Annotated in this window: 60 protein-coding genes and 1 other RNA gene (2 of these 61 only partly in view); 27 read left to right on the top strand and 34 right to left on the bottom strand. The window is 67.0% G+C overall.

Annotation, left to right across the window (positions count from 1 at the left end):
- Together AC1DIN_RS16945 and AC1DIN_RS16940 are read left to right on the top strand one after the other, a co-directional pair.
- Positions 1-459, top strand: partial view of an MraY family glycosyltransferase gene (locus AC1DIN_RS16945; protein ID WP_476810629.1) — the 3' end only. The gene continues 558 nt to the left of window position 1, outside the view; the window shows 459 of its 1,017 coding nt (coding positions 559-1,017); the start codon falls outside the window, past its left edge; its stop codon occupies positions 457-459.
- Positions 452-1,381 (top strand): NAD-dependent epimerase/dehydratase family protein, encoded by a 930-nt coding sequence (locus AC1DIN_RS16940; RefSeq protein ID WP_476810619.1) that lies wholly within the window; start codon positions 452-454, stop codon positions 1,379-1,381. The genes AC1DIN_RS16945 and AC1DIN_RS16940 overlap by 8 nt, the downstream gene beginning before the upstream one ends.
- On the opposite strand, the gene AC1DIN_RS16935 is transcribed toward AC1DIN_RS16940, so the two are convergent.
- The 3 genes from AC1DIN_RS16935 to AC1DIN_RS16925 form a co-directional block, all read right to left on the bottom strand.
- Positions 1,305-3,260 (bottom strand): SDR family NAD(P)-dependent oxidoreductase, encoded by a 1,956-nt coding sequence (locus AC1DIN_RS16935; RefSeq protein ID WP_476810628.1) that lies wholly within the window; start codon positions 3,258-3,260, stop codon positions 1,305-1,307. The genes AC1DIN_RS16940 and AC1DIN_RS16935 overlap by 77 nt on opposite strands.
- Before the next feature lie 66 nt (positions 3,261-3,326).
- Positions 3,327-3,923, bottom strand: coding sequence for a TetR/AcrR family transcriptional regulator (locus AC1DIN_RS16930; protein WP_441471099.1), 597 nt, complete (start codon positions 3,921-3,923; stop codon positions 3,327-3,329).
- A 193-nt stretch (positions 3,924-4,116) separates the two neighbouring features.
- Positions 4,117-5,598: a cobyric acid synthase gene (locus AC1DIN_RS16925; RefSeq protein WP_476810618.1), complete on the bottom strand. Its 1,482-nt coding sequence runs from the start codon at positions 5,596-5,598 to the stop codon at positions 4,117-4,119.
- A gap of 357 nt (positions 5,599-5,955) precedes the next feature.
- Here AC1DIN_RS16925 and AC1DIN_RS16920 point away from each other — a divergent pair, with 357 nt between their 5' ends.
- On the top strand, positions 5,956-7,104 hold the full coding sequence (locus tag AC1DIN_RS16920; RefSeq protein WP_441471101.1) for an aminotransferase: 1,149 nt from the start codon (positions 5,956-5,958) through the stop codon (positions 7,102-7,104).
- 17 nt (positions 7,105-7,121) lie between these two features.
- Here AC1DIN_RS16920 and AC1DIN_RS16915 read toward each other — a convergent pair whose 3' ends face one another.
- The 6 genes from AC1DIN_RS16915 to hisF all read right to left on the bottom strand — a co-directional run bounded on the left by AC1DIN_RS16915 (position 7,122) and on the right by hisF (position 11,765).
- Complete coding sequence (locus tag AC1DIN_RS16915; protein WP_476810617.1) at positions 7,122-8,543, bottom strand: hypothetical protein; 1,422 nt, start codon at positions 8,541-8,543, stop codon at positions 7,122-7,124.
- A 98-nt stretch (positions 8,544-8,641) separates the two neighbouring features.
- Entirely contained in the window at positions 8,642-8,992 is a 351-nt protein-coding gene (locus tag AC1DIN_RS16910; protein WP_441471103.1) for a RidA family protein, read from the bottom strand.
- 70 nt (positions 8,993-9,062) lie between these two features.
- Positions 9,063-9,509: a YqaA family protein gene (locus tag AC1DIN_RS16905; RefSeq protein ID WP_476810616.1), complete on the bottom strand. Its 447-nt coding sequence runs from the start codon at positions 9,507-9,509 to the stop codon at positions 9,063-9,065.
- A gap of 141 nt (positions 9,510-9,650) precedes the next feature.
- Positions 9,651-10,625, bottom strand: a complete 975-nt coding sequence (gene coaA, locus AC1DIN_RS16900; RefSeq protein WP_476810627.1) for a type I pantothenate kinase — start codon at positions 10,623-10,625, stop codon at positions 9,651-9,653.
- Positions 10,626-10,680: 55 nt separating this feature from the next.
- Positions 10,681-11,001 (bottom strand): phosphoribosyl-ATP diphosphatase, encoded by a 321-nt coding sequence (locus AC1DIN_RS16895; RefSeq protein ID WP_441471105.1) that lies wholly within the window; start codon positions 10,999-11,001, stop codon positions 10,681-10,683.
- The gene (hisF, locus tag AC1DIN_RS16890) at positions 11,001-11,765 is read right to left on the bottom strand and encodes an imidazole glycerol phosphate synthase subunit HisF (protein ID WP_476810615.1); all 765 of its coding nucleotides are present in this window, start codon (positions 11,763-11,765) and stop codon (positions 11,001-11,003) included. Before hisF ends, AC1DIN_RS16895 begins: the two co-directional genes overlap by 1 nt.
- 94 nt (positions 11,766-11,859) lie before the next feature.
- On the opposite strand from hisF, the gene AC1DIN_RS16885 reads away from it, so the two are divergent.
- Positions 11,860-12,654, top strand: a complete 795-nt coding sequence (locus AC1DIN_RS16885) for a transporter substrate-binding domain-containing protein (protein ID WP_476810614.1) — start codon at positions 11,860-11,862, stop codon at positions 12,652-12,654.
- A 183-nt stretch (positions 12,655-12,837) separates the two neighbouring features.
- Here AC1DIN_RS16885 and hisA read toward each other — a convergent pair whose 3' ends face one another.
- The 15 genes from hisA to AC1DIN_RS16810 form a co-directional block, all read right to left on the bottom strand.
- The gene (hisA, locus tag AC1DIN_RS16880) at positions 12,838-13,572 is read right to left on the bottom strand and encodes a 1-(5-phosphoribosyl)-5-[(5-phosphoribosylamino)methylideneamino]imidazole-4-carboxamide isomerase (protein ID WP_476810626.1); all 735 of its coding nucleotides are present in this window, start codon (positions 13,570-13,572) and stop codon (positions 12,838-12,840) included.
- Positions 13,560-14,216 carry an imidazole glycerol phosphate synthase subunit HisH gene (gene hisH / locus AC1DIN_RS16875; RefSeq protein WP_476810613.1) on the bottom strand — a complete coding sequence of 219 codons (657 nt, stop codon included), beginning with the start codon at positions 14,214-14,216 and terminating at the stop codon, positions 13,560-13,562. The genes hisA and hisH overlap by 13 nt, the downstream gene beginning before the upstream one ends.
- Complete coding sequence (locus AC1DIN_RS16870; RefSeq protein WP_476810612.1) at positions 14,213-14,701, bottom strand: DUF2628 domain-containing protein; 489 nt, start codon at positions 14,699-14,701, stop codon at positions 14,213-14,215. Before AC1DIN_RS16870 ends, hisH begins: the two co-directional genes overlap by 4 nt.
- Before the next feature lie 174 nt (positions 14,702-14,875).
- Positions 14,876-15,463: an imidazoleglycerol-phosphate dehydratase HisB gene (hisB, locus tag AC1DIN_RS16865; RefSeq protein ID WP_441471110.1), complete on the bottom strand. Its 588-nt coding sequence runs from the start codon at positions 15,461-15,463 to the stop codon at positions 14,876-14,878.
- A 199-nt stretch (positions 15,464-15,662) separates the two neighbouring features.
- A complete protein-coding gene (locus AC1DIN_RS16860; RefSeq protein WP_476810611.1) occupies positions 15,663-16,859 on the bottom strand; it encodes an O-succinylhomoserine sulfhydrylase in 1,197 nt (398 codons plus the stop codon).
- A gap of 119 nt (positions 16,860-16,978) precedes the next feature.
- A complete protein-coding gene (locus AC1DIN_RS16855) occupies positions 16,979-17,719 on the bottom strand; it encodes a pyrimidine 5'-nucleotidase (RefSeq protein WP_476767204.1) in 741 nt (246 codons plus the stop codon).
- Positions 17,720-17,900: 181 nt separating this feature from the next.
- Positions 17,901-18,797, bottom strand: coding sequence for an acetylglutamate kinase (argB, locus tag AC1DIN_RS16850; protein WP_441471113.1), 897 nt, complete (start codon positions 18,795-18,797; stop codon positions 17,901-17,903).
- 103 nt (positions 18,798-18,900) lie between these two features.
- On the bottom strand, positions 18,901-19,269 hold the full coding sequence (locus tag AC1DIN_RS16845) for a DUF423 domain-containing protein (RefSeq protein ID WP_476810610.1): 369 nt from the start codon (positions 19,267-19,269) through the stop codon (positions 18,901-18,903).
- Positions 19,270-19,276: 7 nt separating this feature from the next.
- Positions 19,277-19,942 (bottom strand): ribosome biogenesis GTP-binding protein YihA/YsxC, encoded by a 666-nt coding sequence (yihA, locus tag AC1DIN_RS16840; protein WP_441471115.1) that lies wholly within the window; start codon positions 19,940-19,942, stop codon positions 19,277-19,279.
- A gap of 146 nt (positions 19,943-20,088) precedes the next feature.
- Positions 20,089-20,721, bottom strand: a complete 633-nt coding sequence (locus AC1DIN_RS16835; RefSeq protein WP_476810609.1) for a CatB-related O-acetyltransferase — start codon at positions 20,719-20,721, stop codon at positions 20,089-20,091.
- A gap of 56 nt (positions 20,722-20,777) precedes the next feature.
- Positions 20,778-22,637 carry a membrane protein insertase YidC gene (gene yidC, locus AC1DIN_RS16830; protein WP_441471343.1) on the bottom strand — a complete coding sequence of 620 codons (1,860 nt, stop codon included), beginning with the start codon at positions 22,635-22,637 and terminating at the stop codon, positions 20,778-20,780.
- Between the two features lie 50 nt (positions 22,638-22,687).
- A complete protein-coding gene (gene rnpA, locus AC1DIN_RS16825) occupies positions 22,688-23,089 on the bottom strand; it encodes a ribonuclease P protein component (protein ID WP_441471117.1) in 402 nt (133 codons plus the stop codon).
- A gap of 54 nt (positions 23,090-23,143) precedes the next feature.
- A complete protein-coding gene (gene rpmH, locus AC1DIN_RS16820) occupies positions 23,144-23,278 on the bottom strand; it encodes a 50S ribosomal protein L34 (RefSeq protein WP_038364779.1) in 135 nt (44 codons plus the stop codon).
- Between the two features lie 143 nt (positions 23,279-23,421).
- Positions 23,422-23,691 carry a hypothetical protein gene (locus AC1DIN_RS16815; RefSeq protein WP_441471118.1) on the bottom strand — a complete coding sequence of 90 codons (270 nt, stop codon included), beginning with the start codon at positions 23,689-23,691 and terminating at the stop codon, positions 23,422-23,424.
- Positions 23,688-24,434 carry a COG4280 domain-containing protein gene (locus AC1DIN_RS16810; protein ID WP_476810608.1) on the bottom strand — a complete coding sequence of 249 codons (747 nt, stop codon included), beginning with the start codon at positions 24,432-24,434 and terminating at the stop codon, positions 23,688-23,690. Before AC1DIN_RS16810 ends, AC1DIN_RS16815 begins: the two co-directional genes overlap by 4 nt.
- A 126-nt stretch (positions 24,435-24,560) precedes the next feature.
- Between AC1DIN_RS16810 and AC1DIN_RS16805 the strand changes: the two genes are divergently transcribed.
- The 5 genes from AC1DIN_RS16805 to recR all read left to right on the top strand — a co-directional run bounded on the left by AC1DIN_RS16805 (position 24,561) and on the right by recR (position 28,371).
- Positions 24,561-25,127 carry a Chromate resistance protein ChrB gene (locus AC1DIN_RS16805; RefSeq protein WP_441471120.1) on the top strand — a complete coding sequence of 189 codons (567 nt, stop codon included), beginning with the start codon at positions 24,561-24,563 and terminating at the stop codon, positions 25,125-25,127.
- Between the two features lie 64 nt (positions 25,128-25,191).
- An RNA gene (gene ffs, locus AC1DIN_RS16800) (signal recognition particle sRNA small type) lies at positions 25,192-25,288 on the top strand.
- Positions 25,289-25,408: 120 nt separating this feature from the next.
- A complete protein-coding gene (locus AC1DIN_RS16795; protein WP_476810607.1) occupies positions 25,409-27,274 on the top strand; it encodes a DNA polymerase III subunit gamma/tau in 1,866 nt (621 codons plus the stop codon).
- Between the two features lie 22 nt (positions 27,275-27,296).
- Positions 27,297-27,617, top strand: a complete 321-nt coding sequence (locus AC1DIN_RS16790; RefSeq protein WP_476810606.1) for a YbaB/EbfC family nucleoid-associated protein — start codon at positions 27,297-27,299, stop codon at positions 27,615-27,617.
- A gap of 148 nt (positions 27,618-27,765) precedes the next feature.
- Entirely contained in the window at positions 27,766-28,371 is a 606-nt protein-coding gene (gene recR / locus AC1DIN_RS16785; RefSeq protein WP_476810605.1) for a recombination mediator RecR, read from the top strand.
- 91 nt (positions 28,372-28,462) lie between these two features.
- Here the strand turns inward: recR and AC1DIN_RS16780 are convergent, their stop codons facing one another.
- Positions 28,463-29,161: an outer membrane protein gene (locus tag AC1DIN_RS16780; protein ID WP_476810604.1), complete on the bottom strand. Its 699-nt coding sequence runs from the start codon at positions 29,159-29,161 to the stop codon at positions 28,463-28,465.
- Between the two features lie 178 nt (positions 29,162-29,339).
- Between AC1DIN_RS16780 and AC1DIN_RS16775 the strand changes: the two genes are divergently transcribed.
- Positions 29,340-30,389, top strand: a complete 1,050-nt coding sequence (locus AC1DIN_RS16775; protein ID WP_476810603.1) for a YihY/virulence factor BrkB family protein — start codon at positions 29,340-29,342, stop codon at positions 30,387-30,389.
- A gap of 127 nt (positions 30,390-30,516) precedes the next feature.
- A complete protein-coding gene (locus AC1DIN_RS16770; RefSeq protein ID WP_476810602.1) occupies positions 30,517-31,386 on the top strand; it encodes a VOC family protein in 870 nt (289 codons plus the stop codon).
- Positions 31,387-31,392: 6 nt separating this feature from the next.
- Here the strand turns inward: AC1DIN_RS16770 and AC1DIN_RS16765 are convergent, their stop codons facing one another.
- The 6 genes from AC1DIN_RS16765 to AC1DIN_RS16740 all read right to left on the bottom strand — a co-directional run bounded on the left by AC1DIN_RS16765 (position 31,393) and on the right by AC1DIN_RS16740 (position 35,808).
- Positions 31,393-31,845 (bottom strand): GNAT family N-acetyltransferase, encoded by a 453-nt coding sequence (locus tag AC1DIN_RS16765; RefSeq protein WP_476810601.1) that lies wholly within the window; start codon positions 31,843-31,845, stop codon positions 31,393-31,395.
- A complete protein-coding gene (gene cysK, locus AC1DIN_RS16760) occupies positions 31,842-32,813 on the bottom strand; it encodes a cysteine synthase A (protein WP_476810600.1) in 972 nt (323 codons plus the stop codon). The genes AC1DIN_RS16765 and cysK overlap by 4 nt, the downstream gene beginning before the upstream one ends.
- A gap of 83 nt (positions 32,814-32,896) precedes the next feature.
- Positions 32,897-33,349, bottom strand: a complete 453-nt coding sequence (locus AC1DIN_RS16755; RefSeq protein ID WP_441471129.1) for an RrF2 family transcriptional regulator — start codon at positions 33,347-33,349, stop codon at positions 32,897-32,899.
- Positions 33,346-33,819, bottom strand: a complete 474-nt coding sequence (gene dut / locus AC1DIN_RS16750) for a dUTP diphosphatase (protein WP_476810599.1) — start codon at positions 33,817-33,819, stop codon at positions 33,346-33,348. Before dut ends, AC1DIN_RS16755 begins: the two co-directional genes overlap by 4 nt.
- A 5-nt stretch (positions 33,820-33,824) precedes the next feature.
- Positions 33,825-35,102 (bottom strand): phosphopantothenoylcysteine decarboxylase domain-containing protein, encoded by a 1,278-nt coding sequence (locus tag AC1DIN_RS16745; protein ID WP_476810598.1) that lies wholly within the window; start codon positions 35,100-35,102, stop codon positions 33,825-33,827.
- Between the two features lie 238 nt (positions 35,103-35,340).
- Positions 35,341-35,808, bottom strand: coding sequence for an Lrp/AsnC family transcriptional regulator (locus AC1DIN_RS16740; protein ID WP_441471132.1), 468 nt, complete (start codon positions 35,806-35,808; stop codon positions 35,341-35,343).
- 170 nt (positions 35,809-35,978) lie between these two features.
- On the opposite strand from AC1DIN_RS16740, the gene AC1DIN_RS16735 reads away from it, so the two are divergent.
- Genes AC1DIN_RS16735 through AC1DIN_RS16725 form a run of 3 tightly spaced genes read left to right on the top strand, consistent with a single transcriptional unit; the run spans position 35,979 to position 38,513 of the window.
- A complete protein-coding gene (locus AC1DIN_RS16735; RefSeq protein ID WP_476810597.1) occupies positions 35,979-37,004 on the top strand; it encodes an ABC transporter substrate-binding protein in 1,026 nt (341 codons plus the stop codon).
- Positions 37,005-37,008: 4 nt separating this feature from the next.
- Positions 37,009-37,761, top strand: coding sequence for an ABC transporter permease (locus AC1DIN_RS16730; RefSeq protein WP_441471134.1), 753 nt, complete (start codon positions 37,009-37,011; stop codon positions 37,759-37,761).
- Positions 37,737-38,513 (top strand): ABC transporter ATP-binding protein, encoded by a 777-nt coding sequence (locus tag AC1DIN_RS16725; RefSeq protein ID WP_441471135.1) that lies wholly within the window; start codon positions 37,737-37,739, stop codon positions 38,511-38,513. The genes AC1DIN_RS16730 and AC1DIN_RS16725 overlap by 25 nt, the downstream gene beginning before the upstream one ends.
- Before the next feature lie 69 nt (positions 38,514-38,582).
- Here the strand turns inward: AC1DIN_RS16725 and AC1DIN_RS16720 are convergent, their stop codons facing one another.
- Positions 38,583-39,431 carry an SDR family NAD(P)-dependent oxidoreductase gene (locus AC1DIN_RS16720; protein ID WP_476810596.1) on the bottom strand — a complete coding sequence of 283 codons (849 nt, stop codon included), beginning with the start codon at positions 39,429-39,431 and terminating at the stop codon, positions 38,583-38,585.
- Positions 39,432-39,614: 183 nt separating this feature from the next.
- On the opposite strand from AC1DIN_RS16720, the gene AC1DIN_RS16715 reads away from it, so the two are divergent.
- Positions 39,615-41,783 (top strand): protein-disulfide reductase DsbD family protein, encoded by a 2,169-nt coding sequence (locus tag AC1DIN_RS16715; protein ID WP_476810595.1) that lies wholly within the window; start codon positions 39,615-39,617, stop codon positions 41,781-41,783.
- Positions 41,784-41,812: 29 nt separating this feature from the next.
- Complete coding sequence (locus tag AC1DIN_RS16710; RefSeq protein ID WP_476810594.1) at positions 41,813-42,448, top strand: thioredoxin family protein; 636 nt, start codon at positions 41,813-41,815, stop codon at positions 42,446-42,448.
- A gap of 133 nt (positions 42,449-42,581) precedes the next feature.
- On the opposite strand, the gene AC1DIN_RS16705 is transcribed toward AC1DIN_RS16710, so the two are convergent.
- Positions 42,582-43,787, bottom strand: coding sequence for a penicillin-binding protein activator (locus AC1DIN_RS16705; RefSeq protein ID WP_476810593.1), 1,206 nt, complete (start codon positions 43,785-43,787; stop codon positions 42,582-42,584).
- A 184-nt stretch (positions 43,788-43,971) separates the two neighbouring features.
- Between AC1DIN_RS16705 and rsmI the strand changes: the two genes are divergently transcribed.
- The 3 genes from rsmI (at position 43,972) to gshB (ending at position 46,395) form a co-directional block, all read left to right on the top strand.
- Complete coding sequence (gene rsmI / locus AC1DIN_RS16700) at positions 43,972-44,880, top strand: 16S rRNA (cytidine(1402)-2'-O)-methyltransferase (RefSeq protein ID WP_476810592.1); 909 nt, start codon at positions 43,972-43,974, stop codon at positions 44,878-44,880.
- Entirely contained in the window at positions 44,877-45,272 is a 396-nt protein-coding gene (locus AC1DIN_RS16695) for a YraN family protein (RefSeq protein ID WP_476810591.1), read from the top strand. The genes rsmI and AC1DIN_RS16695 overlap by 4 nt, the downstream gene beginning before the upstream one ends.
- A gap of 184 nt (positions 45,273-45,456) precedes the next feature.
- Complete coding sequence (gshB, locus tag AC1DIN_RS16690; protein WP_441471141.1) at positions 45,457-46,395, top strand: glutathione synthase; 939 nt, start codon at positions 45,457-45,459, stop codon at positions 46,393-46,395.
- A gap of 165 nt (positions 46,396-46,560) precedes the next feature.
- Here gshB and AC1DIN_RS16685 read toward each other — a convergent pair whose 3' ends face one another.
- Positions 46,561-47,343, bottom strand: coding sequence for a HesA/MoeB/ThiF family protein (locus AC1DIN_RS16685; protein ID WP_476810590.1), 783 nt, complete (start codon positions 47,341-47,343; stop codon positions 46,561-46,563).
- A 162-nt stretch (positions 47,344-47,505) separates the two neighbouring features.
- On the opposite strand from AC1DIN_RS16685, the gene AC1DIN_RS16680 reads away from it, so the two are divergent.
- The 8 genes in view from AC1DIN_RS16680 to deoC are tightly spaced (at most 38 nt apart) and all read left to right on the top strand, a layout consistent with a single transcriptional unit that may run on beyond the window.
- Positions 47,506-48,507: a BMP family lipoprotein gene (locus AC1DIN_RS16680; protein WP_476810589.1), complete on the top strand. Its 1,002-nt coding sequence runs from the start codon at positions 47,506-47,508 to the stop codon at positions 48,505-48,507.
- Positions 48,508-48,523: 16 nt separating this feature from the next.
- Complete coding sequence (locus AC1DIN_RS16675; protein WP_476810588.1) at positions 48,524-50,074, top strand: ABC transporter ATP-binding protein; 1,551 nt, start codon at positions 48,524-48,526, stop codon at positions 50,072-50,074.
- The gene (locus AC1DIN_RS16670) at positions 50,071-50,499 is read left to right on the top strand and encodes a VOC family protein (protein WP_476810587.1); all 429 of its coding nucleotides are present in this window, start codon (positions 50,071-50,073) and stop codon (positions 50,497-50,499) included. The genes AC1DIN_RS16675 and AC1DIN_RS16670 overlap by 4 nt, the downstream gene beginning before the upstream one ends.
- Complete coding sequence (locus AC1DIN_RS16665) at positions 50,496-51,599, top strand: ABC transporter permease (RefSeq protein WP_476810586.1); 1,104 nt, start codon at positions 50,496-50,498, stop codon at positions 51,597-51,599. Before AC1DIN_RS16670 ends, AC1DIN_RS16665 begins: the two co-directional genes overlap by 4 nt.
- Positions 51,599-52,573 (top strand): ABC transporter permease, encoded by a 975-nt coding sequence (locus AC1DIN_RS16660; RefSeq protein ID WP_476810585.1) that lies wholly within the window; start codon positions 51,599-51,601, stop codon positions 52,571-52,573. Before AC1DIN_RS16665 ends, AC1DIN_RS16660 begins: the two co-directional genes overlap by 1 nt.
- A 1-nt stretch (position 52,574) precedes the next feature.
- Entirely contained in the window at positions 52,575-52,985 is a 411-nt protein-coding gene (locus AC1DIN_RS16655; RefSeq protein WP_476810584.1) for a cytidine deaminase, read from the top strand.
- Between the two features lie 38 nt (positions 52,986-53,023).
- Entirely contained in the window at positions 53,024-53,833 is an 810-nt protein-coding gene (locus AC1DIN_RS16650; RefSeq protein ID WP_441471149.1) for a purine-nucleoside phosphorylase, read from the top strand.
- A gap of 3 nt (positions 53,834-53,836) precedes the next feature.
- On the top strand, positions 53,837-54,088 hold the beginning of the coding sequence (deoC, locus tag AC1DIN_RS16645; protein ID WP_476810583.1) for a deoxyribose-phosphate aldolase. 510 nt of this gene lie beyond the right edge of the window; the window shows 252 of its 762 coding nt (coding positions 1-252); its start codon is at positions 53,837-53,839; the stop codon falls past the right edge of the window.

Genomic DNA, 54,088 nt, shown 5'->3' with positions numbered 1-54,088 from the left:
TGGCTGGCCGCCGCGCTTTGTGGCGGGCTGATCGGCTTTGCTCCCTTCAACAAGCCGGTGGCCCGGCTGTTTCTCGGAGATGTCGGCTCGCTGCCGATCGGCCTCGTCACCGCCTATCTGCTCTATCGGCTGGCCGGGACCGGTGCCTTTGCCGCGGCGGTGATCCTGCCGCTCTACCAGATCACCGATGCCACCATCACGCTGCTGCGCCGTCTGGCGCGTGGCGAGAAGGTCTGGGAGGCGCATCGCTCGCATTTCTACCAGCAGGCGACGACGAACGGCTTCAGCGTGATCGCGGTGGTCAGGCGCGTCGCTCTTCTGAATGTCGCTCTCGCTGTGTTGGCCGGCATCTCGATCGCCTGGCCGCAGATCGGTGTCCAGCTGGCTTGCCTCGCCGCCGCCTGCTTGCTGACGGGCTTGCTGTTGCGCCGCTTTGCGGCAGGGCCGCGCCGTGGCTAGCCCGTTGATCCTCTTGACCGGTGCCAGCGGCTTCGTCGGCCCGCATGTCGTCGCGGCTCTGACGCAGGCCGGCTATCGCCTTCGTCTCGCCCAGCGTCGCCCGCACGACGGACCGGGCGGCGCCGAAACCATCGTGACGGGCGATCTGGCGCGGTCGATCGATTGGCGGCCGGCTCTCGAAGGCGTCGATCACGTGGTCCATATGGCAGGCCTTGCCCATGCCGGGCCAGGCCTCGACGAAGCGCTCTACGACCGCATCAATACCGAAGCGACGCTGGAACTCGCGCAAGCGGCAGTGGCGGCCGGCGTGCGGCGCTTCGTCTACCTCTCATCGATCAAGGCACTGTCCGGCGCCTTCGACGGGGCACCCCTGTCCGAAGCGGCAGAGCCTTCGCCCGGCGATGCCTATGGCCGCTCCAAGCTCGCGGCCGAACATGGGCTCGACCGGCTGGATCTCGATTGGGTGGCGCTGCGCCCGGTGCTGATCTACGGCTCCGGCGTCAAGGCCAACATGGCGGCGCTGCTCCGGCTCGCAAGGCTGCCGGTCCCCTTGCCGCTCGGGGGCCTGAAGGCTCCACGCTCGTTGCTTGCGGTCGAGAACATCGCCGACGCCATCCGCTTCGCCCTGACGCCCGATTGCCCGGCACGGCAGGCCTATACGGTCTCCGACCCCGAACCGATCAGCGTCGCCGACATCCTGACGGCGTTGCGCTTCGGCCTCGGCCGTTCACCGGGGCTTATTTCGGTGCCGGAACCGTTGCTCAGGCGGCTGGCGCGCCTCTCCGGGCGCGAGGAGACCTTCGTCAAGCTGGCGGGGAGCCTCGTCGCGCGGCCCGAGCGCCTGCTCAAGGCCGGCTGGCGACCGCCTGCAGAGACGAAAGCGGCTCTGGCGCGGCTTGCTGCTGGGCCTCGCGCTGGCTGAAATCGGGGATCGCCTCTTCGAGCACCGCATTGGCCGCGGCGCGGTCGTCGGCTTTCACGGCCGCTTCCAGACGGGCCAGCCAGCCCTGCAGGCGGGCCCGGCCGGCGAAGATCGGCTTGGCGGCCATGACGCCGTCGAGCCCGGTTTCGGCCATCGGCTCGTCCCGCGCGAACAGGATTTCGTTCAGTCGCTCGCCGGGCCTGACGCCTGACACGGTGATCTCGATGTCTTCGCCCGGCTCGAAGCCGGCGAGGCGGATCATCCGCTCGGCCAGATCCATGATCCGCATGGGCTGGCCCATCTTGAGCACATAGACAGCGGCCCGCTCGGCATCCGGCCCGCCGGCCGGTGCGTGCGAGGCTGCGGTCAGCACCAGATCGCAGGCCTCGCGGATCGTCATGAAGTAGCGGATCATGTCCGGGCTGGTGACGGTGACGGGGCCGCCGCGGGCGATCTGCGCCTTGAATTTCGGCACCACCGATCCGACGGAACCGAGGACATTGCCGAAGCGCACCGCCACCAGCCTGATGCCGGAGGTCGCAGCCACGAACTCGGCGTCGCGCGACTGCGCGTACATCTCCGCGAACCGCTTGGTGGCGCCGAGCATCGAGACCGGCTCGATCGCCTTGTCGGTCGAGATCAGCACGAAGATCTTCGCCCCCGAGGCGACGGCCGCGTCGGTGACGTTCACCGAGCCGAAGATGTTGGTCTTGATGCCCTCGCTCCAGTCCGCCTCGAGATAGGGGACGTGCTTCAGCGCGGCGGCATGGACGACGATGTCGGGCTGGAAGGCGACGAAGAGCGGCATGATGCGCTCACGGTCGCGCACATCGGCCAGGACGCCCGAGACAGCCGTGTCCGGAGCCTGGACGGCAAGCTGCTCGGTAATCTGGAACAGGGCAGGCTCCGAGCTTTCGACGATCAGCAGCTCGGCCGCACCGAAAGCGGCGCAGCGCAGGCAGATCTCTGAGCCGATCGACCCGCCGCCGCCCGTGACGATCACCCGCTTGCCCTTCAGAAAGGCGCCCAGCCGTTCGCGGTCGATGGCGACCGTCGAGCGCACCAGCAGGTCTTCGATCTCCAGCGGCGCGACCTCGGTGTCGCGCGCCCCTTCGCCCAACGCCTCGATGCGCGAGATCGGCAGGGCGAGCTTACGGGTCCGCGCGAGCCATTTCTCGGGCTGCGCCTCGGGCAACAGAGCCGAGGGCGTGGCCACGATGCGGCGGAAGGCCTCGCCGCGCTCGGCGGCATCGGACGCGATTTCCTCGATATCGGAGAGCAAGCCGAGCACCGGGACGCCGCGAATCGACTGGCCGAGATCGTCGGGGCGGGGCGACAGAATGCCAGCCGGCTGCAATCGCTTCATCGTGCCCGTCTCGATGGCGCGGATCACCATTTCGACTTCGACGCCACGCCCCAGAATCAGGGTCGGCAGGGTCGCCTCGCGTTCCGCACTGGAGCGCGACCGGGCATATTTAAGGTAGCGATAGGCAAGGCGCGGTCCGCCCAGCAGAGCGGTCTGGACGAGCCAGTAGAGAGCGATCGTGATCTTGCCGAAATAGAAATTGCCGTAGAAATTGGGCGCGACCAGCACATAGTCGACGGCCAGCAGGGTCACGGTGAGGACCGAGACGGCCTTGACGATGTTCGACAGGTCCGGCAGCGAGGCGAAGCGCCACTTGGAGCGGTAGAGCGAGAAGAACCAGTAGACCAGCCCCGCATAAGCCACGAAGAACGGCAGGAAGCGCGGCAGGTAGCGCAGATGCTCGTCGAGCTGCCCACCTTCGAAGCGGACGACGAAGACGAGCCAGATCGCCAGCGCCGTCATCACGAGGTCGTGGACGATGACAGCTGTCTTCTTCAGATTCTGTTTGGGCAGGATGGCCATGTCAGGCGGGGTATCCCGCTCCCTCGATGGCTTGTCAACGCAGCGTTGCGTGGTTGCTCAGTTCACAGGCGGCCTGGCTTCCAGCGCGCTGAGGACGAAGGCGATCATTTCGTCGGGCGAAGGGCCGGGAATGCACTCGCATTGCGTGATCAGCAGCGGATGCATGAAGCGGATCATCGCCGTGCGGATACAGCCCGTCGCATGGGCCGGCTCCATGGGCCGGAATTCGCCGCGGGCGATGCCATCCGCCACGACCCGGCGCAGAACCACGTCGAAGCGCTCGATATGCGCGATGATCGCGTCCCAGCTCTCCTCCATGGCCGCACAGACCATTTCCTGCATCTTGGCATGCCCGGCGAAGCGGGCGGCGTTGAGCCGGTAGGATGTGGCGAGGATGTCGCGCAGCCGGTCCGCGGCAGGGCGATCCTCGGCGGCGATGTTGGCGATCGCCTCTTCCTGCTCGCGCTTGTAGCGCTCGAGCACCGCTTCGTTGATCGACTTCTTGGAGTCGAAGAAGCGGTAGACATTGGCGGGGCTCATCCGTAGGGACTTCGCGATGTCCGCCACGGTCGTCTTCTGATAGCCGATGTCCCGAAAAAAGCGTTCGGCGGTGTCGACGATGATCTGCTTGGTATCGCGTTCGGAATGACTCACGGCGTCGCCGGCTTGCTTGTATTTCAACGAATGCGGTGAAGAATTGATCTCTATGACGAATTTCATCATTCGTCAACGTTATGGCGAATAAAGACTTTTGCCTTGACGCAGATCAATCCCGCCTGAAGTCGGATGCTGACAGCCGCTGCCATGTCGCGGCTAGTTGCGCGGGAAGTGCGGGCATTCGGCTGACCTACGGAGCCGGAAGCCGCGATTTCGCGATGTCCAGCAGCGCATCGATGTCGAGATGGCGCTGGAGATGCTCTGCAAGCGCGTCGAGCGTTCCGTCGATGGCCTCGTCATAAGCCAGCGACGACGGCAGGCTGGTGCCGGCTATCCGTGCGAGCCAGGCGCCGCGCACTGCGTCGGAGGCAAAGATGCCATGCAGATAGCAGCCCGCGACGCGGCCGTCGGGGCTGGCCGCGCCTTCGGCCCTCCCGTCGACCGCGAATGGTGCGCGGAGGGTGTCGTCGCCCATGGTTCGGCCGAGATGGATCTCATAGGCTTGCCCATGGGTGGCACTGGCGATGTCGCTAAAGCCGACCTCGCGAACGGTCTTCTCTGCATCAAGGCTGGTTTCGACATCGAGAAGGCCGAGGCCCGCCGCCTCTCCTGCGGGGCCTTCCAGTCCATGCGGGTCGCGGACCACGCGCCCGAGCATCTGATAGCCGCCGCAGAGGCCAAGTATATGCCCTCCGCGCCGGCGATGGGCGAGGATGTCGATGTCCCAGCCCTCCCGTCGCAGCGCCGCAAGGTCCCGCAAGGTCGTCTTGGACCCCGGCAGGATGACGAGATCGGCATCCCCTGGAAGCGCCCGGCCGGGGCCGATCATGGCGAGATCGACGCCGTCTTCCAGCTTGAGCGGATCTAGGTCGTCGAAATTGGCGATGCCCGGCAGCACTGGCACGACGATCTTGAGGCGCGCGCCGGGCTTCCGCCCCGACCGGATATCGAGCCCGTCCTCCGCGGGCAGGCGCGCCGCGTCCGCGAACCAGGGAATGACGCCCAGAGAGGGCCAGCCCGTCGCTGTCGCGATGGTGTCGAGGCCGGGGCCGAACAATCCGATATCGCCGCGGAAGCGGTTGATCGCGAAAGCGCGGATCATCGCCCGATCGGCCGGATCGAGCACGGCATGGGTGCCGACGAGGCTGGCGATGACCCCGCCGCGGTCGATATCGCCGACCAGCACCGCAGGAACGCCGGCGGCCCGCGCGAATCCGAGATTGGCGATGTCGCGGGTGCGCAGATTGGTCTCGGCCGGTGAACCCGCCCCTTCGACGATAACGAGATCGGCCTGCTCACCGAGGCGCCCGAAGCTCTCGAGCACGCGCGGCAGGAAATCGCCGCGCCGCGCGAAATCGCGGGAGGCCAGCCGCCCGGCGACGCGGCCCTGCAGGATGATCTGGCTGCCCTGCTCGCCTTCGGGCTTCAGCAGGACCGGGTTCATGTCGGGATGCGGCTCGATGCGTGCGGCGCGTGCCTGCAGCGCCTGCGCGCGCCCTATCTCGCCTGCGGCGGTCGCAGCGGCATTGTTCGACATGTTCTGCGGCTTGAAGGGGCGCACGCGGAGCCCGCGATTCGCGAGGAGCCGGCAGAGGCCCGCGACGATCAGTGACTTTCCGACATTGGAGCCGGTGCCGAGGATCATGATGGCGGGCGTAGGAGCGCGGGACATCAGCCTGCTTAGCCCGGTTTTCCGTGGCGCGGAAAGCCGGTTGCCGGGGGCAATCTTCATGCAAGGAAGGTGCAGAACTCTGGCGCCGTCTGCGCCGAACGATCCTGCTCGTGGGGATCGATCATCCTGACAAGGTTCGCCGGTCCACTGCGGCACCTTGCTACGCCAAAGGGGCGAAGTCGTAACAAGATCCCGCCGAGGACCGGCTGAGACTCAATAAACACTGACCCATGACGAATGTCAACATTCATCACTCGGCAGTCGATGCAGGCGCCCCCGCTCGGCACCGGTCCCGGGGTGCGCGCCACGCCCCGGCGTGCTAAGCCAGCCTCGTTCTTGCTCCTGCCGGCCTCTGCGATGAATCCGATCTTCTCTGCTCTTCCGACCACCGTCTTCGAGGCGATGTCGCAGCTCGCGCGCGAAACCGGCGCGGTCAATCTCGGCCAGGGCTTCCCGGACGATCCCGGTCCGGAGGATGTGCGGCGCAAGGCTGCGGATGCCGTCATGGACGGCTGGAACCAATATCCGCCGATGATGGGTTTGCCTGAACTGCGACAGGCGACCGCCACGCACTTCAAGCACTGGCAGGGCCTTGATCTCGATCCGAACAGCGAGGTGATGGTGACGTCCGGTGCGACCGAGGCGATCGCCGGAGCGCTGATGGCGCTCGTCACGCCCGGCGACGAGGTCGTGCTGTTCGAGCCGATGTATGACGCCTATCTGCCGCTGGTTCGGCGCGCCGGCGGGATCCCGAAATTCGTGACGCTGACGCCGCCCCATTTCGGGTTGACGGAGGAGGCGCTGGCGAAGGCCTTCTCGCCGAAGACGAAGGTCGTGCTGTTCAACAACCCGCTCAACCCGACGGCGACGATCTTCAGCCAGGCCGATCTCGATATCCTCGCCGATTTCTGCGTCCGCCACGACGCGATCGCGATCTGCGACGAGGTCTGGGAGCATGTCGTCTTCGACGGACATCGCCACGCCTCGGTCCTCGGCCGGCCGGACATGCGCGAGCGTACCGTCAAGATCTCGTCGGCCGGCAAGATCTTCTCGCTCACGGGCTGGAAGGTCGGGCTCGTCATGGCCGCCCCCGCGATCATGCGGGTCCTCGCCAAGGCCCATCAATACATCACCTTCACCACCCCGCCGAACCTGCAGGCGGCCGTCGCCTACGGGCTGGGCAAGGCGGACGGCTACTTCGAGGGCATGCGCGCCGATTTCCAGCGCTCGCGCGACCGTTTCGCCGCAGGCCTGGGCGATCTCGGCTTTACGGTGCTGCCCAGCGCCGGGACCTATTTCCTCAATGTCGACATCGCACCGCTCGGCGAGAGCGACGATGCCGATTTCTGTCGGCGCCTCGTCACCGAGAGCGGCGTCGCCGCGATCCCGGTCAGCGCCTTCTATGCCGAGGGCGCGGTGAGGAATGTCGTCCGCTTCTGCTTCGCCAAGCGTGACGCGACGCTCGATGCGGCGCTGGAGAGGCTGGCCGCCCGCCGCCTGCGCTGAAGCGGACGGCGGCTTCGTCAGTCGCTGATCAGCTTGGTCGCCACGGCCCCGGCGGCGACGAGCCGCTTCTGGAGATCGGCGACGAGCGAATCGCCGCCTGATGAGCGGCGGGCCGTCTCCGTCGCCGTCATCAACTGAGCTAGCGCCTTCTGCGCCAGTTCCTTGTCCTTGTTGCGTCGCGCCAGCTGAAGCATGGCCTCGGCCTGATTGGCGAGGCTGCGCGCCCAGAGCAACGGCACGTTCTCCTGTCGCCGTTCCTGCAGGGCGGCGGCGAAGGCGGCGATCGCCTCCTCGATGACGACAGGCTCGCTGTAGCGCTCGCCCATGGCCGCGAGCACGCTGCCCATCTGGTCCTGGAGTTCCGCCCAGCGCAATGGCTCGCGGCTGCGCTCCGTCGCCATGGACACCCGGTTGAGCCCGTTGAAGGCACGCTCCAGCAGCGAAAGATCGCTCCGGCGGCGTCCGAGCGTCGCCCGGGCCCGCGAGATCATATGCTCGGCCTCGAGCCAGCGCGGCTCGTCGTCGGTGCGATCCCATGCGGCGAGGACGCTGGCATACTCCGCGATGGCTTCTTCGAGAAGATCGTCGTCCTTTTGCGTCACCCCGAGCGTGACAGCGATTCGACCGATGCGCAGTTTCAGCATGCGCCAGAGCGACGGGTCCTCGTCGCGGCTGAGATATTCGATGCCCGAACGGCAATGGGCGAGCGCCGAAGTCAGAAGTTTCGTCTCGCCGGTGAGCGCCGCGAGACCCTCCAACGCAGCGGCCAGAGCCTCCTGGGCGCCGGCAAAGGCGACGGTATCCGCCAGGCGGTCGAGACCTTCGAGCAGGCGGCGCAACGCTGCAATGGCGGTGTCATAGCCGTCTCGCCCGCCGAAATCCTCGCTGATGCGCGCCAACGCCTTCGCCTGATCCAGCGCGGCAGCGCGGCTGCGTTCGACATCGGCGAGACCGATTAATGTGGAGGCCTCGCCGTAACGGGTGGACGCTTCGCGATAGCCTTCGGCGGTTGTGCGCAGGAAGCTGAGCGTCGCACGATCCGCCCGGTTCTCGCCAATCAGCAGCCGTCGCTCGGTCGGCAGTGTCGAAAGGTCGGACGCGCCGCCGATGGCGTGCAGTTCGGCTTGCGCCAGGGCTTTGTCCGCATCGGCGAAGCTTCCGGCACCGAGGGCTGCGGCGGCCTCCCGGCGCAGACGCTGGATCTCGGCGTCGCCGACCGTCACCGCAAGCCTCTGGGCCAGGGCGAGGAAGTCCGCGGCCTTGCGATCGAGCAAGGCTTCGGCGGGAAGTGTCAGGCCGGGGCGACGCAGCCAGTCCGCAATCATCGCCGCCAGCGCCACCGGCGGCAGGCCGTGGCGTCCGGCGACGCGCGCCAGAAGCGGGACGATCTGGTCGGGTTGACTGATGGCTGCCTCCCGTTCCGCCTCGGCCTCAAGCATTTTCGAGCGAAGTGGATACCGGTTCGCGTTCAGAAAATGCGATAAAATGAAGAAATGGAGCATTCCGCGATCCGAAGAACGCGGAATGCTCCAAATACTTACTTCGCAGCGATGACCGCGATCTCGACGGTGAACTGCGGCGCGGCCAGCTTGGCCTCGACCGTGGCGCGGCCCGGCGTCTGGCCGGCGATCACCCACTTGTCCCAGACGGCGTTCATCTCGGCGAAGGTCGACATGTCGGAGAGCCAGATATTGACCATCAGCAGCTTCGACTTGTCGGTGCCGGCTTCGGCCAGCAGCCCGTCGATGATGCCGAGAATGTCGGCAGTCTGCTCGCCCACGCTCTTGCCGGCGGCCTTGTCCGCGACCTGGCCGGCCAGATAGACGGTGTCGCCGTGCACGACGGCCTTGGACATGCGCGGGCCGACGCCGATACGCTGAATGCTCATAGTCAAATCTCCTTGAACGGATGCCTTCGCTGGTAGCCCGGTATGGCCGGTTTCGCAAATCATAAGGCGCTCAGACGAGGCTCACCCAACCCAACCAGAGCGCAGCGTAGCGGGCCGCCTTGCCGAGCAGCACGAGCGCGATGAAGCGGCCGGGCGGATAGTTCAGTGTGCCGGCGACGAAGGTCAGCGGGTCGCCGACGATGGGCAACCAGGCCAGCAGCAGCGACGGCCAGCCAAAACGGCTGAAGAAGGCTTGTGCCTGCGCGAAGCGGGCCGGATCGGGCCGCAGCCGTGCCGGGAGCTTCTCGACGCCGTGGCGCGCGATCAGCCACCCGAGCCACCAATTGACGATGGAGCCGGCCGTGTTGGCGAGGCTCGCGGTCAGGAACAGCGCGAGCGGATCGGCGCTTTTCGTCGCCAGCAATCCGAGAAAGACCGCTTCCGACTGCGCCGGCAGCAAGGTGGCGGCTACGAAAGCCGCACTCGCCATCAGGCCGAGGGAGGAGAGTGCTTCCACGGATCCCACGTCATTCCGGGCAAGCGGCGCAGCCGCTCAGATCCGCAATCCATCGAAGCGCTCGGCACTCCACGATGGATTCCGGCGATCCGCTTCGCGGCGGCCAGAATGACGAGGACGGTTTGGGCAAGATCGTGGCGATCACAGCCGCCGCAGGGCGACCTGCTGGATGCGGTGGCTCGCGCCCTTGGTCAGGATCAGGCTGGCGCGCTGGCGCGTCGGCAGGATGTTCTCCTGCAGGTTCGGCAGGTTGATGCCGGTCCAGAGCTTCTCGGCGATCCCGAGCGCCTCGTCCTCGCCGATCTCGGCGTATTTGCGGAAGAAGGAGCGCGGGTCGCGGAAGGCTGTCTGGCGCAGCGTCATGAAGCGGTTGACGTACCAGCGGTGCAGGTCGTTCTCATCGGCGTCGAGATAGACCGAGAAATCGAAATAATCGGAGACGAAGGGAATGACTGTGCCATCCTTCGGCATCCGGCTCGGCTGCAGGACATTGAGCCCTTCGAGGATCAGGATGTCCGGCCGCTCGACCGTCACCGTCTCGCCGGGAACCACGTCATAGACGAGGTGCGAATAGACCGGCGCCGTCACCTGTGGCTTGCCGGCCTTCACGTCCGAGAGGAAGCGTAGGATCGACGCGCCATCATAGCTTTCGGGGAAACCCTTGCGCTGCATCAGGCCGCGGCGCTCGAGCTCGGCATTGGGCAGCAGGAAGCCGTCGGTGGTGACGAGTTCGACCTTCGGCGTGTTCGGCCAGCGCGAGAGCAGCGCCTTCAGCACGCGCGCCGTGGTCGACTTGCCCACCGCTACCGAGCCGGCAACCCCGATGACATAGGGCACCTTGACCTCGGACTCGGCGATCAGGAAGCGCTGCGTCGCCTTGAACAGCCCCTGCGTCGCCGCGACGTAGAGCGAGAGCAGGCGCGACAGCGGCAGGTAGATCGCCACGATCTCGTCGAGCGAGATCGGATCGTTGATCGATTGCAGCTTGGTCAGGTCGTCGACCGAGAGCGTCAGCGGAGCATCGGCGCGCAGATGCGCCCACTCGTCCCGCGAGAACAGGCGGTAGGGCGAGACCAGTTCGCGCTCAGGCGAAGTCGTGATGTGACGCTGGTCCATGACGCGACCCGCAATCCAGGCTTCCAGGTTCAACGCGGGTTCATCCTCGCGGTACTCAACGGGGCCGGGCCGCCTTTTCCGCCACTCCGGAGCGGGCGGTGCGGGCCTCAAGCTGGCTCAAGACGTCCCGCAATGCAACATCGCGCGCCTTGAGCACGACCAAAAGATGATAAAGCACGTCGGCGCTTTCGGCGATGAGCTCGGCCCGGTCGCCTTTCACCGCGGCGATCACGGCCTCGACCGCTTCCTCGCCGAACTTCTTGGCGGCCCGCTCCGGCCCGGCTGCGAGCAGCTTGGCGGTCCAGGATTCCTCAGGCGAGGCGCTGGCGCGTTCGGCGATCCGCGCTTCGAGATCGGACAGGGTGAAGCCGGCCATCAGTCGAGCCTCATCCGCAGCCCGGCTTCCGCCATATGCATCTTGGCCTGCTGAATCGTGTAGGTGCCGAAATGGAAGATCGAGGCGGCGAGCACCGCCGAGGCATGGCCCTTGCTGACGCCGGCGACGAGATCGTCGAGATTGCCGACACCGCCGGAGGCGATGACCGGGACCGAGACCGCATCGGCGATCGCGCAGGTCAGGCCCAGATCGTAGCCGGACTTGGTGCCATCCTTGTCCATCGAGGTCACCAGCAGTTCGCCCGCGCCCAGCGAGACGACCTCGCGCGCGAAGGCGACGGCCTCGATGCCGGTGGCGTTGCGCCCGCCATGGGTAAAGATCTCCCAGCGGCCGGGCGAGACCTGCTTGGCGTCGATGGCGACGACAATGCACTGGTCGCCGAACTTCTCGGCCGCTTCCCTGACGAACTGGCGGTTGGTGACGGCGGCGGTGTTGATCGAGACCTTGTCGGCGCCGGCAAGCAGCAAAGCGCGGATATCCTCGACCTTGCGAACGCCGCCGCCGACGGTCAGCGGCATGAAGCAGGCCTCGGCCGTGCGCGTCACCACGTCGAACAGAATGCCGCGATCCTCATGGCTCGCGGTGATGTCGAGGAAGCAGAGTTCGTCGGCCCCGGCCGCGTCATAGGCCTTGGCGGCCTCGACCGGATCGCCGGCATCGACGAGATCGAGGAACTTCACGCCCTTGACGACGCGGCCGTCCTTGACGTCGAGGCAGGGGATGATGCGGGTTTTCAGGGTCATCGGCAGGGAAAACTCATGCGCGGAACCGATTGATCGCCAGGAGCAAGCCTGCTCTGCTGGCGGCGACTGATAGCAGTCCAAAGAGGGGAGTGCCATGACTATCGTATCGACCATGTTGCGCTGCGCCGCCATTGCTGCCGGCTTCCTCAGCCTTGCCACCGCCACCGGCGCGCAGGCGCAGGCACCGCAGAGCCTGCTGGACACCGTCCAGAGCCGCGGTGCGCTGCAAATCTGCACGACCGGCGACTACAAGCCCTTCACCCTCGCCAAGGACGGCTCCTTCGAGGGCATCGACATCGAGCTCGCGAAGTCGCTCGCCAAGGCGCTCGGCGTCGAGGCCAGGTTCGTCCAGACGAAATGGGCGGATTTGCTGACCGACATGGGCTCGGGCAAATGCGACGTTGCGATGGGTGGCATCTCGGTGACGCTCGACCGGCAGAAGAAGGTGTTCTTCTCCGCGCCTTATCTCGTCAACGGCAAGGCGCCGATCGTGCGTTGCGCCGACAAGGGCAAATTCCAGACGGTCGCCGACATCGACAAGCCGGAGACCCGTGTCATCGTCAATCCGGGCGGCACCAATGAGCGTTTCGTGCGCGCCAATTTCAAGCAGGCCAAGATCGAGGTCTACCCCGACAACGTCGCGATCTTCGACCAGATCCTCGCCGGCAAGGCCGACCTGATGATCGCCGAGTCGATCGAGGTGAAGGTGCAGGAAAAGGCCAAGCCCGGCCTCTGCGCGGTCAATCCCGACGAGCCGCTGCAATATGGCGAGATGGGCTACATGCTCCCGCGCGGCGATGCGACCTTCAAGGCCTTCGTCGACCAGTGGCTCCACCTCGCCAAGGCAAACGGCGAGTTCGCGAAGATCTACGATCAGTTCGTGCGCTGAGCCGCTGCCGCTCCCGCACGAACTGGGGCGCAGGTTTCGGGTATGCCACCTTCTCCGTCATGGTCGGCCTTGTGCCGACCATCCACGTCTTCGTTGGTCGAATGTTGAGTTCAAGACGTGGATGCTCGCCACAAGGGCGAGCATGACGGCTTCGGAATGACTGCAACGAGTTCGGAGAGGAGCTCAGGCCGCCAGTCGCTTCAGCGCCTCGCCCGCGTCGATCCGCCCGTCATAGAGCGCGCGGCCGGTGATCGCACCTTCCAGGATGGCGGCATCATCAGCGCAGAGGCGCTCGATATCGGCCATCGAGGCCAGCCCGCCCGAGGCGATGACCGGGATCGACACGGCCTGCGCCAGCGCGATCGTGCTGTCCCAGTTGATGCCCTCCAGCATGCCGTCGCGGGCGATGTCGGTGTAGATGATCGCGGCGACGCCGGCATCCTCGAAGCGCCGGCCGAGATCGGCCGCCGCCAGCGAGGAGGTCTCCGCCCAGCCTTCCACGGCCACGAAGCCGTCGCGTGCGTCGATACCAACAGCGACCTGGCCCGGAAATGCCTTCGCCGCCTCGCGCACGAAGCCGGGATCGCGCACCGCCGCCGTACCGATGATGACGCGACGGATGCCCTTCTCCAGCCAGCCGGCGACCGTCTTCATGTCGCGGATGCCGCCGCCGAGCTGCACCGGAAAGGCGACGCGCTTCAGGATCGCCTCGACCGCGGCTGCATTCATCGGCTTGCCGGCGAAGGCGCCGTCGAGGTCGACGACATGCAGCCACTGGAAGCCCTGGGCCTCGAAGGCGGCTGCCTGCGCTGCCGGGTCGTCGTTGAAGACGGTGGCCTGGGCCATGTCGCCCTGCTTCAGCCGCACGCAGCGGCCTTCCTTCAGGTCGATCGCGGGAAAGAGGATCATGGCTTCCAGCTCAGGAAATTGGCGATGAGCTTGAGCCCCAGCTTCTGGCTCTTCTCGGGGTGGAACTGCGTGCCGGCGACGTTGCCGTGCGCGACCATAGCGGTCACCGGCCCGCCATGGTCGGTCAGCGCCAGCACGTCCTGCGGCCGCTCCGCCGTCAGGGCGTAGGAGTGGACGAAATAGGCGTGCAGCCCCTGCGGCCCGGTCTCGATGCCGTCGAGCAGCGGGTGCTCATCCTGCTTGTGCAGCGTGTTCCAGCCCATATGCGGGATCTTGAGGCTGTCGTCGTTCGGCTCGATCAGCGTGACGTCGCCGGGAATCCAGCCGAGCCCCTGTGTGATGGTGTATTCGAGCCCGCGCGACGCGAGCAGCTGCATGCCGACGCAGATGCCGAGGAAAGGCCGGCCCTTGGCCCGCACGACCTCTTCCAGCGTCTCGACCATGCCGGGCACGGCATCGAGCCCGCGCCGGCAATCGGCGAAGGCGCCGACGCCCGGCAGCACGATGCGGTCGGCGGCGCGCACGATCGCGGTGTCGCTGGTGACGTGGATGGTCGAGGTGATGCCGCTTTCCTGCGCCGCCCGCTCGAAGGCCTTGGCGGCAGAGTGCAGATTGCCCGAGCCGTAGTCGATAATGGCAACGGTCTGGCTCATCGTCCGCGGGCCTCCGGGAACAGGCCGATGATCGGCAGCGGCCCGCTCGGGCGGACCATTGCGGCGGGGGCGGCGGGTCCGCTGCGCGGCGGTGCGGCCTCGCCGGCCAGCGCCCGCTCGAAGTAGCGGCGCTCGGCCTCCGGCAGGCTGCGTGCCTCGACCACGTCCGCGAGCCTCCAGCCCTTGCGGAGGAGCTTGCGGACGATGAGGTTGTTGCCCTCGACGCCGAGGAACAGCGCGATCGACCAATAGATCAGCGACAGCGCGCTCGGATGCAGGCCGAAGCGGCTGCGCAGATAGATCAGCCCTGCCCCGACCAGCACGAACAGCAGGGTCATGAGCCAGAGCCTCCTGCCGAGCAGCCAGAGGCCCGTGAGCAGAAAGGCGCCCCAGGAGAAGCTCTCGGGAATGAGGCGCGCCTGCTCGATTTCCTCGCCACGGCCGCCTGTGGCCAGCGGCGGTGTCAGAACCGTGTAGAATGCCATGGTCGCTTCCTAGATCGCCGGGCGTCCGGCAGGGCGCGGTAGCGGTGACCTATCCATTTGTTATCGCTTTGGATTTGTCCGAAAAGCGGAATCCACTTTTCGGTCCGATGCTATAGAGCATTTTCGAGCGAAGTGGGTATCGTTTCGCGTGAAGAAAATGCGCAGGCGAAGAATTCAGAGCGCGCCCTTGGTCGAGGGGATGCGATCGCCCTCGCGCGGATCGACCTCCAGCGCCTGGCGCAGCGCCCGTGCGAGCCCCTTGAAGCAGCTTTCGGCGATGTGGTGTGCGTTGTCGCCATAGAGCGTCTCGACATGCAGCGTGATGCCGGCGTTGATGGCGAAGGCCTGGAAGAACTCGCGCACGAGCTCGGTGTCGAAGCTGCCGATCTTCTGTGCCTTGAACTCGGTGCGGAACACCAGGAACGGCCGGCCGGAGACGTCGACCGCGACGCGGGTCAGCGTCTCGTCCATCGGCAGGTGCACGTCGGCATAGCGGCGGATGCCCTTCTTCGAGCCGAGCGCTGTCTTGAGCGCCTCGCCCATGGCGATGCCGGCATCCTCGACCGAGTGGTGGTCGTCGATATGGGTGTCGCCCTTCACCTTGACCGTGAGGTCGATCAGCGAATGGCGGGCGAAGAGGTCGAGCATATGGTCGAAGAAGCCGACGCCGGTGGCGATCTCGGCCTTGCCGGTGCCGTCGATCAGGAGCGAGACCGCGATATCGGTCTCGTTGGTGCGGCGCTTCACTTCGCCCGAACGCATGCTGGCCTCTCAAGCCTTGGCGGGAACCGGCCCCGCTTTAGCAGGGGCGGGCGGGGATGGCCACAGGTGCGCTCGAAAGGCGTCATGCTCGGGCTTGACCCGAGCATCTCATGCCGGACGAGGTTCCGGAGCTTCCCTTGCCTGAGATTCTCGGGTCTGCGCTACGCTTCGCCCGAGAATGACGGCCAGGAGGAATAGCTCAAACCCTCGCCAGAGCCTGCTCCAGATCGGCGATCAGGTCGTCGGCATGCTCAAGCCCGATCGAAAGGCGGATCATGCCGTCGGTGACGCCCATGTCGGCGCGGACCTCGGGGGTGAAACGCTGATGCGTGGTCGTCGCCGGATGGACGATGAGGCTCTTGGCGTCGCCGAGATTGTTGGAGATGCGGATCAGCCTGCAGGCGTTGAGCAGGCGGTAGGCGGCGTCCTTGCCGCCGGGCACCTCGAAGGCGATCAGCGTCGAGGGGCCGCTCATCTGCCGCGCGATGATCTCGGCCTGCGGGTGGCTCTTGTGACCGCAGAAGATCACCTTGGACGGCTTGGCATGGGCAGCGAGCCAATCCGCGACTTTCGTGGCGTTCTCCGCCTGCTTGGCGATGCGCAGCGGCAGCGTCTCCAGCGCTTTCAGCATCACCCAGGCGTTGAAGGGGGAGATGGCAGGGCCGGTCTGGCGCAGGAAGGTCTGGATGTCGCCCTCGATCAGCTCCTTCGAGCCGACGACGAGGCCGCCGAGGCAGCGCCCCTGCCCGTCGATATGCTTGGTCGCCGAGTAGACGACGAGATCGGCGCCGAGCTCGAGCGGGCGCTGGAAGAGCGGGGTCGCGAAGACGTTGTCGACGACGAGCCGGGCGCCGGCGGCCTTGGCGATCTTCGCGACGGCCTCGATGTCGATCACCTCGAGCGTCGGGTTCGACGGCGTTTCGAGGAAGAAGATCTTGGTGTTCGGCCGCACGGCCTTGCGCCAGGCCTCGATATCGGTGCCGTCGACCAGCGTCGACTCCACGCCGTAGCGCGGCAGATGGTCCTCAACGATGTAGCGACAGGAGCCGAACAGCGCGCGCGCCGCCACGACATGGTCGCCGGCGCGCAGCGGCGCCATCACGGCCGCCGTGACGGCCGCCATGCCGGTCGCCGTGGCGCGGCAGGCCTCGGCGCTCTCGAAGGCGGCCATGCGGCCTTCGAGCATCGACACGGTCGGATTGGAGAAGCGGGCGTACTGAAACCCCGGGTCCTTGTTCAGGAAGCGGGCCTCGCATTGCTCGGCGCTGTCGTAGACATGGCCCTGCGTCAGGAACAGCGCCTCGGACGTCTCGCCGAACTGCGAGCGCATGGTGCCGGCGTGGACGAGGCGGGTTTCAGGATGCAGCTTGGCTGCGGCGTTGTCCGATGCCGACATGGGGAACCTCAGTCCGTTCTTTATAACGGACAACGCCACTAGCACTTCCCTTTCTGTTCGTAAAGAAGAACAGAATTTCCTTTTCTGAAAACGTATCCCGCGGCAAACCTTCTGCGGTCTCAGGCGCGGCGTTCGGCAGGCCGCCCGAGCGGCTTCAGGAAGCCGGTGAGGTCGGCCGTGACGTGATGGACATGTCCGGCCTCGACGGCGACCTGTTCCCATGTCTCGCGGAAAGGGTCAGGCGTCTTCGGCACGATCAGCACGGTCTTCATGCCGAGCGCGCTCGGCACGACGAGGTTCTTCTCGATATCCTCGAACATCGCCGCCCGGCCCGGATCGACGGAATGCTTGGCGAGAAAGGCCTCATAGGTCGAACGCTCCGGCTTGGGCGTGAAGCCGGCCTGCACGATGTCGAAGATGTCCTCGAAGTGATGGAGGATGCCGAGCTTGCCGGCGACGTTCTCGGCGTGCCCGCGCGAGCCGTTTGTCAGGATCAGCTTGCGGCCGGGCAGGGCCGCGATCGCCTCGCCGAGGTCCGGATTCGGGTCGAGCAGGGTCAGGTCGATCTGGTGGGCGAAGTCGAGGAAATCGCCGGGATCGACGCCATGCTCCTCCATCAGCCCCTTCAGCGTCGTGCCGTAGTGCTGGTAGTAATATTTCTGCAACGCACGCGAGGAGAGTCCATCGAGCCCGAACAGCTCTGCGAGGAACAGGGTGATGCGCTCGTCGACCTGCGGCCAGACCTTCGCCTCGTGCGAGTAGAGGGTGTTGTCGAGGTCGAAGATCCAGTGATCGACATGCGCGAAGCCCTCTGCCGGAAAGGGCGGTGCTGCGGCGGGTATGTCAGCGAGTATTTTCATAGGACTAGGTGATGTGGCGATCCGGAGACTGCGCCGCAAGTCCTTGGCCAAGGCTCAATCGCGGCGGGGGCCTGCGCCGTCATGGTCGGGCTTGACCCGAACATCTCGGAAACCGGCGCCCTCTGGTCACGAAATTCTCGGGTGGAGCTTTGCTCCGCCCGAGAATGACGCCGCTTGCTTCTCAGCGCCGGATGATCGTGCCGGCGCCGGTGTCGGTGAAGAGCTCGATCAGTGCGGCGTGCGGCACCTTGCCGTCGAGGATGACGACCGCTTCGACGCCCTTCTCCAGCGCGTAGATGCAGGTCTCGATCTTCGGGATCATGCCGCCCGAGATCGTGCCGTCCGCGATCAGGCGGCGGCATTCCTCGACCGTCAGCTCGGGGATGAGCTGCTTGTCCTTGTTGAGCACGCCCGGTACGTCGGTCAGCAGCAGAAGGCGCTTGGCATTCAGCGCGCCGGCGATGGCGCCGGCGAAGGTGTCGGCGTTGACGTTGTAGGTCTGCCCGTCGGCGGCGGCGCAGACCGGCGCCAGCACCGGAATGAGCTCAGCCTTGAGCACGGCGTCGAGCACGGTGGTGTTGACCGTCTCGGGTTCGCCGACGAAGCCGAGATCGAGAACTTCCTCGATCTTGGAATCCGGGTCGACGATCGTGCGGGTCACCTTGCGGGCGGTGACCATATTGCCGTCCTTGCCGCACAGGCCGATGGCGCGACCACCCTCGCGGGTGATGTAACCGACGATCTCCTTGTTGACCGAGCCGGCCAAGACCATCTCGACGACCTCGACGGTCGCCTCGTCCGTGACGCGCAGGCCCTGCTTGAACTCGGACTGGATGCCGAGCTTCTTCAGCATCGCCGCGATCTGCGGGCCGCCGCCATGGCAGACGACCGGCTTCAGGCCGGACTGCTCGAGCAGCACGATATCCTCGGCGAAGTCTTCTGCCGTGGCCGCGTCGCCCATGGCGTTGCCGCCATACTTGATGACGATGATTTCCTGATCGTAGCGCTGCATGTGCGGCAGCGCCTGCACGAGCAGCTCGGCGGATTGCGACGGCGTCAGAAGGGGATGGTCGGTCATTCGGGCAGGCTCCGCGCGGCCGCAGGAAAGGTCCGGCGGCGCTTCTACCCGAACTTGCGCGGCTGCGGAAGGATGTCCGCTGCCGGTCAGGCGCGCTTGGTCGTCAATTGCGCCTGGCGGTCACCGCGGCAACGGCGAGGCCGAGCCAGCCGGCGAGCATGAACCAGCCGCCGATCGGCGCCGCGCGCGGGAACAGCGCCTCGTCGGCGAAGCCGCGGCGGGAGAGATCGGCCGCGAACAGCGCCGCGCCGAGGATGATCGCCGAAAGAGCGATCCGCGCCAGCATATCCTGGAGATGCCCGCCCTTGCGGGCGGCGGTGGCGCCGATCACGACCGAGGCGTGGAACAGCAGCATCTGGCCGGCGGTCTGGACATTGGCCGTGCCGGTGAGATGGGCGGCGGCTGCGAGCAGGGCGACGCCGGCGAGCCCCATCAGCGCGGCCAGCGCGAGATGCATGCGGGTGGCGGTCATGCGATCCTCACTGCCGCTCCGCCAGCACCCGCGCGATCGCGGCGCGGAACTCGGGGATGCCCGAGCCTTTCTCGCTGGAGGTCAGCAACACCTCGGGGAAGGCGGCCGGACGACGCTTGATCTCGTCATAGGTCGCCTCGCACATGAACTGCTGGTCGGCCGGCTTCAGCGCATCGCCCTTGGTCAGCACGACCTGATAGGAGACGGCGGCCTTGTCGAGCGTCTCCAGCACGGCGCCGTCGACATCCTTGATGCCATGGCGGGCATCGATCAGCACATAGACGCGCATCAGGTTCGAGCGCCCGCGCAGATAGTCGTGGATCAGCCGGGTCCAGGCCGCGACCTTCTCCTTGCCCACGGCGGCATAGCCATAGCCGGGCATGTCGACGATGGTCAGCCGCTCGTCATGGTCGACCTGGCGGAAGAAATTGAGCTGCTGCGTCCGGCCAGGCGTATGCGAGGTGCGCGCCAGGGCGTTGCGCCGTGTCAGCGCATTGATCAGGCTCGACTTGCCGACATTGGAGCGGCCGGCGAAGGCGATCTCCTGGCCGACCATCGGCGGCAGGTCGTCGATCTTGGTCGAGGCCCAGACGAAATCCCACGGCCCCTCGAAGAGCTTGCGGGCCGCCTCGATCTCCTCGGCGTCATAGGGCTTGGTCGTGGATGTGGTCATGGCTTCCGCTCTTTCGAAATCAGAAGCCCTCATCCTGAGGAGCCGCGAAGCGGCGTCTCGAAGGATGCTCCAGCGCGCACCGGAACATCCTTCGAGACGCAGCCTGAGGGCTGCTCCTCAGGATGAGGGCTGAGGATCGTTTGCTCTTACACGGCTGCGCGCAGCGCGTCGATGTCGGCGCCCTGGATCGCGTCGACGTGACGCGCGATCTTGTCCGCCTCCCAGCCCCACCAGCGGATCGCCAGCAGCTCCGCGACGATCTCGGGCGGAAAGCGCATCTTGACGATCCGGCCGGGATTGCCTGCGACGACCGCATAGGGCGGCACGTCCTTCGTGACCTGCGCCCGCGTGCCGATGATCGCGCCGTCGCCGATCCTGACGCCGGGCATGATGACCGCCTCGCGCCCGATCCAGACATCGTTGCCGATCACCATGTCGCCGCGGTTGTTCGGTCCGGGGCGCTTCAGCGCCTCGGGATCGCCGAGGCCGAACATCTGGAAGGGGAAGGTCGAGAAGCCGCCGATCGGGTGGTTGGCGCCGTTCATGATGAACTGCGCCGCCTGCGCGATGGCGACGAATTTCCCGATGATCAGCCGGTCGCCGATGAAGTCGAAATGATAGCGCACGCAGCGGGCCGCGAAATGCTCCGGCCCGCGCGAGTCGTCGTAATAGCTGTAGTCGCCGACCTCGATCAGCGGATGATCGACCACTGCCTTCAGGAAGGCGGTGCCCTTCCAGCCGGGAATGGGGTGGCGCGTCTGCGGATCGGGAAGCGGCATCGCGGAAAGGCCTTGGCCTGAAAAGGCGAAGGGCGGGAAACCCGCCCTTCGATCACTCACTTCTTGTTGGTGTTGGCCGGCTTTGGCGGCGTGGCGGCGGTGTTCGCTGTCGCGGGTTTCTTGCCGAACATGCCTTTGAGGTTGTCGAACAGTTCGATCTTCACGCCGTTCTTGCGCATGATGAAGCCCTGCTGGGTGACCGAGAGCAGGTTGTTCCAGCTCCAGTAGATCACCAGGCCAGCCGGGAACGAGCCGAGCAGGAAGGTGAAGAACACCGGCATCCAGGTGAACATCATCTTCTGCACCGGGTCCGGCGGCTCCGGGTTCATCTTCATCTGGATGAACATCGTGATGCCCATGATGATCGGCCAGATGCCGAGATGCAGATAGCTCGTCATGGCGGCGGGCAGGAAGAAGAAGATGTTCGTCGGATCGGGCGCGGCGAGATCGTGGATCCAGCCGAAGAACGGCGCGTGCCGCATCTCGATGGTGATGAACAGGATCTTGTAGAGCGCGAAGAACACCGGGATCTGCAGCAGCACCGGCCAGCAGCCGGCCACCGGGTTGATCTTCTGCGTCTTGTAAAGCTCCATCAGCGCTTGCTGCTGCTTCATCTTGTCGTCGGCGTAGCGCTCGCGGATCGCAGTCATTTCCGGCTGCAGCGCCTTCATCTTCGCCATCGAGGCGTAGGACTTGTTGGCGAGCGGGAAGAACAGCGCCTTGAGCAGCACCGTGACGATCAGGATCGCGACGCCGAAATTGCCGACATGCTTGTAGATCCAGTCGAGCAGCAGGAACATCGGCTTGGTGATGAAATAGAACCAGCCCCAGTCGATCAGCAGGTCGAAGCGCGTGATCTGAAGATCGCGCTCATAGCCATTGATCGCCGCGACTTCCTTTGCGCCGGCAAAAAGCTTCGACTGCGACGCAGCGCTCGCGCCCGGCGCCACCGCAACCGCCTCACCGAGGAAGTCGGCCTGGTAGGTGCGCTCCGAACCGGTCTGGACCGAAGAAAAACGGCCTTCGAACTTGCGCTTCTGGTCGGGGATGACGGTCGCTGCCCAATATTTGTCGGTGATACCGACCCAGCCGCCGACAGCATCCTTCCAGTTGCGGCCGACGGTTCCGGGCGACAGCGCCGGCTCTTTATCGAGCTTGTCGTAGGTCCATTCCTGCAGGCCGTGCTCGCCAACATAGCCGACGAGGCCTTCGTGGAGAACGTAATAGCCCAGCGTGTGCGGTCGGCCCTGACGGACGACCTGGCCGTACGGGAACAGCGTGACCGGGGTGGCCCCCTTGTTCTCGACCTCGTCTCGGATCGTGAACATGGCGTTGTTGTCGACGCCGATGATGCGCTTGAAAATCAGGCCCTGGCCGTTGTCCCAGCTCAGCGTGACCGGCGTGGCCTGCGTCAGGGTCTGGTTATCCGCAGTCCAAACGGTCTTTGCGTTGGGCACGGCTACCGAGCTGCCGGGCGCTGCGACCCAACCGAAATCCGAATAATAGGCGTTGGGGCCGCCGGCCGGCGAAAGCAGGACGATGATCGGGCTGTTGGGGTCTACCGTCTCGCGAAATGCCTTGAGCGAGACGTCATCCACGCGAGCGCCAGTGAGCGAGATCGAGCCAGCGATCCGGGGCGTGTCGATCTTGATGCGCGGGCTCGCGGCGAGAGCCTGCTCGCGCGTGCCGACGGCCTGCGTCGCGGCAGTGCCGGGCGCGGCGGAGCCGCCGGGCGTGGAGGGAGCCGGGGTCGAGCCGGACGCCGCGGGCGCCTGCTGGCTCTGGGCCTGCTGGTTCTGCCGCGCGGCCTCCTGCTGCTTCTCCATCTGCGGCTTGGCATAGAAGAACTGCCAGCCGAGCAGGATGACCACGGACATGACGATCGCGAGAAGCAGATTGCGGTTGTCTTCTTTCATCATGATCGGAAACGAATCTCGCTTGGTCCGGCAGGGCTCGGCGTGTCAGGTCAGGCTTGCGGCGCCGCATCGCGCTTCAGGCGCGAGCGGTGTCGGTCAGCATGCGGCTTTTGAGGCTTCGCCCGGTCGATGGCAATGGAAAGATCGGCCACGAGTGCGTGAAAATCTGCCTTCAGCACTTCGGAGCGGGCAACGATCACGATGTCGCAGCGCTTGTTCGTCTGGTCGCGCAGGGCCTGGGCGGCAGCGGTGCGCAGGCGGCGGCGGATGCGGTTGCGCTTCACGGCGTTGCCGGTCTTGCGCGAGGCGGTGAGCCCGAGCCGCAGCCCGTCCCGCTCTTCCTCGGGCATGCAGTCGCGCACCTGCGCCATAAAGGCAGGCGAACGAAAACGGCGGCCGTGGTCGGCCGCCGCCAGGAATTCTTTGCGTTGCGTCAGACGGGCGAGGCGCATGGCGATTGGCCAGTCTTCGGGAACGGGCGCGCTATGGTCACGCGCCAGTGCTTGTCAGGCCGACAGGCGCTTGCGGCCGTGAGCACGGCGAGCGGCGATGACCTTGCGGCCACCCTTGGTCGCCATGCGGGCGCGATAGCCGTGGCGGCGCTTGCGAACCAGCTTGCTGGGTTGATAGGTTCTCTTCACGGTCCGTCTCCGGGGCCTTTATGAGCACGACGGCCGCGGCTTTCCGGGGAAAGCATGGCCAACCGAGCCTGTCATGCGATAAGGGTCGGCGCGGCCTTTCGGCTGCGCAGGTCGCGGGCTTATGACGGATGGACGACACCGAGTCAATGCCGAATGATCCGCGAAGCCGCCGTCTGCGACGAAGCTTCGCGTATCGGCCGGCGCGGCCCACGCTTCGCCCCTTGGCGGACGCTGAACGCCAGAACCAGGACGGAGCCTCCCGTCAGCGCCGCGGCCACGCCGATCGGGCTGCCGTGCAGGCCGAAGGCAAGGCAGGCGCATAGTCCGACCAGTGCAAGGATGGCGAGGGCGAGCCGTTCGTCATCGATGAACAGCGCGGCAATTTCGCGCAGGATCGTGCCGATCGTTTTCATGCTGCCGTCTCCATGGAGTTCCGGCGAAAGGTTGCGACGAGGGTGAGCCCGCTCGCGACGAGGAGCGCCGCCAGCGCGAGGATCGCAAGGTCGCCGCCGGGCCAATCGACGCCCAGCCCTTCGCCCGTCCAGTAGATGCCGAAGGCCGATATCATCACGCCGACTGCGAATTTCAGGGTGTTCTCGGGAACGCGGGCGAGTGGCTTGCGCAGGACGAGGCCGAGCGCGAGCACCAGCGCGCAGGCCGCGAGTGCCCCGAGGCTGGCGGGCCAGAGCAGGCCCCGGCCGGCGCCGACGGCGAGCACGATGAAGACGACCTCGATGCCTTCGAGCATGACGGCCTTGAAGGCGGTGAGGCCTGCCATCCAGTCGTGATGGCCTGTCGTTCCGGCATCGCCGGCCTGCAAGACCCCGGTTTCCTTGATGAAGGCTGCCTCCTCGTCATGTAGTGCGATGAAGCCGGCTGCCCGGAGGATGGCTTTTCGCAGCCAGCGCAGGCCGAACATCAGGAGCAGAATGCCGATGGTGAGCTGCAGGGCTTGCAGTGGCACCCGTGTCAGGGCCGAGCCGAGCAGCAGCACCAGCAATGCGAGCGCAGCCAGCGCGCAGCCCGTGCCGATGAGCGCCGGCCGCCAGCCGCGCACGGTGCCGACCGCGAGGACGATGGTGAAGGCTTCGACCACCTCGACCAGCGAGGCGAGGAAGGCGGCGGAGAGCGCGGGAGCAGCCATGGTCCAAGTCATCGGCGACCTCTCGTGAACGATCCGGCACGCAGGCGACAGCGTCGGCTTTTGCTGTCACGATGGTTTCGGCCTTGCAAGCCCATGGTAAGATAATATTTGTAACAGTCGTAACATTCAAGAGGTACCATGGCGTCGCTCGAATGGTTGTTGCTGACCTACAAGGTTCCGGCCGAGCCGGCGCGCAAGCGGGTCTCCATCTGGCGCAAGCTCAAGGGCATGGGGGCGGTCTACCTCCAGGGCGGCGTCTGCCTGCTGCCGAAGACGGACGATCATCTGCGTCGGCTCAGGATGCTCGAGAACGAGATCGCCGAGGCCGAGGGCGAGGCGCTGCTGCTGGCGACGGTCGGTCTCGACCAGAAGCAGCAGGAGAAGGTCGTCGCGCGCTTCAATGCCGATCGCGACGACGAGTACAAGGAGTTCATCGGGAAGTGCCTCGCCTTCGAGGCCGAGATCGACGAGGAGACGCGGGTCTCGCATTTCACCTTCGCCGAGCTCGAGGAGAACGAGCAGGAGCTGATGAAATTCCGGAACTGGATCGAAAAGATCCGCAAGCTGGACTTCTACGGCGCACCCCGTGCCGGCGAGGCGGCCGAGCGCCTGCAGCGTTCGGAAGCGATCCTCGATGCTTACGCGCACAATGTTTTCGCGGCGCAGGAGGAGAATCGCGCTCCCGAGGCGCCGAAGCGACCGTGACCGCGCTGCCGGATCTGTTGCCGGCAGGCTTGCGCTTCGCGCCGACATCCCCGATATAGCGCCCGGGAGGTTGGCGAGGGACGTCTCACTCGCCAACCGGGTCAGGTCCGGAAGGAAGCAGCCCTAACGAGACCGAACGGGTCTTCGTCCAGCCTCCCACCTCATGCGCCGCGTGAAAGCGCCGTGCTCCGGCCGCGCCCGGGCCGAGGTCAAACCGGCACGGCGCCCAAGTTGGCATAGCGCCATTGACCCTCGCCTCCTGATTGGCGAAACCAGTTTCCATGACCGACCAGATCGACGCTGCCTCTGCTGACGAACCGGGATTCGCCGGTTTCGACCCGGCGCCTGCGCCGCAGGCGGTGTCCGGTGCGGCGCCGACGCCCTATCGCGTGCTTGCCCGCAAGTACCGGCCGGCGCATTTCGGCGATCTCATCGGCCAGGAAGCGATGGTGCGCACGCTCACCAACGCCTTCGCGGCCGGCCGCATTCCGCAGGCCTGGATGCTGACCGGCGTGCGCGGCGTCGGCAAGACGACGACCGCCCGCATTCTGGCACGCGCGCTGAACTTCCAGACGCCCGACGGGAAGGGCGCCCCGACCACCGATCTGCGCGAGTTCGGCGTGCATTGCCGCGAGATCATCGAGGGCCGCCATATCGACGTGATGGAGATCGACGCCGCCTCGAACAACAGCGTCGACAATATCCGCCAGATCAACGACGCCGTGCGCTATGCGCCGGTCTCCGCGCGCTACAAGGTCTATATCGTCGACGAGGTGCACATGCTCTCGACCGGCGCCTTCAACGCCTTCCTGAAGACGTTGGAGGAGCCGCCGCCGCACGCGAAGTTCATCTTCGCGACCACCGAGATCCGCAAGGTGCCGATTACGGTGCTGTCGCGCTGCCAGCGCTTCGACCTGCGCCGCGTCGAGGCCGATGTGCTGGTCGACCACCTCGGCGGCATCTGCAAGGCCGAAGGCGTCGATGCCGAGCAGGAGGCGCTCGCCGCCGTCGCCCGCGCCGCCGAGGGCTCGGTGCGCGATTCGCTCTCGATCCTCGACCAGGCCATCGCCCATGCGGCCGGGCGGATCACGCTCGACGACATCCGTTCCATGCTCGGCCTCGCCGACCGCGCGCGCGTCATCGATCTCTTCGAATCGGTGATGAAGGGCGATATCGCCGCAGCTCTCGGCGAGCTGCGCGGGCAATACGACGCCGGTGCCGATCCGGCGGTGGTGCTCAACGACCTCGCCGAGTTCACTCATCTCGTGACCCGCCTCAAGCTCGTGCCCGAGGCGGTGAAGGACAACAGCCTCGCCCAGGCCGAGCGCGTGCGCGGCGGCGATTTCGCCCAGCGCCTCTCGATCCGCGTGCTCGCCCGCACCTGGCAGATGCTGCTCAAGGGCATTGCCGAGGTGAAGCAGGCCGACCGGCCGGTGATGGCCGCCGAGATGGTCCTCGTCCGCCTCGCCCATGCCGCCGACCTGCCGACGCCGGACGAGGCGTTGAAGCTGCTGCGCGACGGCATGGGTTCCGGCTCGGCCGGAAACGGAAATGGCGGCGGCGCGCCGCGCCCGCCTTCCGGGGGCGGCAACACTGCGCTCGCCGCCCGGCCGATCCTCGCCAGCGCAAATCCGGCTCCGGTTCCGGTCGCACGCATTGCCGCGGCTCCGGCGGCGATCGTCGCCTCGATCGAGGATGTCGTCGCGCTGGCGTCGCAGAACCGCGACATCACGCTGAAGATCGCTCTGGAGCGCGATATCCGGCCGGTGCGCTTCGAGCCCGGCCGCATCGAGTTCTCGCTTGCCGAGGGCGCTTCGCGCACCCTGGCGCAGGACCTATCCCGCCGCCTCAAGGAATGGACGAACCAGACCTGGATGGTCGCTGTCGTCAACGAGGAGGGCGGCGCGACCCTGCGTGAGCAGGCGGTGGCGGCCAAGGACCGGCGCGAGAGCGACGCTGCGGCTCATCCCTCGGTCAAGGCGGTGCTGGAGCGCTTTCCCGGCGCGCGCATCGTCGATGTCCGTGATCCGCGCGCCATCGCCGCGGCCGAGAATGCTGCTGCGGCTCCGGCCGAGGACGAGTATCTGCCCGACGCCGAGCCGCTTTTCGACGATTCCGAGCCGGATTTCGACGGCATCGATTTCTGATTTTTTTTAAGGAGGATTTCCCATGCGCGACATGATGGGTCTGATGAAGCAGGCTCAGCAGATGCAGCAGAAGATGGCCGACATGCAGGCCGAGCTCGACGCCATCGAGGTCGAGGGCATAGCGGGCGGTGGCATGGTCACGGTCACGATGACGGCCAAGGGCGCGCTCAAGGGCGTGAAGATCGACCCGAGCCTGATGGTGCCGGACGAGCGCGAAATCCTCGAGGACCTGATCGTCGCCGCGGCGAACGATGCGCGGACCCGCGGCGAGCGCGTCATGCAGGAGCGGATGGCCGAGATCACCAAGGGCCTGCCGATCCCGCCGGGCATGAAGCTGTTTTGAGTCTTTTCTCTCAGCCCTCATCCTGAGGAGCAGCCGATAGGCTGCGTCTCGAAGGATGCTCCAGCGCGCTATGGAACATCCTTCGAGACGCCGCTTCGCTGCTCCTCAGGATGAGGGCTGAGGAGAGCCAGAAGGTCGTTTACCACCAATGTCCCGCGCCATCGCCGGCCCCGAGATCGAAAGGCTGATCCAGCTCCTGGCCAAGCTGCCCGGGCTCGGGCCGCGCTCGGCCCGGCGTGCGGCGCTGCATCTCGTCAAGAAGCGCGAGCAGCTGCTCGGCCCGCTTTCCGAGGCGATGGCGGTGGCGCGCGAGCGCATCGTCGTCTGCTCCCGTTGCGGCAATGTCGATACCAGCGATCCCTGCGGCCTCTGCACCGATCCGCGTCGTGACGACAGCCTGATCGTCGTCGTCGCCGATATTTCCGATCTCTGGGCGCTGGAGCGCTCGGGTGCCGTGGCGGGGCGCTATCACGTGCTCGGCGGCGTCCTCTCGGCGCTCGATGGCGTCAGGCCCGAGCATCTCTCGCTCGATGCGCTGGTGGCGCGCGCTTCCGATCCGGCGGTGAAGGAGATCATCCTCGCGCTCAGCGCCACGGTTGACGGCCAGACCACGGCGCATTTCATCACCGACCTCCTGGCACATCTGCCGGTCAAGGTGACGAAGCTCGCCCATGGCGTGCCGGTCGGCGGCGAGCTCGACTATCTCGATGACGGCACGCTCGCCGCCGCGATCCGCCAGCGCACGGGGTTTTGAGGCAGAACTGCGCCTTCCGCCATTCGCGGCGCAGCAGAGCTGCGACCCGAGAATCTCGGGCCAAGCCCGAGCATGACGCCAAGAGGCGCCTTCAGAACTTGTAGGCGATGCTGGCGCGGGCGCTGTGCGTCGTAAGTTCCTGATCGCCGGTCCGGCCCGGAAAGGCGCCGGAGCTCGCGAAGCGGTTCCGCCCGAAATCGGTGTAGCGGTATTCGGCGCCGAGGATCAGGTTGTCGGTGAAGGCGAAATTGACGCCGGCGCCGAGGTTCCAGCCGGTCCGGGCGCCGGTCAGCCTTTCGCCGAAGCCGGCCGCATCGAAGACACGCCGCTCATATTCCGTGAATGAGGCGCCGCCGGCCGCATAGATCATCAGCCGGTCGAAGGCATAGCCGATGCGGAGGCGCGCCGCGCCCTGCCAATCCTGCGAGACGCGGCCGTTGAAGCCGGCGCCGGCGAAGCGGCTGCGGCTGTTGACGGCTTCGATGTCGCCCTCGATGCCGAGCACGATGCTGCCGAACTGATAGTTGAAGCCGGCATGGGCGCCGCCGAAGGCGGAATCGTCGTCGATGCGGAAGCTCATCGGCGCGAAGGGGCCGGTCGGCGCTCCGATCCGCACGCGGTTGCTGCCCCAGGAGTAGCCGCCCTGCAGACCGGCATAGACGCCGGTCCAGGAATAGAGCGCAGGCAGTTCCGGCGCGGGCGGCAGGGCGACGCCGCGCAGATCGGCCGCGGCGGCCGCGCCTGACAGCAGCGCCACGCATCCTGCCAGGGCATATCTGAGCTTCGACATCGGGCTTTCCGAGAAATCGTGATGCGCCCGGAAGATCGAGCGCGCCCGGTCATAACGAAGCATTAAGGTTAACAATCGGCTAAGCGCCGATCGTGAGCGGGCTTCGCCGGAACGATTGCGGCGCGGCGCGGTTGCTCGCAAGCTGCAGTCTCAACGGCCGCGGAGACCTCACCCCGACATGGCATTTCTCAAACGGATCACGGGCGCCGCCGGGTTGGGGGTTGCGCTGGGCTATCTGTCGGGAGCTCTGTCCAACCATCGCGACAGGCGCCGGCAGGAAGCCGCGCGCGGGCGGCTGGCACGGACGCCTTTGCAAATGACCTGGCTCGGCTGGAAGGACGTGCTGCTGCGCTTCATCGGCAATGTCGCCGACAACCGGCTGACCTCGCTCGCCGGCGCGGTCGCCTTCTTCACCCTGCTCTCGCTGGTCCCGGCGCTTTCGCTGCTGGTGACGATCTACCGCTATTTCACCGATCCGGCGACCATCGCCGGGCAGCTGGACGCCGTGACGACCATGTTCCCGCAGGCCGCGCGGGAACTCATCCACGAGCAGGCGATGCGGCTCTCGACCCAGTCGGGAGTCAGCCTGTCCCTGACCTTCTACATCAGCCTCCTCGTCGCGGCCTGGTCCGCCAACGCGGCGGTGAAGGCGATCTTCGACGCGCTCAACATCATCTATCGCGAACAGGAGAAGCGCAGCTTCCTCAAGCTCAACGCGATCTCGCTGTTCACCACGGTGAGTGGCGTCGTGCTGCTCGTCGCGGCGCTGGTCGCAATCGCCAGCTTGCCGGTCGTGACCGCACTGTTTCCCTTCCATTTCGAGCTGGAACGACTGATCCGGCTGGTGCGCTGGCCCGCTTTCTTCGTCATGGCGACGCTCTCGATAGCGGTTCTCTACTGGATCGGCCCGAGCCGCCAGCGCATGCGCTTCGTCTGGGTGATGCCCGGCGCCATCGCCGCGGCCCTTCTATGGGGCGCGGCCTCCTATGCCTTCTCCTGGTATGTCAGCACGCTCGGCAACTACACGGCCGCCTATGGCTCGCTCGCGACCGTCGTGGTGTTCATGACCTGGCTCTGGCTCTCGGCGACCATCGTGCTCGCCGGTGCCGAGCTCAATGCCGAGCTGGAACACCAGACGGCACACGACACGACGACCGGCAAGCCGAAGCCCCTCGGCGAGCGCGGCGCGACCATGGCCGACAGGGTCGGCCCGGCGAAGGCCGAGTGAGGCGGAGTCTGCAGCCTCATTGCAACGCTGCAATCCCGCTCTTGCCAGGGAGGGTGGCGACAAGCGGGGTGGGAAGCACCATCTTTGGTGGCGTCAGCCGTTGCGGCTGCCGCGAAAGGACCACGCCATGCCCGCGACCGCAGAGAAGACCGCGCCTCTCGCCAGGCTGGAAGCCCATGATGCGCCCTATCATATCGGGGCCGTCACCCTGCGCGTGCGCGATCTTGCCAAGCTCACCGCCTACTACCGTGACGCCATCGGGCTGCGCCTGATTCGGGAAGACCGTGACGGCGCGGAACTCGGTATCGATGGACGAGTGCTCGTTCGGCTACAGGCCGGTGCGGCGCAGCCGAGCTCGCCAGCCGGCCTCTTCCACCTCGCCATCCTGCTGCCGTCACGGCGCGATCTCGCCAACTGGCTGAAGCACGCCGCCGAGACGCGTATCCCGCTCGAAGGCGCTTCCGACCACCTTGTCAGCGAGGCGCTCTATCTCTCCGACCCCGAGGGCAACGGTATCGAAATCTATCGCGACCGCACGCGTGCCGAGTGGCCGCGCCGGCCCGATGGCGGCATTGCCATGGCGACCGAGCGGCTCGATCTCGACAGACTCCTGGGCGAGGCCGAAAGCGGGCCTTATGCCGGCATGCCCGAAGGCACTGGCATGGGCCATATCCACCTGCGCGTCGGCGATACGGTGGCGGCCGAGGCCTTCTATCGCGACCTGCTCGGCTTCGATTTGATGGTCCACTATCCCGGCGCAAGCTTCCTCGCCAGCGGTGGCTACCACCATCATATTGCCGGCAATATCTGGGGCAGCCGCGGCGCCGGGCCTCGTCAGCCCGGCGAGGCGGGTCTCGATCGCTTCGAGGTCGTGGCGCGCAGCGAGGCCGATTTCATCGCGATGCGCGAACGAATCCTCAGCGGTGGCGGCAGCGAGAGCGACGGAGCGCCGGGGATCGGCGATCCCTGGGGCAACAGGCTGGTTCTGATTCGCTGAGAGGGCTCAGCGCGCCAGCAGGTGCGAGCGACGCGTTCCGCCGGTATCGGGCTTGAAGCCGCTCGCTTCCCAGAACGCCGCTGCGCGCGGATCGGCGGCGCGGAGCGAGAGGCGCGGTGCCAGCGCCAGCCCTTGCTGAATGAGCGCCGCAGCCAGAACGCGGCCGATGCCGGTGCCGCGATGCAGCGGCCGGACATAGACGTGCCTGACCCGCAGGAGATCGGGCTCGGGGTCGTAAGGATCTGGCGTCAGGGCGCCGATACCGGAGAGCTCGCCTTCCTGAAAGGCGGCGAAGGTCACGAAGCGGTCGTCGCCGCCGGCATAGTGGCCAGCCAGCCATGCCTCACGCAGGCCCTCGACGAAGCGATAGCTTTCCGCGCTCGCCTCGTGGCGCAGCGCCTCGAAATCGTCCGGCAGGCTCTCCGCCAGCCGGACGATCTGGATGGCTACCGGGTTCACAGACCCTCGAACAGGGCGCTGGAGATGTAGCGCTCGGCGAAGGAGGGGATGATCACCACGATGGTCTTGCCGGCGTTCTCCGGTCGCGCGCCGACTTCGAGCGCGGCCGCGACCGCCGCACCCGAGGAAATGCCGGCCGGAATGCCCTCTTTCCTGGCCAGCGCGCGCGCCGTCTCGAAGGCGGTCTGGTTGCCGACGGTGACGACCTCGTCGATCACGCTGCGATCGAGCACGCCCGGCACGAAGCCGGCGCCGATGCCCTGGATCTTGTGCGGGCCGGGCTGGCCGCCGGAGAGGACGGGTGAATCTTCCGGCTCGACCGCGACCATCTTCACGCCCGGCTTCTTCGCCTTCAGCACCTGGCCGACGCCGGTGATGGTGCCGCCGGTGCCGACACCGGAAATGACGATGTCGACCTGGCCGTTGGTGTCGTTCCAGATCTCCTCGGCCGTCGTCTTGCGGTGAATCTCCGGGTTATGCGGGTTCTCGAACTGCTGCGGGATGATCGCGCCGGGGATCTCGTTCTTGAGTTCCTCGGCCTTGGCGACGGCGCCGCGCATCCCGCCGGGGCCGGGCGTCAGGACGAGTTCCGCGCCGAGCAGGGCGAGCATCTTGCGCCGCTCCAGCGACATCGTCTCGGGCATGACCAGGATCAGGCGATAGCCGCGTGCCGCCGCGACGAAGGCGAGCGCGATGCCGGTGTTGCCCGAGGTCGGTTCGATCAGCGTGCCGCCGGGTTTCAGCGTGCCGGAGGCCTCCAGCGCATCGATCATGTTGACGCCGATGCGGTCCTTCACGCTCGAGATCGGATTGAAGAATTCGAGCTTGGCGAGGATCGTCGCCTTGACGCCACGCTCGGCCGGCAGGCGGTTGAGCCTGACGAGCGGGGTGTCGCCGATCGTGTCGGTAATGGAGTTGTAGATGCGCCCGCGCCCCGGGGTTTTCGTCGGCGCCTGTGCTTCAGCCATGGATCAATCCTCCTCGACGGATGGTTGGCGGTGAAGCTAGGTCAATTCACAGATTGTGTCGATTGAAGAAATAAATCACAATCCTAAATAGTGAAATCCGCTCCGGAACTACCTCTGCCGAAGACGGATTTAGCCTGCGCCCGCTGGCAGAGCTCTTCCACGGTCACCTTGTCGAGCATTGCCAGGAAGGCGGCCGACGCTGCCTCGACCTCCGGCCCGACGACCTCGTCGACCAGCCGCGATTGCGGCAGGGGGCCGAGGCCTTCTTCGCCCGACTCCTGCATCGCGGCGCGGGCGATGTCGCCGGCCGTGATCTTGCGCCGCTCCCGGGCGAGCTCGTAACCCCCGCGCGGGCCGCGCACGCCCTTCAGGATACCGACGCGGACGAGCGTCTGGAGCAGCGTCTCCAGATGGCGCGGCGGCAGGGCATGACGCGCGGCCAGGAGCTTGGCGGCGACCGGCGAAGGCCGGGCATGCAGCGCGATGTCGACCACTGCTGCGATGGCGAGCAGGCTGCGGCGCGAGAGCAGCATCATGGCCGCTTCTCTCCGTGCTTGCCGCCGCCGACGCCGGTAGAGCCGAAGCCCCCCGCGCCGCGCTCCGTCTGATCGAGAGAGGCGACCTCGGTGAGCACGGCATGCGTCACCGGGGCGATCACCAGCTGGGCGATCCGGTCGCCCCGCGCGATCGCGAAGGGCTCCTGCCCGAGATTGATCAGCGGCACCTTGATCTCGCCGCGATAGTCGCTGTCCACGGTGCCGGGCGCATTCAGCACGGTGACGCCATGCTTGACCGCAAGCCCCGAGCGCGGGCGCACCTGCGCCTCGAAGCCGTCGGGTAGCTGCATCGCCAGCCCGGTCGGGACAAGGGTCCTTTCGCCGGGTGCGAGCAGGAGTGGCTCGCCGATGGCGGCGCGCAGATCGAGGCCTGCCGCTCCGGCCGTCTCATAGGCCGGCAAGGGCAGGTCGGCGCCATGCGGCAGGCGTTGCAGCGCAATCGTCACCATCGCCGTCAGTCCGCCCGGCCGGTCGGGGCAAGGTCCGCGATATGGGCGATCAGCCGGCTCGCAACCTCGTCCTTCGGCAGCGTCGGCCAGGTCTCGACATTTGCGGCGGTGACGAGATGGACCGTGTTGGCGTCGCCGCCCATCACGCCGGTGCCGCCGACGTCGTTGGCGACGATCAGGTCGCAACCCTTCTTCGCCAGCTTGGCCTTGGCGTAGTCGATGACGTTCTGGGTTTCGGCGGCAAAACCGACGACCAGCGGCGGGCGCCCGCTCTTGCGATGCGCAACGGCGGCCAGGATATCGGGGTTCTCGACGAGCGCCAGCGGCGGCAGAGCCTTGCCGTCCTTCTTCATCTTTTCCGGCGCAGCATCGGCGATGCGCCAGTCGGCGACAGCGGCGGCGAAGATCGCGATATCGGCCGGCAAGGCGGTTTCGACTGCGCCCAGCATCTCGCGGGCGGATTCGACATGGACGGTCTCGACACCGTCGGGGTCGGGCAGATTCACCGGACCGCTGACCAGTGTGACCCGCGCGCCCGCCGCAGCGGCGGCCGCCGCGATGGCGTGGCCCTGCTTTCCAGAGGAGCGGTTGGCGATGTAGCGCACCGGGTCGATCGCCTCATGAGTCGGCCCAGAGGTGATCAGCACATGCCGGCCGGCGAGCGGGCCCGGCTTGGTATGGTCGCCGCCGGGCAGCCTGCCGAGGAAGCCGATGGCGCGGGCGGCCGCAGGCTTTTCGCCGGCCAGTGCGGATTCGATCGCGGCCAGCAGCTCGGGCGGTTCGGCCATGCGGCCCGGCCCGTTCTCGCCGCGCTCGGCCATGGCCCCGACATTCGGGCCGACGACGAGGACGCCGTCCTTCTCGAGCTGGCCCATGTTCCGGCGCGTCGCCGGGTGCTGCCACATCCGCGGGTTCATCGCAGGCGCGATCAGGATGCGCTTGTCGGTGGCAAGCAGCGCCGTCGAGGCGAGATCGTCGGCGAGGCCGTTGGCCATCTTGGCGATCAGGTCGGCAGTCGCCGGCGCCACGACAATCAGATCGGTCGAGCGCGACAGCTGGATATGGCCGATATCGGCTTCGTCTGTCAGCGAGAACAGATCGGTGAAGCAGCGTTCGCCGGCGAGCGAGGAGACGGTGAGCGGCGTGACGAATTGCTCGCCGGCCTTGGTCAGGATGCAGCGTGCGGCGATGCCGCGATCCTTCAGCCGGCGGATGACTTCGAGCACCTTGTAGGCGGCGATGCCGCCGCCGATGATCAGAAGGACGGAGCGGGAAGCGGACAAGGCGGCTCCTCGGGCAGCGAGAGCGTCGGACTGACCGCTTCCTAGCATCCGGGATGTTGGCCTGTCATGCGCTCCGGTCCGCCGCAGCCCTCATCGTGAGGAGCAGGCGCCAGCTTGCGTCTCGAAGGGCGCGGCACGAGGCTCCGGAGCCAGCTGGATCGTCTCCTTCGAGACGGCCCTTCGGGCCTCCTTGGGACGAGGGCTGGCTTTCCGAGCGAGGCGCCGGCCTGTTCCGCGGTCAATCGCGTGGCAGCTCCGGCACCTTGTAGGCCGTCGTCGCCTTGATCCGCTCCATGGCGAAGCGCGAGGTCACGTTCTTGAGCGGGATCGTCTCGATCAGCTTCTTGTAGAAGGCGTCATAGGCGGCCATGTCGGCGACGACGACGCGCAGCATGTAGTCGACATCGCCAGCCATCCGGTAGAACTCCATCACCTCCGGCATCGCCGCGACCATCTGCGCGAATTTCTCCAGCCAGGGGCCGGAATGATCAGCGGTTTCGATCTGGACGAAGACGGTGAGTCCGAGCCCGATCTTCTCCGGCGCCACCAGCGCGACGCGCTTCAGGATCACCCCTGCCTGTTCCAGCTTCTGGATGCGTTTCCAGCACGGCGTCTGCGACAGCCCGACGCGATCGGCCAGTTCGGCGATCGAAATATTCGCGTCGGCCTGCAGGACAGTGAGAATTTTCCGGTCGATGGCGTCCATTCTCTCAAACTCGCTCTTGGAAGAAATTTAAACTATCAAATCGTCCATATAAAGATGGTTTATCTTCTTAAGGTCGATCTATTGCATTCAGATAGAAAATCCTTTTCTCAATCTGTCAATGGGGCTTGATCGAGGCTCGATCTGCCCGCGCTGCGAGAAGGATTTGCACGATGGACCGCCGCCAGTTTCTCATCGCGGGAGCGAGCCTAGCTGCCACCCTGCCGTTCGCCGGTGCGGCCCGGGCGCAGAGCGTCACGGCGCGCGTCGGCTATATCCCGATCGTCGGCACGGCGCCGTTCTTCGTCGCGTCGGGCGAGGGCTGGCTGAAGCAGGGTGGCCTTGACGTGGCTCTGACCGTGTTCGAGTCCGGTCCGAACATGATCCAGGCGCTCGCCTCCGGCACGATCGACGTCTATGTCGCCGGCGTCGCCCCTCTGGCCGTTGCCCGCTCGCGCGGTGTCGACATCCGCGTGGTCGCCTCGACGGCGATCGGCGAGAACGTGGTCGTCAGCGCGCCCTCGCTGACGAAATTCTTCACCGCCGGCACCAGCGCCGCAGCCGCCTTCAAGGCCTTCCGCGCGGCCAACGGCAAGGCTGCCCGCCTCGCGACCCAGCCGGCCGGTTCCGTGCCCAACACCACGCTGCAGTATTGGCTCTGGGAGGTCGCGAAGGTCGACAAGGCCGATGTCGAGATCGTGCCGATGGGCATCGATGCGACGCAGCAGGCGATTCTCGCCGGCGCCGTCGACGGCGGCAGCGTCCGCGAGCCGGCCCTGACGATCATCCAGAGCCGCAACCCGCAGATCAAGCTGATCGCCGGCGGCGAGGAAGTCTTCCCCGGCCAGCCCGGCACGGTCGTCGCCGTTTCCGGCGCCTTCGCCACCAAGAACCCCGAAGCCGTGCAGACCCTCGTCAACGGGCTGGTCAAGGCTGCGGCCCTGATCAAGGCGAACCCCGCCAAGGCTGCGCCCCATGTCGGTGCGGCTCTCGGCAAGGGCATCGTCGACCCCGAGCTGATCCAGAAGGCTCTGGTCTCGCCGGCAAGCCAGTTCGAGATCGATCCGCGCAAGATCATCGAGCCTGCCCGCGCCATGCAGGCCTATCAGGTCAAGCTCGGCTCGCTGGAGAAGGAACTGCCCTTCGACGGCCTGTTCGAGACGCGGTATTACGAGCGCGCGGTAAAGGCGGGCGGCTGACATTGTGAGTAGTCTACGGGCTCCGGCCCTCGCGCTTCTGGGTCTCGTCGCCTTCCTGCTGCTTTGGGAGGCGGTGCCTTACTTCGGGCTGGTAAATCCGGCCTTCCTGCCGCCGCCGAGCGCGCTGCCGAAGGCGTTCATGCGGGAGGTCGCCTCCGGTGCCTGGCTCTCGGCCATACTCGGTTCGCTCTGGCACTACTTCGTCGGCCTCTTCGTCGGTGCCGGCCTCGGCGTCGCTGCCGGCATCCTCGTCGGCATGTCTGGTATCGCCGAGGAGGCGACGGCCTGGGTCGTGCGCGTTCTCAGGCCGATACCCGGCCTCGCCTGGGTGCCCTTCGCGATCATCTGGTTCGGCGTGACGCCCGGCGCTGCCGTCTTCATCATCGCGATCGGCGTGTTCTGGATCGCCTTCTTCGCGGCGCAGGGCGCGATCCGCGGCGTCGACCGTGATCTTGTCGAGGTTGCCGATGCCTTCGGTTTTCGCTCGCCTTGGGCGCGCCTGTCCAAGATCCTGCTGCCGGCGGCGATGCCGGGCATCCTCGTCGGCTTCCGCACGGCGCTTGGCCAGGCCTGGATGGCGGTGGTCGCGGCCGAGATCTTCGGTGTCGCGGGTGTCGGCCAGCGCATGATGCAGGCGTCGAGCCTCCTCGCGACCGATATCGTCGTCGTCTACATGCTGACCATGGCGGCGCTCTACGGCCTGCTCGACACCGGCTTCGTCGCCTTCCAGAAATGGGTGCTGCGTTGGAAAGCGTGATCGAGATCAAGGGGCTGTCGCTGACCTTCACCCGCGACGGCGAACAGACCGAGGTGCTGCGCAAGCTCGACCTCAGCGTCGGGCGCGGCGAATTCCTCGCCATCGTCGGCCCTTCCGGCGTCGGCAAGTCGACGCTGCTGCGCGTCATTGCCGGGCTCGCGAAGCCGAGCGGCGGCGAGGTCGTCATCAATGCCAGGGATACGACGCGCAGGCCGGTCGCTCTCGTCTTCCAGGATTCGCGGCTGCTGCCCTGGCGCAAGGTCGTGTCCAATGTCGGCTTCGGCCTGGAAGGGCGGGTCTCGCGGGCCGAGCGCCTGGCAAAGGCGGGCGAGACGCTCGATCTCGTCGGCCTGGGCGCGCTCGCGCAACGCTGGCCGCATCAGCTTTCGGGCGGGCAGCGCCAGCGCGTCTCGCTGGCGCGTGCGCTCGCGGTCGAACCCGAGATCCTGCTGATGGACGAGCCCTTCTCGGCTCTCGATGCCCTCACCCGCGAAACCCTGCAGGATGAGCTGATCCGCGTCTGGCAGCGCACCGGCAAGACCGTGCTCTTCGTCACCCATGACATCGACGAAGCCGCCTATCTCGCCGACCGGGTGGTCATCCTGTCGGGCGCGCCCGGCCAGATCATCGCCGAGCACCGCATCGACGCGGCCCGCCCCCGCCGGCGCGGTGCCGCAGCCGAGGCTGAGATCGTGCGGGCCGTCCGCCAGGGGCTCGGTGCCGACATCGTCATGGACGGAGCCGCAATCTAGCGATCGGTGCGATCTGAGCGGTCATCCCGGGGCTTCGCTTTGCTGCGCCCGGGGTGACGGCGCAGTTCTTCAATCCTTGCCGAGAAACGCCCTGAACGTCTCCCCGTAATCCTTGTGCCAGCGGGAGAGCGGCGGGCGGTTTTCGATGATGTCGCCCATCGCCCAGGCCATGCGCTTTTCGTCGAGCGCGCGGGTCGTCTCGCCATCGGGACAGAGGATGTAGAAATCCCCGGCTGCGAGCCGCTCCAGCATGAAGTCCACGGTCTGCTCCGGCGTCCAGGCGCCATCCGGCTTCTCGACGCGTCCGCGCGCGGTCAGCGGTGTGAAGACGAAGCCGGGGATCAGCAGATGGGCGCTGACCCTGCAACCCTTGGTGTTGCGTAGCTCGTGCTGCAGCGCCTCGGTGAAGGCCTTCACGCCGGCCTTGGAGACATTGTAGGCCGGATCGCCCGGCGGGGTGGTGATGCCCTGCTTCGATCCGGTGTTGATGATCAGTGCCGGCTCGCCATGGGAGATCATCTCGGGCCCGAAAAGCTGCGTACCGGCGACGATGCCGCCGAGGTTGACGGCGAGCGTGCGCTCCCAATTGTCCTGCGGCCCGAAGATCGCGCTGCCCGGCTGCGTGCCGGCATTGTTCATGAGGACATGGACTTTGCCGAAACGGCCTATGACCGCCTCGTGCAGATGGGCGATCTCGTCCCGGCGCGAGACATCGGTCGGGACCGCAAGCACATTGTCGTCGCCGATCAGCGTCGCCAGAACCTGGCCGGCCGCCTTCAGCGCTTCGGTGTCCCTGTCTGCGATCACGATCCTCATGCCGCGATCCGCGAAGGCGCGGGCGGCAGCGAAGCCTATCCCGGATGCGCCGCCTGTGATGACGGCCACGTGGGAAGGAGCGAGAGCGGGGTGGCTGGTCATGGTCTTCTTGGTCCACGATTCGGGCGCTGGAGCTAAGGCGCGAGCCGAGGCGACATCATGGCACGCTGCCTGCCGCAAACAGATGACGGAGAATTCGGCAGGGTCGGCCTCACCGCCTTGTCATTGGTATGCGAGACCGGATTGAGGCATGAGGTCCGGGTATTCGAGGACAGCGACGAGATCATGCGGCGTATTTTCGGTGGAGGTTTCCTGGGCAAGGCGGTGCTGGCGCTGGGACTGCTGGCGCCCAGCCTGGCCCTGGCGGTCGAATCCGCTCCGGTGACGTCGCCGCGCGTCACCGCCACGCTGCTGTCGAGCCGTGACACGGTGATGCCGGGCGAGCGCTTCAAGGTCGCGCTGGTTCAGAAACTCGCCCCGCACTGGCATACCTATTGGCTGAACCCCGGCGATTCCGGCGAAGCGACGCGGATCCAATGGCGCCTGCCCGCCGGTGCGACGGCCGGAGACATCCAATGGCCCGCACCGAAGGCGATCCGGGTCGAACCGCTCGTCAATTTCGGCTTCGAAGGAACCGTGCTGCTGCCGGTCGAGATCACCGTGCCGGCCGATGCCAGGCCCGGCGACAACTTTACGCTGAAGGCCGATGCCACCTGGCTGGTCTGCGAGAAGATCTGCATTCCGGAGGAAGGTTCGTTCACGCTCGATCTGCCGGTTGGTCCGGCTGGCGTCGCCGATGAAGCGGCGCAGGCGCGCATCGATGCGGCGCTGGCAGCCCTGCCGAAGCCGGCGTCGTTCCGGGGCAGGCTCCGCGGCGAGGGTGACAAGCTCGCTCTGGAGTTGCCGGGGCTGCCGGCGGGCGCGAGCGATCTGCGCTTCTTTCCGGTTCTGGATGTGCTGATCGAGCATGCGGCCGACCAGCCGCTTGCCACAGGCGAGAAGCCGGTGCTGACGCTGGTCCGCTCCAGCGCCTTCAAGCTGCAGGAGCCCGAGGTTTCCGGCGTCCTGACCTTCCGCGAGAACGGCGAGGGCAGGGCCGTGACGCTCGCTGCCGATGCCGACCCCGCGCTCTTGACGGCGGCAGGGACAGCCACGTCGGAGGCTCGGCCCGCCATTGTGCGGATTCCGGTCCCGGTCGAGGGCGCCGATCTGACGATCTGGGCGGCTCTGGCGCTGGCGTTCGCCGGCGGGCTGATCCTCAACCTGATGCCCTGCGTGCTGCCGGTGCTCTTCATCAAGGCGCTCGGCTTCGCACAGCTCGCTCATGCCCATCGCAGCGCCGTGCGCCAACAGGGCCTGCTCTTCCTCTGCGGCGTGCTCATCGCTTTCACGGTGCTGGCCGGCGCAGTGATCGGGCTCGGCGCACTCGGCAACAGCGTCGGCTGGGGCTTCCAGCTCCAGTCCCCACCGCTCGTCATCGCGCTGGCGGTGGTGATGGTGCTGATCGGCCTGAATCTGCTCGGCGCCTTCGAGATCGGTGCTTCGATCACCGGCGTGGGCGATGGTCTCGCCAGCCGGGGCGGCCGCTTCGGTGCCTTCATGACCGGCGTCCTTGCCGTCGTCGTGGCGACGCCCTGCACGGCGCCCTTCATGGGGGCGGCGATGGGTTATGCGGTGGCGCAGCCGCCGGCGGTCGCTCTCTCCGTCTTCCTGGCGCTGGCGCTCGGCTTCGCGCTGCCGATCGTGGCGCTCTCCTTCGCACCCGGCCTGCTGCGGCTGCTGCCGAAGCCCGGCCGCTGGATGCTGGTGCTGAAGCAGGCCTTCGCATTCCCGATGTTCGCGACCGCGATCTGGCTGATCTGGGTCGCTTCGGTGCAGACTGGCCCGCAAGGCGTGCTGGCGGCACTGGTCGCTGTGCTCGCGGCGGGCTTCGTCGTCTGGCTCGTCGGCGTCACCCGCGGCTCCCTGCCGCGCCGCGCCTTCGGGACGGTGCTGGCCGTGCTGGTTGCGCTCGGCGCTGGCTGGTTCACGGTCGAGAACGCCGTGCCGGGCGCCAACACCGAGGCGCGGGCTGGCGATGTCCAGGCCTGGTCGCCCGAGCGCGTCGCGGCGCTGCAGGCTGAAGGGAAGCCGGTCTTCGTCAACTTCACCGCGGCCTGGTGCATCACCTGCCTCGCCAATGAGCGCGTCGCGCTGTCCCGGCAGGAGGTGAAGGACGCCTTCGCCAGGCTCGGCGTGACCTATCTCAAGGCGGACTGGACGAATCGCGATCAGCGCATCGCCCAGGCGCTGGCCGAGCAGGGCCGCGCCGGCGTGCCGCTCTACCTGTTCTATCCGGGCCGCAAGGACGGGCAGGCCGAGATCCTGCCGCAGCTGCTGACTCCCGATGCCGTGATCGCGGCCGCCCAACGCGCGGCAGGCCGGGATGCGAAGACCGCGGCGGCAACGCCGTAAGGTTCCGACGTTCAGAAAGGGAGACAGACATGAAAGGCCTCACCAGACAGACTTTCATCGCCGGCCTGGCTCTCGCCGGCCTCGCCGTTCCGGCGGTCGCCTTCGCTCAGGGAGCGGCCAGGATTGGCGCGCCGGCCCCCGCCTTCCAGGCCGTCGATGCCGACGGCAAGACCCGCAATCTCGCCGATTTCGCGGGCAAGACCGTGATCCTCGAATGGACCAACCACGAATGCCCCTATGTGCGGAAGCACTACAACAGCGCCACGATGCAGACGCTGCAGAAGGACATGGCGAAGGAAGGCATCGTCTGGCTCTCGGTCATTTCCTCGCCGCCGGGCGAGCAGGGCTATGTCGACGGAGCCAAGGCCAAGGAGCTGACGGTCCAGCGTGACGCCGCGCCGGCCGGCATCCTGCTCGATCCCAAGAGCCAGGTGGCGCGGGCCTATGGCGCGCAGACCACGCCGCACATGTACGTCATCGATCCCAAGGGCAGGCTCGCCTATATGGGCGCGATCGACGACAAGCCGTCCTCCGCAGCCTCAAGCCTCAATGGCGCGAAGAGCTATGTCCGCCAGGCGATTGCGGAGCTGAAGGCCGGAAGGCCGGTCACGGAAGCAAGCACCAAGGCCTATGGCTGCGTCGTGAAATATGCGCCGCTGAGCTGATCGCTCGCCGCCGTCATGCTCGGGCTCGACCCGAGCATCTCTTGCCGAGAGAGGCTCCGCGTTTCGTCCTGCCAGCGATTCTCGGGTCTGCGCTCCACTTCGCCCCGAGAATGACGGCGGCTTGCAGGTCCGCCTACTGCGAGCGCGGTCCGAGATCGCGCGGGGCGGCGTTGATCGTGACGATCTGGCCGTTGCGCAACTCCAGCACGGCAAGCCCCCGTTCCACCTGTCCATCCGTCCGGAAGCGGAAGACGCCGTCGGCGCCGGCGAAGCCGGAAGCATTGGTCAGGACGCTCTCCGAGAAGCGCTGCGATCCCTGTGTGCGGGCCAGTGCAGCGGACAGCGAAACGGCGTCATAGGCGAGCGTCGCGGTGCGGGTCGGCGCGCTGTTGAAGCGTTGCTGATAGCGCCCGGCGAAGGCGTTGAAACCGGCGGTGTCGGGCGAGGCGAACCAGCCGCCCTGGACCGCCGGTACGCGCGCCACGCCGGCATCATTCCAGACGCCGGTGCCGAGCGGCTTCACCTTCGCCGGATTGTAGCCGGCTTCCTGCAGGAGCTGGCCGAGCGTCGGCATGGTGTCGGCGGCGGCGGGCACGAACAGCGCATCCGCCTGCTGCAGCGAGGGCATCAGCCGCTGGACCGCACTGCGCATCGCGGCCGGATCGGCGCCGAAATGCTCGATCGCGGCGACACGGCCGCCTCGGCTGGCAACGGCCTGCTGGAAGGCCGCCTCGACGACCTTGCCATAGGCGGTGTCGGGAAGGAGGGCGGCGAAGGATTTCCGGCCCTGCTGGCTGGCATAGGCGATGACGCGGTTGACGTCGTTCTCGGGCGGGAAGGAGAGCAGATAGACACCGCGCGAGGCGACGCTGGTGTCGCTGGAGAAGGCGATGATCGGGCGATTGGCACCGCGCGCGACCTGCGCCGCCGCCTGCACCGAAGGCGCAAAGAGCGGGCCGATGATCAGTTCCGCACCTTCCGAAAGCGCTTCCTGCGTCGCCGCGCGGGCGCCTTCCGGCGTGCCGCGGTCGTCCTTCACCAGGAGAGTGAGGTCCGCGTTCGGAAACTCGGCCAGCGCCATTTCGGCGGCGTTCTTCAGCGAGTTGCCGACGATCGCGCCCTGCCCCTCCGCCGTCAGCGGCAGCACGAGGCCGACCTTGACCTTGCCGTTGCCGATGGTCTGCCCGGTTGGCGCCGTACCCGGCGCGGGCGAGCCCGAATCGAAGCCCGGCAGGCCTGAGGTGCCGCCGCCGCAGGCGGCCAGCGCAAGCGGCAGAAGAACCGCGAGAGCCCGTGCCTTCAACCGCAGGACCGGCGCGACGTACCGATGATGCAACACGGGCGATCTCCAGTCGTGACCAGGCAGGCAGGCGCTCGCCCGGCGATGAGTTCCAGCGGAAAAATTGCCCCCACCGGACACGTGCCAGTGCGGAATCCTATTTTCAAGTTGTTAACTATGAGTTGCACACACAGCGCGACGCTGTGCCATGGCGTGGCGGCTGCCGCTGTGGCAGCGTGGCGCGATGTCGAATGATGCCGCTGCCCGCCCTCCCAGCTACACCGCCTTCGGACTGCGCGCCGAGGCCGAGCGGCTGGCGCCGGGGCTTCACATCGTCGCGACTCCGATCGGCAACCTGCGCGACATCTCGTTCCGGGCGCTGGCGACGCTCGCCGCGGCCGATGTGATCCTGGCCGAGGATACCCGCACGTCGAAGACGCTGCTCGCGCATTATGGTATCTCGACGCCGCTGCTGCCCTATCACGAGCACAATGCGGCGCAGATGCGGCCGAAGATTCTCGCGAAACTGCGCGAGGGGGGCAAGCTTGCCCTGATCTCGGACGCCGGCACGCCGCTGGTCTCCGATCCCGGCTACAAGCTCGTCGCCGAGCTGGTGGCGGAAGGGCTGCCGGTCACAGGCATTCCAGGTCCTTCGGCCGTTTTGGCGGCGCTGGTGCTGGCGGGTCTGCCGACCGACCGCTTCTTCTTCGAGGGGTTTCTTCCGCCCAAATCCGCGGCAAGAAAGTCCCGCCTGACCGAAATCGCCGCGATTCCGGGAACGCTGGTCTTCTTCGAATCGCCGCGCCGCCTCGCCGAGATGCTGGCCGACGCAGCAGCGGTGCTTGGTGCGCGGCCCGGCGCGGTGGCGCGAGAGCTCACCAAGTACCATGAGACGGTGCGGCGCGGCGCCCTGCCGGAACTCGCCGCGCATTACGAGAGCGAAGAGGAGCCGCGTGGCGAGATCGTCGTCATCATCGGCCCGCCCGGCGCCGTCGAGTTGCTGCCGGCCGGCGATGTGATCGACGAGCGGTTGCGTGCCGCACTGGCGAAGGTCTCGCTGAAGGAGGCCGTCGCGCAGGTCGCGGCCGAGACCGGCCAGCCGCGCCGGAAAGTCTACGCGCGCGCCCTTGAACTCACCCGCGACGATCCGTGAGCGGAGCGGCGGTCGATCCCGGCAAGCGCAGCCGCAAGGCCAGGCGCTCCGGCCTCACCGGCCGCCGTGCAGAATGGTTCGCCATCCTCTGGCTGACGGCGAAGGGCTACCGGCTGCTGGAACGGCGCTTCGGCGGCAAGGGTGGCGAGATCGACCTGGTGATGAAGCGCGGCCTCACCGTCGCCTTCGTCGAGGTCAAGGCGCGTGGCCGGCTCGATGATGCGCTGACCGCGGTGACGCCGGAAAAGCGCCGCCTCGTCGAGCGCCGCATCCGGCACTGGCTCGCGCGCAATCCCTGGGCGAACGATCACCATCTGCGTGCCGACGCTGTGTTTCTGGCGCCCTGGCGCCGGCCGTGCCATGTGCCGGCTGCCTTTGCGCTCGTCCTGTGACGCAAGTGCATTGCGCAAAAAAGTGGGTACCCGTTTTTCCTGCAGCTACGCTCTAAGATTCTGGAATCGATCACGTTTTCAGCATTCTGACGATTCCGTCAGAATGCGACGTGATCGACGCGACCCACTTGCAGGAACCCCGCCCGCGGCCCGATAAGAACCGGCCGCAACAGGAAGGCCTGCCATGACTCTCTCCGTCGCCATCCAGATGGACCCGATCGAGCGCATCCGGATCGCCGGGGACACCGGCTTCTCCCTGATGCTGGAAGCGCAGGCGCGCGGCCATACGCTCTACACCTACACGCCCGACAAGCTCTCGATGCGCGACGGCAAGGTCACGGCGCCGATGCGCCCGGTCACGGTGCGGGATGCGGAGGGCGATCATTTCACGGCGGGAGCCGAGGAGAAGATCGATCTCTCGACGCTCGATGTCGTCCTGCTGCGGCAGGACCCGCCATTCGACATGGCCTATGTCACCACGACGCATATGCTGGAGCGCATCCATCCGAAGACGCTGGTGGTCAATAACCCGGCCGAAGTCCGCAACGCGCCCGAGAAGATCTTCGTCACCCATTTCCCGGAGCTGATGCCGCCGACGCTGATCACCCGCGACAAGGCCGAGATCGAGGCCTTCCGCGACGAGCACGGCGAGATCGTCATGAAGCCGCTCTACGGCCATGGCGGCGCGACTGTTTTCAAGACCAGCAGGACCGATCCGAATTTCGGCTCGCTCTTCGATCTGTTCAGCAACCTCTTCCGCGAACCCTGGGTCGTGCAGGCCTTCATCAAGGAGATCACCGAGGGCGACAAGCGCATCATCCTGATCGACGGCAAGGCGGCGGGCGCGGTCAACCGCGTCCCGGCGGTGGGCGACCTGCGCGCCAACATGGTGCGCGGCGGCGCTGCCCGGCCGACCGACCTGTCGAAGAAGGAGCTCGAGATCTGCGAGGCGATCGGCCCGGCGCTGCGCGAACGCGGCCTTTTGCTCGTCGGCATCGACGTCATCCACGGCAAGCTCACCGAGATCAACGTCACCGCGCCGACCGGCGTGCGTGCCATCAAGAAGCTCGGCGGGCCGGACCTGGCGGCGCAGCTCTGGGACGTGATCGAGTCGAAGCGCTGAGCACTATAGCTGGCTTCTGGTTGTGTAAGCCCTCATCCTGAGGGCAGCCGCAGGCTGCGTCTCGAAGGATGATCCAACTTGCTCGGGAGCTTCCTGAAGCACCCTTCGAGACGCCATTCCCCAGGGAATGGTTCCTCAGGTGAGGGCTCGGAGGGGTGGGCGAAACTAAGCCGCGACGCTGCCGCCGCTCAGCGGGTTCATCTCGTCCCAGCCATAGCGCAGCGTCTCGAACCGCATTGTCAGCGCGTCGAGCAGCAGCAGCTTGCCGACCAGTGGCTCGCCGAAGCTGGTCACGGCGCGGATCACCTCCAGCGCCATCAGCGAGCCGATGATGCCGGGCAGCGCGCCGAGCACGCCGGCTTCCGCACAGGTCGGGATCGAACCGGGCGGCGGAGCCTCCGGGAAGAGGCAGCGCCAGGTCGGATTCGGCCGGCCGTCCGGGCCGGCTTCGTGAGCACGGATCGTGGTCAGCGAGCCGTCGAAGCGCCCCAGCGCCCCCATGACGACCGGCCTGTGCTCGTGGAAGCAGGCGTCGGAGACGGCATAGCGCGTCGCAAAATTGTCGGACCCCTCGGCCACCACGTCGTAGAAGGCGATCAAGGCCCGGGCATTGTGCGGGTCGATGCGGGTGACATGCTCCTCGACCACGACATGCGGGTTGAGGTTGCGCACGAAGCGAGCTGCGGCGACGGCCTTGTGGGCGCCGACATCCTCAGTGGTGAAGATGGTCTGGCGCTGCAGGTTCGAGAGCGAGACGATGTCGTCGTCAACGATGCCGATCTTCCCGACGCCAGCTGCGGCGAGATACTGGATCAGCGGCGCGCCGAGCCCGCCCGCGCCAACGACGAGCACGCGCGCGTTTTTCAGCTTCTGCTGCCCTGGGCCGCCGATCTCCGGCAGCACGATATGGCGCGCATAGCGCTCGATCTCGTCGTCGCCCATCATCATGGCAACAGCGTAAGACGATGGCCGTTCTTCGGCAATCGGCATGGCGATTGCGGCATCGGCCGGGCATGAGCTTTGGGCGGCTTGGCCGCGCCGACGAGCCATGCCATCGTGTCGGCATCGAGGGCCGGACCACGGCGCCCGGCCATAACAGGGGATCGGTTCATGCGTCTGGGTTCTTTTGCGGCGGCACTGGCCGGCGTTGCGCTTTCGGCTGTGGCGGCGCTGGCGCAGCAGGCGATCAAGCCGGCCGTGGTCTATGACAAGGGCGGCAAATTCGACAAATCCTTCAACGAAGGCGTCTTCATCGGCGCCGACAGGTTCAAGAAGGAGACCGGCGTCGATTTCCGCGATTTCGAGCCGGCGAACGATGCCCAGATCGAGCAGGCCCTGCGCCGCTTCGCCCGCGACGGCCATTCGCCGATCATCGCGGTCGGCTTCTCGCAGGCGACCGCGCTGCAGAAGGTTGCGGCCGAGTTCCCGAACCTGAAATTCACCATCATCGACATGGTCGTCGACCTGCCGAACGTGCAGTCGGTCGTCTTCAAGGAGCATGAGGGCTCCTATCTGGTCGGCCTGCTAGCCGCGATGGCTTCGAAGACAGGCAAGGTCGGTTTCGTCGGCGGCATGGATATCCCGCTGATCCGCAAATTCGCTTGTGGCTATGTCCAGGGCGTCAAGGCGGGCAAGGCCGATGCCGAGATTTTCCAGAACATGACCGGCTCCACGCCGGCCGCCTGGGCCGATCCGGTCAAGGGCGGCGAGCTAGCCAAGTCCCAGATCGATCGCGGCGCCGACGTGGTCTACCACGCCGCCGGCGGCACCGGGATCGGCGTGCTGCGGGCGGTGGCCGATGCCGGCAAGCTCGGTATCGGCGTCGATTCGAACCAGAATGCCCTCCACCCCGGCAAGGTGCTGACCTCGATGCTCAAGCGCGTCGACGTCGCGGCCTACAATTCCTTCAAGGCCGCGCAGGACGGCTCCTGGAAGCCGGGCATCTCGGTTCTCGGCCTCAAGGAGGACGGCATCGACTGGGCGCTGGACGACGCCAACAAGGGGCTGATCACGCCTGAGATGAAGGCCGCGGCCGACAAGGCCAAGGCCGACATCATCGCCGGCACCGTCAAGGTGCACGACTACATGTCCGACCAKAAATGTACGATGTGAGGAGCAAGACGCTCCCTTGAGTGCAGCATCAGCCAAAGGCGCGCCCTCGCCGGCGGCCATCCAGCTCGTCGGCATCTCCAAGCGCTTCGGCACCGTCGCGGCCAACAAGGACGTCTCGCTGACGGTCGCCGCCGGCTCGATCCACGGCATCGTCGGCGAGAACGGCGCCGGCAAATCGACGCTGATGTCGATTCTCTACGGCTTCTACGAGGCCGATGACGGCGAAATCAGGATCGGCGGCACGCCGCGCCGCATCCGTTCCTCGGCGGATGCGATCGCGGCGGGGATCGGCATGGTCCACCAGCACTTCATGCTGGTCGAGACGCTGAGCGTGGTCGAGAATGTGGTGCTCGGTGCCGAAGGCGGGGCCTTCCTTAAGGGCGGTCTGGCGAAGGCGCGGGCGGCGCTGGCCAGGCTTTCTCAGGACTATGGCCTCGCCATCGATCCCGATGCGATCGTCGGCGAGCTCTCGGTTGGCCTGCAGCAGCGCGTCGAGATCCTGAAGGCGCTCTATCGCGGCGCGGAGATCCTGATCCTCGACGAGCCGACCGCGGTGCTGACGCCTGCCGAAGCCGATCAGCTCTTCGCCCTGCTCAGGGCGCTGAAGACGCAGGGCAAGACGGTGATCCTGATCACCCACAAGCTGCGCGAGATCATGGATGTCACCGACAAGGTCTCGGTGATGCGCCGTGGCGAGATGGTAGCCCATGTCGCCACGGCCGAGACCTCGCCGCCGGCGCTCGCCGAGGCAATGGTCGGCCGGCGCGTGCTGCTGCGGGTCGAGAAGCCGCCGCGCGAGCGCGGCGCGCCCGTGCTGGAGGCGGCCGGTCTGTCCTGTCGCGATGCGCGCGGGGCCGAAACCTTGCGGGATGTCGGCTTGACCCTCCATGCCGGCGAGATCGTCGGCATCGCCGGCGTCGCCGGCAACGGCCAGAGCGAACTCCTCGAAGTGCTCGCCGGGTTGATCCAGCCGACGCGCGGCGTCATCCGCCTCGGCGGCGAGATTCTGTCGGGCGCCGATCGCCACCCGGCACGGCTGCGCCAGCTCGGGCTGATGCATATCCCGGAGGATCGCCACCGCAGCGGCCTCGTCACCACCTTCTCGGCCGCCGAGAACGCGATCCTCGGCTATCAGCACGATCCCGCCTTCGGCGCCGGCCCGCTCCTGTCGCCCACGCGGATCGAGGCCCATGCGCGCGAGGCCTTTGCGGCCTATGACGTGCGCCCGCCCGATCCGGCGCTGAAGACCGCGAAGTTCTCCGGCGGCAACCAGCAGAAGATCGTGCTCGCCCGCGAGATCGAGCGGCACCCAAAGGTCCTGCTCGTCGGCCAGCCGACACGCGGCGTCGACATCGGCGCGATCGAGTTCATCCATCGCCGGCTGGTCGAATTGCGCGATGCCGGCGTCGCGATCCTGCTGGTTTCTGTCGAGCTCGAGGAGGTGATGGCGCTCTCCGACCGAATCATTGCCATGTGCGGCGGCCGGATTACCGGCGAACGAGCTGGGTCTGGCGCGGATGAGCGCGAGCTGGGCCTGCTCATGGCTGGCGTAGAGGAGGCCGCATGATGGAACAGAGGCTGACATTGGTGACGCTCGGCGTCGCCGACCTCGAACGGTCGCGGCGCTTCTATGCTGCGCTGGGGTGGAACGAGATCGAGCCACGGCAGGGCAGTGTCGCCTTTTTCCAGCTGAACGGCATCGGCCTGTCGCTGTTTCCGCGGACCGAACTGGCGAAGGACGCGCAGGTGCCCGACGGGGCGGCCGGCTTCGCCGGCATCACCCTTGCGCACAACCTGCGCAGCGAGGCGGAGGTCGATGCGCTGTTCGCGGAGATGGTTGCGGCGGGGGCGACAGCCGTGAAGAAGCCTCAGAAGGTGTTCTGGGGCGGCTATTCCAGCTATGTCGCCGATCCGGACGGCCATCTCTGGGAACTCGCCCACAACCCCTTCTTCCCGCTCGACACCGCCGGCAACGTGACGCTGGCCGGATGAACGCGGCCCCGGTCGACCTGCCGCGTTGGGCCGACATCGCGCTGGTGCCGCTCGTCTCGGTCGCGGCGGCCTTGCTCGTCGCCGGCCTCGTGGTCATCGGCATCGGCGAGAACCCGCTGGAAGCGACCGCGCTCCTGCTGCGCGGTGCGCTCGGCAGCGCCGAGGGCATCGGCTTCACGCTGTACTACACGACGAATTTCATCTTCACGGGGCTTGCCGTGGCGGTCGCCTTCCATGCCGGGCTGTTCAATATCGGTGGCGAGGGCCAGGCGACCGCGGCCGGCATCGCGATGGCGATCGCCTGCCTCGGCCTGTCCTGGGCGCCGGGCGTCCTCGCCGTTCCCATCGCGATCCTGGCGGCGGCGGCGGGTGGCGCGCTCTGGGCCTTCATCCCCGGCTGGCTGCAGGCGAAGCGCGGCAGCCATATCGTCATCACCACGATCATGCTGAACTTCGTCGCGGCGACGCTGATCGTCTACCTCCTGCGCGAAGTGATCGGGAAGCCCGGTTCGATGCAGCCGGAGACGCCGGATTTCCCGGCGCAGGCGGTGCTGACGCCGATGCACCAGCTCCTCGCCCCACTCGGGTTGAACTTGCCCTCGACCCCGCTCAACAGCGCCTTCCTGCTGGCCCTGATGGCACTGGTCGCCGTCTGGCTGCTGATCTATCGCTCTCGGCTCGGCTATGCGATCCGCACCGTCGGCGCCAATCCGCGCGCCGCCGCCTATGCAGGCATTTCGCCGGCTGCGGTCACCATGATCGCGATGGCGATATCCGGCGCGCTCGCCGGCGGTCTCGCGGTCAATGAGGCGCTCGGCGTGCAGCATCGGCTGGTGCTCGACTTCACCGCCGGATACGGCTTTGTCGGCATCGCGGTGGCGCTGATGGGGCGCGGCCATCCCCTGGGTGTCGCGCTTGCGGCCCTGCTTTTCGGCGTCCTCTACCAGGGCGGGGCCGAGCTCTCCTTCGACAAGCCGACCATCACCCGCGACATGGTTGTCGTGATCGGCGGCGTCCTCATCCTCTTCGCAGGAGCGCTCGACGGGCTCTTCCGACGCCTGGTTGCGGGCGTCCTGCGCATCGGCGGGGGGACCGCCTGATGGATTGGCTTCAGACGCTCGCCGTCGTGCTCGATTCGACGATCCGGTTGTCGGTCCCGCTGATCTGCGCCGCGATGGCTGGCCTCTGGTCGGAGCGGGCCGGCGTCGTCGATATCGGCCTTGAGGGCAAGATGCTGATCGCGGCCTTCGCCTCTGCGGTCGCGGCCTTCGTCACTGGCTCGGCCTGGGCGGGTTTGGGTGCTGGCATTCTCGCCGCGCTCGCACTCGCGCTGGTCCACGGCTTCGCTGCCATCACCTGGCGCGGCAACCAGATCGTTTCCGGCGTCGCCGTCAACATGCTGGCGGCGGGGCTCACCGTCGTCCTCGGCAATGCCTGGTACGGGCAGGGCGGGCGCACGCCCTCGCTGGAAGGCGCTGCGCGCTTCGGCGAGCTCACCTTGCCCTTCGCTCCCTGGGCGCGCGAGCATGTTCCGATTCTCGGCCTGTTCTATGACGAGGTCATCTCGGGCCATGCCGCGCCGGCCTATCTCGCCTTCATCTGCGTGGCCGTTACCGCCTTTGTGCTCGGCCGGACGCGCTTCGGCCTGCGCATCCGCGCCGTCGGCGAGAACCCGGCGGCGGTCGATACCGCCGGCATCTCGGTCGCCGGCCTGCGCTACGGCGCGGTCGCGATCTGCGGCGTGCTCTGCGGCATCGGCGGCACCTATCTCGCCGCCGCGCAATCGGCCGGCTTCCTGCCGCATATGACGGCCGGGCGTGGCTTCATCGCGCTTGCGGCTGTCATCTTCGCCAATTGGCGGCCCTGGCCCGCGCTCGGCGCCTGTCTGCTCTTCGGCCTGCTCGATGCGGTCGCGATCCGTCTCCAGGGGGTCAGCCTGCCGGGGATCGGCCTCGTTCCGGTGGAAGCGATCCAGGCCTTGCCCTATCTGATGACCATCGTCCTGCTGGCGGGATTTATCGGCAGGGCGACGCCGCCCAAGGCCTCAGGCCTGCCCTATGTCAAGGAACGCTGAATTGCCCGCCCTGCCCGATTTCGATGCTCTCTTCGCCGCGGCAGCAGCGATCCAGCCGCGCGCCCATGCGCCTTATTCGCGCTTCAGGGTGGGCGCGGCGCTGTTCTCCGACGACGGCGTCGTCCATGTCGGCTGCAATGTCGAGAACGCGGCCTATCCGGTCGGTACCTGCGCAGAGGCAGGCGCCATCTCCGCGATGGTCGCCGGGGGCGGGAAAGCGATCCGCGCGATCCTCGTCTTCGGCGAAGGCCCGGAACTCGTCACGCCCTGCGGCGCCTGCCGCCAGCGCATTCGCGAATTCGCGGCGCCCGAGACGCCGGTAGCGATCGCGGGACCTGAAGGCATCCGCGCGCGTTTCACCCTGGCGGAGCTGTTGCCAGCCTCCTTCGGACCGGCCAATTTGCCGCGGTGATTTGCGACTGCTGCTGCGGCGGCCGGGGAGAGGAACTAATGGCGGCCGATCCGGTCTTCGACGAGGCGGCATCCGTATTGGCCGAGCGCGGCATCGACACGATCGATTGCGCGCTTGTGCTCGGCACCGGCCTCGGCTCCATCGCCGAGGATGTGCAGGATGCGGTGCGCATTCCCTATGCGGAGCTGCCCGGCTTTCCGCGCGGCGAGGTTTCCGGCCATGCCCGCCAGCTCTGCTACGGCACGCTGCATGGCCGCAAGATCCTGATCTACCAGGGCCGCGCCCATTATTACGAAGGCGGCGACCCGGCCGTCATGCGCGTCCCGCTCGGTGTTCTCACGGCCTTCGGCTCGCCACCGCTGATCCTGACCAACGCGGCCGGATCGCTGTCCCCCGCCATGCGGCCGGGCAGCCTCGCCATCATCACCGACCATATCAATCTCAATGGACCTAACCCGCTGGTCGGCGACCAGGGCGATGGCCGGTTCGTGCCGATGGTCGATGCCTATGACCCGCATCTGCGCGGCCGGCTGAAGCGGGCTGCGCAGAAGGTGGCGGTTCCGCTGGGCGAGGGCGTCTATATGTGGTTCTCCGGCCCGAGCTTCGAGACGCCGGCCGAGATTCGCATGGCGAAGACGCTCGGCGCCGATCTCGTCGGCATGTCGACGGTGCCGGAAGTCATCCTGGCGCGGCGCCATGACATCCGCGTCGCCGGGCTATCGGTCGTCACCAATATGGGCGCCGGCCTCCATGGCGGCGCGCCGCACCACACCGAGACGCGCGATGTCGCTGCCATTGCGTCGTCCGCCCTGCGGCGCCTGCTGCGCGCCTTCCTCTCGGAGCTCTGAGCCATGTCGGATGCGGATATCGCCAGGCGCGTGCTCGCACTGCTCGATCTGACCGATCTCGCCGATGACGCGACCGCCGACGGCGCGCGCGACCTGTGCCGGCGCGCCGTCTCCGGCCCTGTGCCGGTTGCGGCGGTCTGTCTCTGGCCGCGCTTCGTCGCTGTGGCGCGCGAAGCGCTCGGCGACAGCCCCGTACGCATCGCGACGGTCGTGAATTTTCCGGATGGCGACACCCCGATTGCGCCGGCGGTCCGC

The sequence above is a fragment of the Allobosea sp. 05T438 genome, from assembly GCF_056396025.1.
The sequence above is the reverse complement of the archived record's forward strand: the minus strand, read 5'-3'. Positions and strand labels throughout refer to the sequence as shown.

What these genes read in the sequence shown, in the direction of transcription:
- AC1DIN_RS16925 (WP_476810618.1), bottom strand. Translation starts at nt 5,598, where the DNA reads ATGTCCCGCGCTCCTACGCCCGCCATCATGATCCTCGGCACCGGCTCC.
- AC1DIN_RS16920 (WP_441471101.1), top strand. Translation starts at nt 5,956, where the DNA reads ATGAATCCGATCTTCTCTGCTCTTCCGACCACCGTCTTCGAGGCGATG.
- AC1DIN_RS16915 (WP_476810617.1), bottom strand. Translation starts at nt 8,543, where the DNA reads ATGCTTGAGGCCGAGGCGGAACGGGAGGCAGCCATCAGTCAACCCGAC.
- AC1DIN_RS16910 (WP_441471103.1), bottom strand. Translation starts at nt 8,992, where the DNA reads ATGAGCATTCAGCGTATCGGCGTCGGCCCGCGCATGTCCAAGGCCGTC.
- coaA (WP_476810627.1), bottom strand. Translation starts at nt 10,625, where the DNA reads ATGGACCAGCGTCACATCACGACTTCGCCTGAGCGCGAACTGGTCTCG.
- AC1DIN_RS16895 (WP_441471105.1), bottom strand. Translation starts at nt 11,001, where the DNA reads ATGGCCGGCTTCACCCTGTCCGATCTCGAAGCGCGGATCGCCGAACGC.
- hisF (WP_476810615.1), bottom strand. Translation starts at nt 11,765, where the DNA reads ATGACCCTGAAAACCCGCATCATCCCCTGCCTCGACGTCAAGGACGGC.
- AC1DIN_RS16885 (WP_476810614.1), top strand. Translation starts at nt 11,860, where the DNA reads ATGACTATCGTATCGACCATGTTGCGCTGCGCCGCCATTGCTGCCGGC.
- hisH (WP_476810613.1), bottom strand. Translation starts at nt 14,216, where the DNA reads ATGAGCCAGACCGTTGCCATTATCGACTACGGCTCGGGCAATCTGCAC.
- AC1DIN_RS16870 (WP_476810612.1), bottom strand. Translation starts at nt 14,701, where the DNA reads ATGGCATTCTACACGGTTCTGACACCGCCGCTGGCCACAGGCGGCCGT.
- hisB (WP_441471110.1), bottom strand. Translation starts at nt 15,463, where the DNA reads ATGCGTTCGGGCGAAGTGAAGCGCCGCACCAACGAGACCGATATCGCG.
- AC1DIN_RS16860 (WP_476810611.1), bottom strand. Translation starts at nt 16,859, where the DNA reads ATGTCGGCATCGGACAACGCCGCAGCCAAGCTGCATCCTGAAACCCGC.
- AC1DIN_RS16855 (WP_476767204.1), bottom strand. Translation starts at nt 17,719, where the DNA reads ATGAAAATACTCGCTGACATACCCGCCGCAGCACCGCCCTTTCCGGCA.
- argB (WP_441471113.1), bottom strand. Translation starts at nt 18,797, where the DNA reads ATGACCGACCATCCCCTTCTGACGCCGTCGCAATCCGCCGAGCTGCTC.
- AC1DIN_RS16845 (WP_476810610.1), bottom strand. Translation starts at nt 19,269, where the DNA reads ATGACCGCCACCCGCATGCATCTCGCGCTGGCCGCGCTGATGGGGCTC.
- yihA (WP_441471115.1), bottom strand. Translation starts at nt 19,942, where the DNA reads ATGACCACATCCACGACCAAGCCCTATGACGCCGAGGAGATCGAGGCG.
- AC1DIN_RS16835 (WP_476810609.1), bottom strand. Translation starts at nt 20,721, where the DNA reads ATGCCGCTTCCCGATCCGCAGACGCGCCACCCCATTCCCGGCTGGAAG.
- yidC (WP_441471343.1), bottom strand. Translation starts at nt 22,637, where the DNA reads ATGAAAGAAGACAACCGCAATCTGCTTCTCGCGATCGTCATGTCCGTG.
- rnpA (WP_441471117.1), bottom strand. Translation starts at nt 23,089, where the DNA reads ATGCGCCTCGCCCGTCTGACGCAACGCAAAGAATTCCTGGCGGCGGCC.
- AC1DIN_RS16815 (WP_441471118.1), bottom strand. Translation starts at nt 23,691, where the DNA reads ATGAAAACGATCGGCACGATCCTGCGCGAAATTGCCGCGCTGTTCATC.
- AC1DIN_RS16810 (WP_476810608.1), bottom strand. Translation starts at nt 24,434, where the DNA reads ATGACTTGGACCATGGCTGCTCCCGCGCTCTCCGCCGCCTTCCTCGCC.
- AC1DIN_RS16805 (WP_441471120.1), top strand. Translation starts at nt 24,561, where the DNA reads ATGGCGTCGCTCGAATGGTTGTTGCTGACCTACAAGGTTCCGGCCGAG.
- AC1DIN_RS16795 (WP_476810607.1), top strand. Translation starts at nt 25,409, where the DNA reads ATGACCGACCAGATCGACGCTGCCTCTGCTGACGAACCGGGATTCGCC.
- AC1DIN_RS16790 (WP_476810606.1), top strand. Translation starts at nt 27,297, where the DNA reads ATGCGCGACATGATGGGTCTGATGAAGCAGGCTCAGCAGATGCAGCAG.
- recR (WP_476810605.1), top strand. Translation starts at nt 27,766, where the DNA reads ATGTCCCGCGCCATCGCCGGCCCCGAGATCGAAAGGCTGATCCAGCTC.
- AC1DIN_RS16780 (WP_476810604.1), bottom strand. Translation starts at nt 29,161, where the DNA reads ATGTCGAAGCTCAGATATGCCCTGGCAGGATGCGTGGCGCTGCTGTCA.
- AC1DIN_RS16775 (WP_476810603.1), top strand. Translation starts at nt 29,340, where the DNA reads ATGGCATTTCTCAAACGGATCACGGGCGCCGCCGGGTTGGGGGTTGCG.
- AC1DIN_RS16770 (WP_476810602.1), top strand. Translation starts at nt 30,517, where the DNA reads ATGCCCGCGACCGCAGAGAAGACCGCGCCTCTCGCCAGGCTGGAAGCC.
- cysK (WP_476810600.1), bottom strand. Translation starts at nt 32,813, where the DNA reads ATGGCTGAAGCACAGGCGCCGACGAAAACCCCGGGGCGCGGGCGCATC.
- AC1DIN_RS16755 (WP_441471129.1), bottom strand. Translation starts at nt 33,349, where the DNA reads ATGATGCTGCTCTCGCGCCGCAGCCTGCTCGCCATCGCAGCAGTGGTC.
- dut (WP_476810599.1), bottom strand. Translation starts at nt 33,819, where the DNA reads ATGGTGACGATTGCGCTGCAACGCCTGCCGCATGGCGCCGACCTGCCC.
- AC1DIN_RS16740 (WP_441471132.1), bottom strand. Translation starts at nt 35,808, where the DNA reads ATGGACGCCATCGACCGGAAAATTCTCACTGTCCTGCAGGCCGACGCG.
- AC1DIN_RS16735 (WP_476810597.1), top strand. Translation starts at nt 35,979, where the DNA reads ATGGACCGCCGCCAGTTTCTCATCGCGGGAGCGAGCCTAGCTGCCACC.
- AC1DIN_RS16725 (WP_441471135.1), top strand. Translation starts at nt 37,737, where the DNA reads ATGGGTGCTGCGTTGGAAAGCGTGATCGAGATCAAGGGGCTGTCGCTG.
- AC1DIN_RS16720 (WP_476810596.1), bottom strand. Translation starts at nt 39,431, where the DNA reads ATGACCAGCCACCCCGCTCTCGCTCCTTCCCACGTGGCCGTCATCACA.
- AC1DIN_RS16715 (WP_476810595.1), top strand. Translation starts at nt 39,615, where the DNA reads ATGCGGCGTATTTTCGGTGGAGGTTTCCTGGGCAAGGCGGTGCTGGCG.
- AC1DIN_RS16710 (WP_476810594.1), top strand. Translation starts at nt 41,813, where the DNA reads ATGAAAGGCCTCACCAGACAGACTTTCATCGCCGGCCTGGCTCTCGCC.
- rsmI (WP_476810592.1), top strand. Translation starts at nt 43,972, where the DNA reads ATGTCGAATGATGCCGCTGCCCGCCCTCCCAGCTACACCGCCTTCGGA.
- gshB (WP_441471141.1), top strand. Translation starts at nt 45,457, where the DNA reads ATGACTCTCTCCGTCGCCATCCAGATGGACCCGATCGAGCGCATCCGG.
- AC1DIN_RS16685 (WP_476810590.1), bottom strand. Translation starts at nt 47,343, where the DNA reads ATGATGATGGGCGACGACGAGATCGAGCGCTATGCGCGCCATATCGTG.
- AC1DIN_RS16670 (WP_476810587.1), top strand. Translation starts at nt 50,071, where the DNA reads ATGATGGAACAGAGGCTGACATTGGTGACGCTCGGCGTCGCCGACCTC.
- AC1DIN_RS16665 (WP_476810586.1), top strand. Translation starts at nt 50,496, where the DNA reads ATGAACGCGGCCCCGGTCGACCTGCCGCGTTGGGCCGACATCGCGCTG.
- AC1DIN_RS16660 (WP_476810585.1), top strand. Translation starts at nt 51,599, where the DNA reads ATGGATTGGCTTCAGACGCTCGCCGTCGTGCTCGATTCGACGATCCGG.
- AC1DIN_RS16650 (WP_441471149.1), top strand. Translation starts at nt 53,024, where the DNA reads ATGGCGGCCGATCCGGTCTTCGACGAGGCGGCATCCGTATTGGCCGAG.